46 protein-coding genes and 2 tRNA genes (2 of these 48 cut by a window edge) are annotated in these 57671 nt (G+C 55.7%); 30 read left to right on the top strand and 18 right to left on the bottom strand.

Features of this window, described 5'->3' with window-relative positions; translation table 11 throughout:
- The 4 genes in view from BUB22_RS01310 to BUB22_RS01295 are tightly spaced (at most 24 nt apart) and all read right to left on the bottom strand, a layout consistent with a single transcriptional unit that may run on beyond the window.
- Positions 1-421 carry the 5' portion of a thioredoxin family protein gene (locus BUB22_RS01310; RefSeq protein WP_073113569.1) on the bottom strand. 86 nt of this gene lie to the left of the window's left edge, so only the first 421 of its 507 coding nucleotides appear in the window; it begins with the start codon at positions 419-421; the stop codon falls past the left edge of the window.
- Positions 421-804, bottom strand: coding sequence for a hypothetical protein (locus BUB22_RS01305; RefSeq protein ID WP_073113568.1), 384 nt, complete (start codon positions 802-804; stop codon positions 421-423). Before BUB22_RS01305 ends, BUB22_RS01310 begins: the two co-directional genes overlap by 1 nt.
- An 18-nt stretch (positions 805-822) precedes the next feature.
- Positions 823-1743, bottom strand: a complete 921-nt coding sequence (ftsY, locus tag BUB22_RS01300) for a signal recognition particle-docking protein FtsY (protein ID WP_072809324.1) — start codon at positions 1741-1743, stop codon at positions 823-825.
- A gap of 24 nt (positions 1744-1767) precedes the next feature.
- Positions 1768-2349, bottom strand: coding sequence for an ATP-dependent Clp protease proteolytic subunit (locus BUB22_RS01295; protein WP_072809322.1), 582 nt, complete (start codon positions 2347-2349; stop codon positions 1768-1770).
- 114 nt (positions 2350-2463) lie between these two features.
- Here BUB22_RS01295 and BUB22_RS01290 point away from each other — a divergent pair, with 114 nt between their 5' ends.
- From BUB22_RS01290 to BUB22_RS01275, 4 genes are read left to right on the top strand one after another with little or no spacing between them, the layout of a single operon-like run.
- Complete coding sequence (locus BUB22_RS01290) at positions 2464-3852, top strand: Y-family DNA polymerase (RefSeq protein ID WP_073113621.1); 1389 nt, start codon at positions 2464-2466, stop codon at positions 3850-3852.
- Between the two features lie 3 nt (positions 3853-3855).
- Positions 3856-4101, top strand: a complete 246-nt coding sequence (locus BUB22_RS01285) for a hypothetical protein (RefSeq protein WP_139258650.1) — start codon at positions 3856-3858, stop codon at positions 4099-4101.
- Between the two features lie 8 nt (positions 4102-4109).
- Positions 4110-4760 (top strand): fibrobacter succinogenes major paralogous domain-containing protein, encoded by a 651-nt coding sequence (locus tag BUB22_RS01280; RefSeq protein WP_073113566.1) that lies wholly within the window; start codon positions 4110-4112, stop codon positions 4758-4760.
- Positions 4761-4783: 23 nt separating this feature from the next.
- Complete coding sequence (locus BUB22_RS01275) at positions 4784-6763, top strand: GTP-binding protein (protein WP_073113565.1); 1980 nt, start codon at positions 4784-4786, stop codon at positions 6761-6763.
- A gap of 18 nt (positions 6764-6781) precedes the next feature.
- Here BUB22_RS01275 and BUB22_RS01270 read toward each other — a convergent pair whose 3' ends face one another.
- Positions 6782-7987, bottom strand: a complete 1206-nt coding sequence (locus BUB22_RS01270) for an ABC transporter permease (protein ID WP_073113564.1) — start codon at positions 7985-7987, stop codon at positions 6782-6784.
- Between the two features lie 120 nt (positions 7988-8107).
- On the bottom strand, positions 8108-8866 hold the full coding sequence (locus BUB22_RS01265; protein WP_072809311.1) for an ABC transporter ATP-binding protein: 759 nt from the start codon (positions 8864-8866) through the stop codon (positions 8108-8110).
- 204 nt (positions 8867-9070) lie between these two features.
- On the opposite strand from BUB22_RS01265, the gene BUB22_RS01260 reads away from it, so the two are divergent.
- The 7 genes from BUB22_RS01260 (at position 9071) to BUB22_RS01230 (ending at position 21820) form a co-directional block, all read left to right on the top strand.
- Entirely contained in the window at positions 9071-11191 is a 2121-nt protein-coding gene (locus BUB22_RS01260; RefSeq protein ID WP_073113563.1) for a polysaccharide biosynthesis tyrosine autokinase, read from the top strand.
- A gap of 20 nt (positions 11192-11211) precedes the next feature.
- Complete coding sequence (locus BUB22_RS17210) at positions 11212-13677, top strand: OmpA family protein (RefSeq protein WP_083535318.1); 2466 nt, start codon at positions 11212-11214, stop codon at positions 13675-13677.
- A 69-nt stretch (positions 13678-13746) separates the two neighbouring features.
- Positions 13747-14187 (top strand): GtrA family protein, encoded by a 441-nt coding sequence (locus BUB22_RS01250; RefSeq protein ID WP_254794587.1) that lies wholly within the window; start codon positions 13747-13749, stop codon positions 14185-14187.
- Positions 14188-14290: 103 nt separating this feature from the next.
- On the top strand, positions 14291-15778 hold the full coding sequence (locus tag BUB22_RS01245) for an acetyl-CoA hydrolase/transferase C-terminal domain-containing protein (RefSeq protein ID WP_254794586.1): 1488 nt from the start codon (positions 14291-14293) through the stop codon (positions 15776-15778).
- Between the two features lie 131 nt (positions 15779-15909).
- Positions 15910-17931, top strand: a complete 2022-nt coding sequence (locus BUB22_RS01240; RefSeq protein ID WP_083535317.1) for a histidine phosphatase family protein — start codon at positions 15910-15912, stop codon at positions 17929-17931.
- Between the two features lie 36 nt (positions 17932-17967).
- Positions 17968-20265, top strand: a complete 2298-nt coding sequence (locus BUB22_RS01235; protein WP_139258649.1) for a histidine phosphatase family protein — start codon at positions 17968-17970, stop codon at positions 20263-20265.
- Between the two features lie 7 nt (positions 20266-20272).
- Positions 20273-21820: a histidine phosphatase family protein gene (locus tag BUB22_RS01230; RefSeq protein WP_254794585.1), complete on the top strand. Its 1548-nt coding sequence runs from the start codon at positions 20273-20275 to the stop codon at positions 21818-21820.
- A 57-nt stretch (positions 21821-21877) separates the two neighbouring features.
- Here the strand turns inward: BUB22_RS01230 and BUB22_RS01225 are convergent.
- Positions 21878-21950, bottom strand: a tRNA-Lys gene (locus BUB22_RS01225).
- A 141-nt stretch (positions 21951-22091) separates the two neighbouring features.
- On the opposite strand from BUB22_RS01225, the gene BUB22_RS01220 reads away from it, so the two are divergent.
- The 8 genes from BUB22_RS01220 (at position 22092) to BUB22_RS01185 (ending at position 32511) form a co-directional block, all read left to right on the top strand.
- The gene (locus BUB22_RS01220; protein WP_073113557.1) at positions 22092-22943 is read left to right on the top strand and encodes a hypothetical protein; all 852 of its coding nucleotides are present in this window, start codon (positions 22092-22094) and stop codon (positions 22941-22943) included.
- A gap of 47 nt (positions 22944-22990) precedes the next feature.
- Complete coding sequence (locus tag BUB22_RS01215) at positions 22991-23350, top strand: acyl-CoA carboxylase biotin carboxyl carrier protein subunit (protein ID WP_072809292.1); 360 nt, start codon at positions 22991-22993, stop codon at positions 23348-23350.
- 13 nt (positions 23351-23363) lie between these two features.
- Positions 23364-24524 carry a sodium ion-translocating decarboxylase subunit beta gene (locus tag BUB22_RS01210; protein ID WP_072809289.1) on the top strand — a complete coding sequence of 387 codons (1161 nt, stop codon included), beginning with the start codon at positions 23364-23366 and terminating at the stop codon, positions 24522-24524.
- Positions 24525-24774: 250 nt separating this feature from the next.
- Positions 24775-25641: a TIGR02147 family protein gene (locus BUB22_RS01205; RefSeq protein ID WP_083535316.1), complete on the top strand. Its 867-nt coding sequence runs from the start codon at positions 24775-24777 to the stop codon at positions 25639-25641.
- A gap of 8 nt (positions 25642-25649) precedes the next feature.
- The gene (locus tag BUB22_RS01200) at positions 25650-27398 is read left to right on the top strand and encodes an FISUMP domain-containing protein (RefSeq protein ID WP_175547203.1); all 1749 of its coding nucleotides are present in this window, start codon (positions 25650-25652) and stop codon (positions 27396-27398) included.
- A 266-nt stretch (positions 27399-27664) separates the two neighbouring features.
- Positions 27665-28513 carry a TIGR02147 family protein gene (locus BUB22_RS01195; RefSeq protein WP_073113555.1) on the top strand — a complete coding sequence of 283 codons (849 nt, stop codon included), beginning with the start codon at positions 27665-27667 and terminating at the stop codon, positions 28511-28513.
- Between the two features lie 14 nt (positions 28514-28527).
- Positions 28528-31551: a fibrobacter succinogenes major paralogous domain-containing protein gene (locus BUB22_RS01190; protein ID WP_139258648.1), complete on the top strand. Its 3024-nt coding sequence runs from the start codon at positions 28528-28530 to the stop codon at positions 31549-31551.
- 18 nt (positions 31552-31569) lie between these two features.
- Positions 31570-32511, top strand: a complete 942-nt coding sequence (locus BUB22_RS01185) for a fibrobacter succinogenes major paralogous domain-containing protein (RefSeq protein WP_073113553.1) — start codon at positions 31570-31572, stop codon at positions 32509-32511.
- Positions 32512-32566: 55 nt separating this feature from the next.
- On the opposite strand, the gene BUB22_RS01180 is transcribed toward BUB22_RS01185, so the two are convergent.
- Positions 32567-33685, bottom strand: a complete 1119-nt coding sequence (locus BUB22_RS01180) for an AAA family ATPase (protein ID WP_073113618.1) — start codon at positions 33683-33685, stop codon at positions 32567-32569.
- A gap of 231 nt (positions 33686-33916) precedes the next feature.
- Here BUB22_RS01180 and BUB22_RS01175 point away from each other — a divergent pair, with 231 nt between their 5' ends.
- Together BUB22_RS01175 and BUB22_RS01170 are read left to right on the top strand one after the other, a co-directional pair.
- Positions 33917-34765 carry a TIGR02147 family protein gene (locus BUB22_RS01175; protein WP_073113552.1) on the top strand — a complete coding sequence of 283 codons (849 nt, stop codon included), beginning with the start codon at positions 33917-33919 and terminating at the stop codon, positions 34763-34765.
- Between the two features lie 44 nt (positions 34766-34809).
- On the top strand, positions 34810-36570 hold the full coding sequence (locus BUB22_RS01170; protein WP_073113551.1) for an FISUMP domain-containing protein: 1761 nt from the start codon (positions 34810-34812) through the stop codon (positions 36568-36570).
- A 71-nt stretch (positions 36571-36641) separates the two neighbouring features.
- Here the strand turns inward: BUB22_RS01170 and BUB22_RS01165 are convergent.
- Together BUB22_RS01165 and BUB22_RS01160 are read right to left on the bottom strand one after the other, a co-directional pair.
- A tRNA-His gene (locus tag BUB22_RS01165) sits at positions 36642-36715 on the bottom strand.
- A 98-nt stretch (positions 36716-36813) separates the two neighbouring features.
- Positions 36814-37176 (bottom strand): hypothetical protein, encoded by a 363-nt coding sequence (locus BUB22_RS01160; protein ID WP_072809268.1) that lies wholly within the window; start codon positions 37174-37176, stop codon positions 36814-36816.
- A gap of 65 nt (positions 37177-37241) precedes the next feature.
- On the opposite strand from BUB22_RS01160, the gene BUB22_RS16950 reads away from it, so the two are divergent.
- Together BUB22_RS16950 and BUB22_RS01145 are read left to right on the top strand one after the other, a co-directional pair.
- Positions 37242-38450: a ComEC/Rec2 family competence protein gene (locus BUB22_RS16950; protein WP_254794584.1), complete on the top strand. Its 1209-nt coding sequence runs from the start codon at positions 37242-37244 to the stop codon at positions 38448-38450.
- 378 nt (positions 38451-38828) lie between these two features.
- Positions 38829-39671: a PDDEXK family nuclease gene (locus BUB22_RS01145; protein ID WP_073113617.1), complete on the top strand. Its 843-nt coding sequence runs from the start codon at positions 38829-38831 to the stop codon at positions 39669-39671.
- A gap of 301 nt (positions 39672-39972) precedes the next feature.
- On the opposite strand, the gene BUB22_RS01140 is transcribed toward BUB22_RS01145, so the two are convergent.
- On the bottom strand, positions 39973-40770 hold the full coding sequence (locus BUB22_RS01140; protein WP_083535313.1) for an acyl-[acyl-carrier-protein] thioesterase: 798 nt from the start codon (positions 40768-40770) through the stop codon (positions 39973-39975).
- Between the two features lie 103 nt (positions 40771-40873).
- Here BUB22_RS01140 and aroA point away from each other — a divergent pair, with 103 nt between their 5' ends.
- The 3 genes from aroA to dacB are packed head-to-tail and all read left to right on the top strand — an operon-like array spanning position 40874 to position 45953.
- On the top strand, positions 40874-42178 hold the full coding sequence (gene aroA / locus BUB22_RS01135) for a 3-phosphoshikimate 1-carboxyvinyltransferase (RefSeq protein WP_073113548.1): 1305 nt from the start codon (positions 40874-40876) through the stop codon (positions 42176-42178).
- Entirely contained in the window at positions 42175-43767 is a 1593-nt protein-coding gene (locus BUB22_RS01130; protein WP_083535312.1) for an extracellular solute-binding protein, read from the top strand. Before aroA ends, BUB22_RS01130 begins: the two co-directional genes overlap by 4 nt.
- Positions 43767-45953 (top strand): D-alanyl-D-alanine carboxypeptidase/D-alanyl-D-alanine endopeptidase, encoded by a 2187-nt coding sequence (dacB, locus tag BUB22_RS01125; protein WP_073113546.1) that lies wholly within the window; start codon positions 43767-43769, stop codon positions 45951-45953. Before BUB22_RS01130 ends, dacB begins: the two co-directional genes overlap by 1 nt.
- 26 nt (positions 45954-45979) lie before the next feature.
- Here dacB and BUB22_RS01120 read toward each other — a convergent pair whose 3' ends face one another.
- Genes BUB22_RS01120 through BUB22_RS16000 form a run of 3 tightly spaced genes read right to left on the bottom strand, consistent with a single transcriptional unit; the run spans position 45980 to position 48993 of the window.
- Entirely contained in the window at positions 45980-46435 is a 456-nt protein-coding gene (locus tag BUB22_RS01120; RefSeq protein ID WP_073113545.1) for a hypothetical protein, read from the bottom strand.
- Between the two features lie 29 nt (positions 46436-46464).
- The gene (locus BUB22_RS01115) at positions 46465-47577 is read right to left on the bottom strand and encodes a GTP pyrophosphokinase (protein WP_073113544.1); all 1113 of its coding nucleotides are present in this window, start codon (positions 47575-47577) and stop codon (positions 46465-46467) included.
- Between the two features lie 15 nt (positions 47578-47592).
- Positions 47593-48993, bottom strand: a complete 1401-nt coding sequence (locus tag BUB22_RS16000) for a TIGR02172 family protein (protein ID WP_083535311.1) — start codon at positions 48991-48993, stop codon at positions 47593-47595.
- Between the two features lie 127 nt (positions 48994-49120).
- Between BUB22_RS16000 and pgi the strand changes: the two genes are divergently transcribed.
- Entirely contained in the window at positions 49121-50785 is a 1665-nt protein-coding gene (pgi, locus tag BUB22_RS01100) for a glucose-6-phosphate isomerase (protein WP_072809251.1), read from the top strand.
- A 185-nt stretch (positions 50786-50970) separates the two neighbouring features.
- Here the strand turns inward: pgi and BUB22_RS01095 are convergent, their stop codons facing one another.
- The 4 genes from BUB22_RS01095 to BUB22_RS01080 form a co-directional block, all read right to left on the bottom strand.
- Positions 50971-51552: a Spy/CpxP family protein refolding chaperone gene (locus tag BUB22_RS01095; RefSeq protein ID WP_072809248.1), complete on the bottom strand. Its 582-nt coding sequence runs from the start codon at positions 51550-51552 to the stop codon at positions 50971-50973.
- Between the two features lie 3 nt (positions 51553-51555).
- Positions 51556-51906, bottom strand: coding sequence for a hypothetical protein (locus tag BUB22_RS01090; RefSeq protein WP_073113543.1), 351 nt, complete (start codon positions 51904-51906; stop codon positions 51556-51558).
- Positions 51899-52390, bottom strand: coding sequence for an RNA polymerase sigma factor (locus BUB22_RS01085; RefSeq protein ID WP_254794583.1), 492 nt, complete (start codon positions 52388-52390; stop codon positions 51899-51901). Before BUB22_RS01085 ends, BUB22_RS01090 begins: the two co-directional genes overlap by 8 nt.
- Before the next feature lie 162 nt (positions 52391-52552).
- Complete coding sequence (locus BUB22_RS01080; protein ID WP_083535310.1) at positions 52553-53596, bottom strand: HD-GYP domain-containing protein; 1044 nt, start codon at positions 53594-53596, stop codon at positions 52553-52555.
- Positions 53597-53816: 220 nt separating this feature from the next.
- Here BUB22_RS01080 and BUB22_RS01075 point away from each other — a divergent pair, with 220 nt between their 5' ends.
- The 3 genes from BUB22_RS01075 to BUB22_RS01065 form a co-directional block, all read left to right on the top strand.
- Positions 53817-54680 carry a DUF4423 domain-containing protein gene (locus BUB22_RS01075; RefSeq protein WP_072809239.1) on the top strand — a complete coding sequence of 288 codons (864 nt, stop codon included), beginning with the start codon at positions 53817-53819 and terminating at the stop codon, positions 54678-54680.
- Positions 54677-55918: a hypothetical protein gene (locus tag BUB22_RS01070; protein WP_073113540.1), complete on the top strand. Its 1242-nt coding sequence runs from the start codon at positions 54677-54679 to the stop codon at positions 55916-55918. Before BUB22_RS01075 ends, BUB22_RS01070 begins: the two co-directional genes overlap by 4 nt.
- 160 nt (positions 55919-56078) lie before the next feature.
- Positions 56079-57671: the 5' portion of a family 43 glycosylhydrolase gene (locus BUB22_RS01065; RefSeq protein ID WP_073113539.1), read on the top strand. Its footprint extends 663 nt past the window's final position; only the first 1593 of its 2256 coding nucleotides appear in the window; the start codon lies at positions 56079-56081; its stop codon lies beyond the right edge, outside the window.

Raw genomic sequence — 57671 nt, 5'->3', positions numbered from 1 at the left:
TCAATATAGTAAGACCTTTCGGCGCCACGAGCACGAAGGCGGGCAAAGCGCTCAATTCCCACGTGTCGAAGTAGCAACGCTGTACCGTCTTGCGCTCCCCGTCACACGAAATCGTGTCTTGCGACTCGGCATTGAGCTTTACGGCATAGAACTTGCTGTTCAGTAGCGAGGCTACCGTCGGATCGCTGTACACGTTCGCCTCCATGATGCGGCAGGGCACGCACCAGTCCGCATACAGGTCGACAAAGATGAGCTTCGGGTTCTGTTTCGCCTTCGCGAGTGCTGCCGCGTAGTCCATCCAGTGGACTTTTGACTTCTTCTTCGGGACTGCCGCATACGCGGGCGATAAACCGGCAGGTACGCAGAACGCCAACAGGAACAAGACCGCGGCAAAGGCCGGCGCAAAACGGGAAACGCGCATCACTTTTTCTCCCCCTTCTTCTTCGGATCCTTGACCGGCTTCGGGATGCCCAGCAGCGAATCGATGCGCTCGGTAACCGCACGCTCGAACGGGAGCCACATGGCGTCGTCGTTCAGGACGGCGTCGCATGCCTGCGTAAACGTTTCGGTGGTGTAGCCGTACTTCTTGAGCGTCGCCTGGCGGGCAAGCCTTGCCGCAGGCGCTTCCGCACCGTAGTTCTGCTCGATTATGCGCACTTCGACAAACGCCTCCACCAGGCGCATGTCGGGCTTGATATCTTCCTTGCTGCACGCGGCAAGCAGGAACGCGGCGAGCACGGCAAAAGCAAAACGAAACGCGGTCGCCCGCGCCTCATTCGCCGTATCTTGCGTGAATCTCGCCATCGCCGGAACCCTTGGACGTTAAGGCTGCTCTTCCAGCGCGTTCTCGAAAAGGCCTTCCACGTATTCGGCCTTGCTGAAAGGCACCAGCTGGTCGATGCGTTCGCCCATGCCAATCCAGCGGATGGGAATCTGGAGCGAACTTGCGATGCTGAGAACCGCACCTCCACGTGCAGTCCCGTCGAGCTTGGTGACCACGAGTCCCGTCAGGGGGAAACTCTGGTTGAAAATCTTCGTCTGGTTGATGGTGTTCTGGCCGGTATTGCCGTCAATCACGAGCCACATGTCGTGCGGGAAATCCGGGTTCACCTTCTTCATCACGCGGACTATCTTCTTGAGTTCTTCCATCAGGTAGTCCTTGTTGTGCAGGCGGCCGGCGGTATCAATCAGCACCACGTCGCACCCGCGGGCGACGGCGGCCTGGCACGCGTCGAACGCGACTGCCGCAGGGTCACTCCCTTCCTGGTGCTTCACGAATTCTGCACCGCTACGCTGCGCCCATGTTTCCAGCTGTTCGATGGCCGCGGCGCGGAACGTGTCGCAGGCCGCAATCATCACCTTCTTGCCTTCATTAATCCAGCGTGCGGCGAGCTTGCCAATCGTAGTCGTCTTGCCGGCGCCGTTCACGCCTATCACGAGAACCACGTGCGGCTTGCCCTTGAGTTCGAACGGCGGCGGGTCCTTCAATAAGCGTTCCGCCTCGCTCCGCATGATGTCGAGCACCTGCTCGGTCGTGAGCGACTTGCCCAGCGCCTGTTCGCGGAGAGCATCCGTCAAGAGGAATGCGGCCTCTACGCCAACATCGGCCTTGATCAGGTGTTCCTCGAGTTCCTCGAGCGTGTCGTCGGTAATCTTGCCCGCGCCGACAATGCCCTTGAGTTCGCCCATGAGGGCGTCGCGCGTCTTTGCAAGACCGCTCTTGATGGCAGAAAACAGGCCCATTTTCCAGAATCCTTTAACGCGCCGTTAGACGAGGCTCTCGACCTTGTCGACCAGGCCGTAGGCCTTGGCCTCTTCGGCACTCATGAAGTTGTCGCGTTCGGTGTCGCGGTCGATTTCCTCGATCGTGTGGCCCGAGGTCTCGGCAAGGATTTTGCCCGTGATGCCGCGGATGCGGAGCATTTCTTCGGCCTGGATCTGGATGTCGCTTGCGGGAGCCACAATCTCGCCGTGGATGAGCGGCTGGTGAATCATGATGCGGGCGTTCGGCCATGCGACGCGCTTGCCTTTTGCTCCGGCGGTGAGGAGCACGGCGCCCATGGATGCCGCCTGGCCGCAGCAGACCGTCACGACGTCGCTCTGGATGGCGTTCATGCAGTCGTAGATGGCAAGGCCGCTAGAAATCACGCCACCCGGGCTGTTGATGAAGAACACGATGTCTTCGTGGTTCAGGGAATCCAGGTACAGGAGCTGCTTCACGATGCGTTCGGCGCTCTCGTCATCGACACCGCCCCACAGGAAGATACGGCGCTTGGAAGCGAGGAATTCTTCCGCCTTCTTCATCATTTCCGGAGTCTGGTTTTCTTTCTTTTCGTTGCAATCGGCCATAGTATATCCTTTTGTTCGGGTACAATTTAGAAATTTCATTTTATTATCGTCCTGGACCCGTGAATTGTAAAGCCTGAATGGGGTTATTTGGCCATTTTTTTTATATTCCCTCCCATGCTCTCCCGCACGTATGCTGCTATAGACCTCAAGTCGTTCTTTGCCTCGGTGGAATGTATCCTCCGGGGCATTGACCCGTTGAAGGCGAAACTCGTGGTGGCCGACGAGAGCCGCACCGAGAAGACGATTTGCCTTGCGGTGACGCCTGCGCTAAAGGCCTACGGGATACCCGGGCGCGCGCGGCTCTTCGAGGTGAACCAGAAGGTGCGCGAGGTGGAGCGCCGTACGGGCGAAAAGATAGAGTTCATTATCGCGAAGCCGCAGATGGCAAAATATGTGGAGTACTCCACGAAGGTCTACAACGTATATCTCAAGTATGTGAGCGCAGAAGACATTCACGCGTATTCCATTGACGAGTGCTTTCTGGATTTGACGCGCTACCTTAAGTTGTACAAGATGACGGCGCGCGAACTGGTGAAGACGATTATCCAGGACGTGTTCAACACGACGGGAATTACCGCTACGGGCGGGATAGGCACGAACCTTTACCTGTGCAAGATCGCGATGGATATCATGGCGAAGCACGTGGAAGCAGATAGTGACGGTGTGCGAATCGCGGAACTTGACGAGATGAGCTACCGGAAAAATCTCTGGTCGCATCGCCCGATTACGAGCTTTTGGCAGGTGGGTCGTGGCATAGCGGCGAGGCTAGAGAACTGCTACCTGAACGGCGGGCGGGGCATCCGCACGATGGGCGACATTGCCCGCGTGAGTGTCAAGAATCCCGAGGCGCTCTACAAGATGCTCGGCGTGAATGCGGAAATCCTGATAGACCATGCCTGGGGTTACGAACCGTGCACCATCGCAGATATCCGGAAGGCGAAACCTCGCAGCCGCAGTACGGGCGAGGGGCAGGTTCTACAGGACCCGTACCCGTTCGACAAGGCGCGTATCGTGGTGCGCGAGATGGTGGATACCGTCTCGATGGCGCTGGTGGAACATGAACTTGTATGTAACGGGCTCGTGCTTACGGTGGGTTATGACCGCGAGAACGTGGACAAGGGAACCTACCACGGCGAGACGGTGCAGGATTTTTATGGAAGGACGGTGCCGAAGCCTGCGCACGGTACGGCGAATATCGGGTACTACACGAGTTCGCAGACGGTGATGGCCGACGCTGTGATGAAGCTTTTCGACCGCATCGTGAATCCGGAACTTACGGTGCGCCGCCTGAACCTGGTCGCGACGGACATCGTGGACGAAAAGAACCGCGGGTTCGACCTGTTTACCGACGTGCAGAAGCAGGAACGCGAAAAGAAGCGTCTGAAGGCGGAACTGCTTATAAAGAAGCGCTTCGGCAAGAACGCCATCGTGAAGGGCATGGACCTGCAGGAGGGCGCGACGACCATAGAACGCAACGGACAGATAGGAGGACACAGGGCATAATTGATGATTGATGATTATAAAGACATAATTGATTTGCCGTACCCGAGGGACGACTGGAACTTCCTCATGAAGCACCCGCGCATGAGCATGGAGGCCCGTGCGAAGATTTTCCACCCGTTTGCAGCACTCCGCGGGCATGCGGAAGCGCTTGATGCCACAGCGGAACGCAAGGTGGATTCCGTTGAAAATGAGTTCGTGCTCGAGGACCCGGATATGGTGATGCCCGAGGAAGGCTCCGATTTTTTATAATTGCGGTCATGAAGCGTTTTATTTTTGCGATAACGGTACTTGTGTTTGCGTTTGCGAGTTTATCCGTAGCGAAGCCCGCGAAGGCGAAGGCTAGCCCGAAACCCGCCAGGACGGCAGCAAAGGCGGTGAAGAAATCCGAAGTGAAGGATGCCCGCGACGGGCAGGTTTACCGCGTGGTAAATATTGCGGGCCTTACCTGGATGGGCGATAACTTGAACTATAACGCGGAAGGGAGCTTTTGCCTCGATGACGACGAGAACAACTGCATGGCCTATGGGCGGCTATACAGCTGGGACGTTGCGCAAAAGGCGTGCCCTGCGGGTTTCCGTGTGCCGACTCACGCAGATTTCGAGAAACTCTGGACGGCTGCGGGCGCGGATTTTAATGCGGGTTACCTATTGAAGACAAACTACGGCTGGAAAGGTGACACCAACGGGAACGATACGCTCAAGTTTTCTGCCATGCCTGCGGGCAACCGCTTCGATGACGGCACGTACGGCAACCTCGCGAAGTTCGCTTTTTTCTGGACAGCGGACGACACGTCGGAAGATATCCCTGCGGGCGAGGCTCGCGTGTGGTACCTCACGAACAAGTCGATGGCCTTCGGTTACACCGCGAAATCGAAAAAGTTCGCGTTCTCGCTCCGCTGCGTCAAGTAAAGTTTTTTGCTAGATTGAAACTTATGCCCATTCGCAACATTGCAATTCTCGCCCATGTGGACGCCGGCAAGACGACCTTGTCGGAACGCATTCTGTTTGCGGCGGGCGAGGTGCGCCGGCCGGGCAAGGTGGAAGAGGGCCTTGCCACGATGGACTACATGCCCGAAGAAAAGGAACGCGGCATTACCATCGAGAGCGGCGTCGCTCATTTTGAGTGGAAGAACACCTGGTTCAATTTCATAGATACTCCGGGCCACGTGGATTTTGGCGCGGAGGTGGACATGGCGCTCGGTGCGGTGGAAGGTGCCGTGCTGGTGGTGAGTGCCGCGAGCGGTGTCGAGACGCAGACCGTCGCCGCCTTCCGCAAGTTACGCGAGGCGGGCGTCCCCGTAATCCTGTTCATAAACAAGCTGGACAATCCCGACTACTCGCTGGACGAGACCCTCATCAACGTGGAGGAACAGCTGGGCGTACGGCCGGTTCTGATGGCCCTTCCCGAATATACCGCGGGCAAGATGAGCGGCATTCTGGATGTGCTGAGCCAGAGCAGGCTTGTGCATTCCGAGACGGGCGAGGAGGTCGTGGACGAGGGCTGGAACGTCGATGACGGCTGGGACAATTCGCGCGAGCTCAAGAAGCATTATGCCGAGGCGGTGGAATTCGCGAGCAGTTTTGATGACGAGATTCTGAAGCTTGCCATGGACGGGAAGGCGGTCGCCCCGAAGTTGCTTTTGCGCGGGCTCAGGGCGCTTGCGAAGAGCGGGGAATACGCGCTTTGTTACGCGGGTTCCGCGCTCGAGGGTTACGGCGTGCGCAGCCTCATTACGGCCCTGTCGTTCTTTTTGCCGGAAGTCCCGGAGTTTAACGCGGGCGAGCTCGGTCAGGTGATTCGCCTGCGGCATTTCAAGGGCGTGGGCGAAATCTCGCTGTTCCGTAGCCATACGGCGATGCAGCGCAAGGAATGGCCCGCGGGTTTCGAATTCTCGAGGCTCAAGGCAAACTTGCTCGTGCCCGTAGAGGAGATACGCCCGGGCGACATATATGCGATGCGCGCCCCGTTCGAGACGGAACTCGGGCAGGTAATAAGCCTGGACGGACAGCGCCGTGTAATCCTGAGAGGAATGCCGCAAGATGAAGATGCCCGGGACGAGGATGTGCCGGAACCGCAATCCATCCGCGAGAAGTACCGCCCGCTGTTGCAGACCCGCGTGGAGTGCCTCGGTTCCGAGGACTACCAGCATGTAGAAAAGAGCCTGAATACGCTCAGCCGCATGGACCCGAGTTTCCGCGTGCAGAAGGATGATGGCGGTTTCTGGTACCTGCATACGGTGGGCGAGGTGCAGCTCGAGGTGCTGCTGGCTCGCCTCAAGCGCGAGTTCGGCTGCGAGGTGCGCGCGGGTAGCCCCGAGGTGCGTTGGCAGGAACGCCTGTGCCGCGAGGTGGGCCCGGTGGAGAACACCTTCCAGGTTGGCCCGCACAAGATTTCCATAAGGCTTTCGGCAAGCCCGCTCGATAGCGAGGCGCACGACATCCGGCTTTCTGCGGAATTCCTGGAGACCGCCCCCCGCGAGATTCTGGCGGGAGTGCGTTCTGCCCTCCTGGAATCGACCGAGGTGGGAGTGCTCGGGAAGGGCGCCCTGGTAGGTGTGCGGTTTATCGTTCACGAGTTCACATGGACCGAGGGCGCCTTGCCCCCGATGATCAAGAAGGCGTGCGCCGATGCGGTCGTGAAACTCATCAAGCCCGCCGATGTTCGGCTGTACGAACCCGTGATGGAACTTTCGCTCGAATGCCCGGTGAACTTTGCGGGCCTCGTTACGGGCGATATACAGTCCCGTGACGGCAAGGTGAAGGAAATCGGCGGTGACGGCAAAACGCATTTTTTGAAGGCGGAAGTCCCCCTGCGAAAAATCTTCGGGTATGCCACCGGTGTGCGCAGCATCAGCAAGGGAACCGCGCTCTACAGCATGCGCCTCCTCGGCTACCGCCCCGCTGCCGTTTAATGTGCGGGCGATAAACGATTACTCAAACCTAAGCGCTTCAATCGGGTCGAGCCGGCTCGCCTTCCTTGCAGGGTACCATCCGAAGAATACTCCGGTGACAAAGCACACGGCAAAGCTCACGACGACGCTCGTGATAGAAACGCTCATAGGCATGTTGAATACGCTCTTTACCACCTCGGAGGCGGCAATCCCGAGCGCAATCCCGATGATACCCCCCAGCAGGCTGATGATGACGGATTCGAACAGGAACTGGAACATGATATCGCGCCCGCGTGCACCTATTGCCATGCGGAGCCCGATTTCCTTGGTTCGCTCGGTAACGGAAACATACATGATGTTCATGATTCCGATACCGCCTACAAACAAACTAATTCCCGCGATAATCGTGAGCACTAGCGAAATCAGGTCGGATGTACTCGTGATGGTCTGTATCATTTCTTCTTGCGTGAATACGCGGAACGGGTCGGTGGGCCTTGTCCAGCTGCGCCGTTCCTTCAGGATTCCCATGATCTCCTCGGTCGCCTTCTCGGCATACCCTTCGCCGATGGAGTTCGCGTAAATCTGCCGGATGTTTGTCGTTGCCGAGAACCTGCGCATTACGGTCTGGTACGGAGTGAATATCACGTCGTCGTTATCTTGTCCAAAATCGCCGGAGCCCTTTGCCTTCAGGGTGCCGATGACCTTCAGGGGAATGCTCTTGTAGCGCAGCGTCTTTCCGATGGGGTCGCCTTCGGGGAAGAGGTTCTTCACGACGGATTGCCCGATGACGCAGACTTTTGCCATGCGGTCTGCCTCGTCGTCGAACATCACGCCGTCCTCGATTTCGTAGTTGCGTATCTTGAGGTAGTCGGCGGAAATCCCGGAGAGAGTGGTGGGGGAGTTGTTGTTGCCGACAATCGCCTGCCCGCCGACAGTGACCATCGGGGAAACCCCGTCGATGTATGTCGCCTGCTCGCGTATGGCAATCACGTCGGCTTCCTCGAGCATCTCGCTAGATTCCATCTGCACGCCGCCGTGCCTGTCACGGTTCGGCATGATGATGATTGCGTTCGAGCCCATCGAAGTCATCTGCTCCTTGATGGAAATGCGGGAGCCTTCGCCCATCGCCACCATGGCGATGACTGCCGCCACGCCAATGACGATGCCGAGCACCGAGAGGAAGGTGCGCATGCGGTTCCGGAGGAGGGCCCGGATTGCGATTTTTGCTAAAGTAAGTGGGGACATAAGCAACTCTCAGAGGTGTCATCCTGGAGGAAGCCCGTAGGGCGACCGATAGGATCCATGGACTCTATCGCATCTACGATGCTCCAGAGTGACAGAATATTATTCATCCATCATCAATTATCAATCATCAATCATTTCCGGTGGCGGCAGGGCCTCGAACGCGGCCTTCGCGTCTTGCACGTTCTCGTTGATTACGTCCTTCTTGATAAGCCCGTCGCGCAGCGTGATGGTGCGCCCGCTGAATGTCGCGATGTCGGGTTCGTGGGTCACGAAGGCGATAGTTTTCCCCTGCCGGTTGAGTTCCTGGAAAATCATCATGATTTCGTAACTCGTGCGTGTGTCGAGGTTACCCGTGGCCTCGTCGGCAAGGATTATCACGGGGTCGTTCACGAGGGCTCGCGCGATGGCTACCCTCTGCTGCTGGCCGCCCGAAAGCTGGTTCGGCAGGTGGTTCATGCGTTCTGCAAGCCCGACCCTTTCCAGAGCCTCGATGGCGCGGCGGCGCCTCTCGCTTGCCGATACGCCGGAATTGTACAGGAGCGGCAGTTCCACGTTCTCGATGGCGGTCGTGCGGTTCAGCAGGTTGTAGCTCTGGAATACGAACCCGATTTTCTTGCTCCTTATGCGTGCGAGCGCGTCGCGTTTTAGCTTTTCGGTATGTTCGCCGTCCAGGATGTAGTGCCCGGAGGTGGGGCGGTCCATGCACCCGAGTATATTGAGCATCGTGGACTTGCCCGAGCCGCTGGTCCCCATGATGGTCACGAATTCGCCTGGATGTATGCTAAAGTTTACGCCGCGCAGCGCATGCACGGTCTCGTCGCCCATCTTGAAGTCCCGGCGGATGTCCTGTATCGAAAGTATGGGGTTTTCAGCTCGCATTTCGTTTTTTTAGATGATTTTACGCTAATTTCCGTTGCGTTGCGGCTAGAAGATAATATCTTTGTGGGCGATGTGTGGCGAAATCACGGTAGGAATACTTAGTGATACTCGTCACCTGTTGTTTTTTTGCTAGCTTTTGTAATAAGAATGTATTTTTCCGGATTGGACGTATCTTGACGTTTGATAAGGACTTGGAGATTTTTGATGGATAATAATGTATCGCAGAATGTCGCTCCTAAGCAGGAAGATGACGAGATCGACATTCTCGAGATATTGATGTTTTTGAAGACGAAGTGGAAATTCCTTCTGGTTTTCCTTCTTTTGGGGCTTTTTGCGGGTGGTGTCGCCGCCATGTGGATGCGCCCGGCCTACAAGAGCGATATCCTTCTGCAGGTTGACGTGAAGGGCAACAAGTCTTCCAAGGCGCTTGGCGAAATGGGCGCCCTTCTGGATGTTTCTACCCCCTCCGAGGCCGAGATGCAGCTCATCAAGAGCCGCATGGTGCTTTCTTCCGTTGTCGAGGAACAGCGCCTCTGCTATTCGGCCGTACCGCTGGACAAGGTCGACCGCCTTTTGCACAGGGAAGGCCGCATGGACCTCGAGTTCCTGAGCATCCCGCGTGCCGTATCCGAGGCGAAAATCAAGATAAAGGCCCGCGTGCTGCCCGATTCCACCAAGTTTGAACTCCTGGGCGAGGACGATGCCGTGTTGCTGAAGGGCGAGGTCGGGGAAACCTATCGTCAGCCCTATGCGGGTGATACGCTTGCCATTTGCGTGCGTTCCATGAAGGCCCGTCCGGGCCAGACCTTCCTCCTGGGGGCGACCCATCCTCAGATGGCGGTTGCCGGTCTCCTGGGTGGTCTGAGCGTCTCGGAAGAGGGCAAGAATTCCGGAATTATCCGCGTCTCTATGCAGCACGCCTACCCGGACCGGGTGGCGGACATCCTGAATTCTATCGCGAATACCTACCTCAAGCAGAATATCGAAATGCGTAGCGCCGAGGCGAAGAAGACCCTCGACTTCCTCGAGGAGCAGCTCCCGAGCGTGAAGGCCAAGCTCGATTCCTCTGAACAGAAGCTTACCTCGTTCCGCAATGCGAACGGGACCATCGACCTCTCGGGCGAAACACGCGTGCACCTCGAGAAGGACGTGAGCCTCCAGCAGCGCCTGCTCGAACTTGAACAGAAGAAGCAGGAAGCCCTGCGCCTGTTCCAGGCGGAACACCCGACGGTCCGTACCATCGAGCAGCAGCAGGCAAGGCTCTACGGCGAAATCGCAAAGCAGAAGAAGGCGGCGGACAAGCTCCCCAAGACCCAGCAGGAATTCCTTTCCCTGCAGGAAGAAGTCGAGGTCAACAACAAGCTCTACACGAACCTCCTGAACAACATCCAGCAGCTCCGCGTGGTGCAGGCGGGTGAAGTCGGTAACGTGCGTATCGTGGACCAGGCCTACGTGCCCATAAAGCCCGCGAAGCCGAACCGCAAGCTGATTTTTGGCGGTGTCGCCCTGGCGTTCCTCCTCCTTGGCTGTGCCATCGTGCTCGTGCGCCGCATGTCGCATAACGGTGTCGCGAGCAGTACCGAGGTCGAGCAGGCTACAGGTATCGGCGTGTACGGAAAGCTCCCGATGCTCGGCAAGGGCACCGAGAACAACGTGCTCGATCCGGTCGTGCACGAAAAGCCCGACGAACCGTTTGCCGAGGCGGTCCGCGCACTCAGGACGGCGCTCGAGTTCTCGCTCTTTGCCGACGGCAAGAAGGTCCTTATGGTATCGGGCCTCATAGAGGGCGTGGGCAAGTCGTTTGTCTCGACGAACCTCGCATGCTCCTTTGCCATGTCGGGCAAGAAGGTTTTGCTTGTGGATATGGACCTGCGCCGTGGCCGCATGTTCAAGAAGGGCCACAAGGGCCTCTGCGAAATGCTCCGTGCCGAAAAGTTCGATGACGAGTACATCGAGGTGGTTAGCGAGAATTACCACATCATCGGTTCGGGCAAGCGCGTGGTGAACCCGGGCGACCTCTTGAACAAGAACCGCTTCGGTACGTTCCTCGACACGTTCCGTAAGAAGTACGACCTGATTATTCTTGATACCCCGCCTGTATTCCAGTGCAGCGATGCGCTCCTGGTCGAAAAGTATGCGGATTACCTTTTGTGCGTGCTGAAGCAGTCGGCGCATAGCATGGATAACATCCAGGAAGCGCTCTCTACCTTCGACCGCAGTACCGAAACACCTTTGCCGAAGGCCTTCGTGTTCAACAAGTGCGAACGCCATTCGGGTTACGGCTATGGTGGCTACTACGGCTACTATGGCTACAAGAAGTATTAACAACACAATAAGGAGTATAGATGAAAAAAGCAATCGCTCTTTCTCTACTTGCCGGTAGCATGGCCTTCGCCCAAAGCGGGTTGATGGGCGGTGTGGACGGTATCCACCAGCACAATGCCAGTACTCTTGGCCAGTGGAATTTCTCCATTGGCACGGGTGGTGACATTACTCTGGATTCCTGGTCCCTTACCCGTGGTGGCCTCTACACCTACAAGGGCAAGACCTATGACCTCAACCAGTGGGACTGGACTCTCGCCGGCAACTTCAATGCCGCGATTGGTCTTCTCGACTTCTTGGATGTCGGTGTGAGCCTTCCGCTCTACTACGACCACGCAAACGATGACGAAGGTCCGTCCGGCGCTCTGGACATGTGGACCACGAGCCGTGGCGACCTTGATCTCTGGTTCAAGGTTGGCGTGCCGTTCAGCGACGAGAGCATCTTCGGCCTTGCCGCCATGTTCGACTTCTATATTCCGACCGGTGAAAATTCCGTGGGTACTCGCCCCCGCCACGCCTGGTACCTGAACGCTGAAGGTGTTACCCATCCGTTCTCTGCCGACGCCTTTGCGATGGCCGGAACCCTCGAGTTCACTTTGGACCTCACCAAGAAGAACATCCCCATCCGCTGGAACACCCATGCGGGCTTCGTGCTTGCAACGGGTGACGGTCAGGCCAACACGCTCGTCTACGGTACGGGTATCAACTGGCTCCCGCTCTCCTGGATGGATGCCTTCGTAGAATACTCCGGCGAATTCCGCGTGCAGAAGACGGGTTACCCGCGTGAAGCCATCGAAGACCCGATGCTCATTACTCCGGGTCTGCGCTTCCACCTGCCCTGGAACATCGACTTTGCCATGGGCCTCGACATTGCCGTCCGCGCTCTCAAGAACTTCGGTTACGACATGAAGGACGAAATGGAAACGGCCAACCTCTACACGGTCCGCTACATGGATGAACGTGGCAACAAGGTTACCTACGGCTACGTCCCGACTCCGCGCTATGCCGGTACTGCCGCCCTCGTCTGGCGCTTCGGCGGCAAGGATAAGGACACCGATGAAGATGGCGTTGTCGACAAGAAGGATTCCTGCGCCAACACCCCGAAGGGTGCCGTGGTTGATTCCCTCGGCTGCCCGCTCGATGGCGATAAGGACGGCGTTCTCGATGGATTCGACAAGTGCCCGGGTACTCCGGAAGGTGCTACCATCGACTCTGTCGGCTGCCCGTTCGACACCGACAAGGATGGCGTGTATGACGGCATTGACAAGTGCAACGAAACTCCGGAAGGCCACCAGGTCGGCATCAACGGCTGCGAAGGTGACTTCGACGGTGACGGCGTGGAAGATTCCTTCGACCGCTGCCCGAATACCCCGAAGGGCGTTTCTGTCGATACCACGGGTTGCCCGAAGGATACCGACAAGGACGGCGTGACGGATGACCTCGACAAGTGTGCCGACACTCCGGCCGGCTTCTCGGTTGACTCTCTCGGTTGCCCGATGGATAGCGACAAGGACGGCGTGCCCGATGCTCTCGACAAGTGCCTCAACACTCCGGCTGGCCTCCCGGTTGACTCTCTCGGCTGCCCGGCTGATGCTGACAAGGATGGCGTTGCTGATGCTCTCGACAAGTGCCCGAACACCAAGCAGGGTGCTCAGGTGAATGCTGAAGGTTGCGAAGGCGACTACGATGGTGATGGCGTACCGGACGATGCTGACCAGTGCCCGAACACCAAGCAGGGCGTGCCTGTCGATTCTACCGGCTGCCCGGCCGATAGCGACAAGGACGGCGTGTTTGACGTGAACGACAAGTGCCCGAATACTCCGGCCGGCACCACCGTTGACAACACCGGTTGCCCGATGGACTACGACAAGGACGGCGTGCCCGATGACAACGACAAGTGCCCGAACACCAAGCCGGGTATCACTGTCGACTCTACCGGTTGCCCGCAGGATAGCGACAAGGACGGCGTGTTCGATGGCCTTGACCAGTGCCAGGAAACTCCGGCTGACGTCTCTGTTGACTCTGTTGGTTGCCCGATGGATACCGATAAGGACGGCGTTGCCGACTACCTCGACAAGTGTGCCTACACGCTCGAAGGCGTGAAGGTCGACGAGAAGGGCTGCCCGCTCGACAAGAAGCAGGACCTCAACGAACTGAAGCACGGTATCGAGTTCCAGACGAACTCCACCAAGTTCACCAAGAACAGCTACGGCAAGTTGAACGACCTCGTGAACCTCCTGAAGCAGTACCCGAACGTGAACCTTGAAGTTCAGGGCCACACCGACAACGTCGGCTCCGCCAAGAAGAACAAGGCTCTCTCTCAGAAGCGTGCTCAGGCTGTGGTTGACTACTTTGTGAAGAAGGGTGGCATCGCCGCCGACCGTTTCCGCGCTGTCGGTTTCGGTCCGGACAAGCCGATTGCCAGCAACTCCACCAAGAAGGGTCGTAAGCAGAACCGTCGCGTGGAATTCGTTCCGTTCGAAAAGTAATAGACTGCTGAGATAAAGCTTAAGGGCACCTGCAAATGCAGGTGCTCTTTTTGTATATGGAAATAACCAATGACCAATAACTATATTATACCCGTGCTCCATTTCATCAAGTACAATGCCATTGGCATCATAAACACGCTCATCACGCTTGCCGTGGTGTGGGTGTTGCACCAGTGGCTGGACTGGGGCAAGGAAGTCTCGAACTTTCTGGGGTTCGTCGCGGGCGGCGTCAACAGCTACCTCATGAACCGCATCTGGAATTTCAAGAGCCATAACCGCAAGCGGACGGAAGTCGTGCGGTTCCTCGTTGTCTTTTTGCTGAGCTACGCGCTCAATCTCGCGGCGCTCGAGGGCACTGCGTACCTGCTCGAGAACGCGCAGTGGTGCAGGTCGTTTACCGTGTGGATTTCGCAGTTCATGAAGCCTACGTACTTTGCGAACATTGTTGCGAACATTGTCTACGTGCTGGCGAGCTTTATGCTGTACAAGAAGTGGGTGTTCCGGATGTAGGTGCGAAGTGTGTAATGTGGAATGTGAAGTGATGCGTCATCCTGGGTGACCGAAGGTCGCGAAGGATTCAGACTTGATTTTAGAATGAAAAATGGTTGATAATATGAATTGGATTGAAGGCAAGAAGTGTTCCGCGGAAGATGCCGCGGCGATGATTCAGGATGGCGATATTCTTGGTGTTTCGGGCTTTACGCTCGCGGGTTACCCGAAGGCGGTTCCCCTCACGCTTGCCGCCCGCGCCGAAAAAATGCACGCTGCCGGCACGCCTTTCCAGGTGACGCTCTATGCGGGTGCATCGACCGGCGACAGCTGCGACGGGGCCCTGGCCCGCGCAGGTGCGCTCAAGCTGCGCATGCCCTACCAGAGCAACCCGAGCCTCCGCAAGGGCATCAACGACGGGAGCATCCGCTATATCGACGCGCACCTCGGCAAGATGGGTTACCTTGTGCGCACGGGCGCAGTCCCTGCGCCCACTGTCGCCGTGATAGAAGTGAGCGCAATTCTCCCCGATGGACGCGTGTGCCTTTCTACTTCGGGAGGCAATTCGGTCTGCTACCTCGACATGGCGCCGAAAATCATCCTGGAGCTCAATACCCGCCTGGGCGAGAGCTGTGTGGGCATGCACGACGACGCCCTCCCGGAACTGCCCCCGCATGCGAAGCCCCTGCCGGTCTATTCCGCAGGTGACCGCGTGGGTAGCGAATTTGTCAAGATTGATACGAATAAAGTAATCGCAATTGTCGAGAACGACGCGTACGATGAGGTGACCCCGTTTGTAGAACCCGACGACGTTTCGCGCAATATCGGCGAACGCATTCTCGATTTTATCCGATTCGAGGAATCGCACGGCAGGCTCCCGAAGGGAATGGCCTACCAGAGCGGAGTCGGGAAGGTCGCGAATGCCGTCCTCTGCGCGATGGCGAACGACGAGCGTCTCGGGCGCATCGACCTGTTTACCGAAGTCATCCAGGAGGCGGTGCTCCCTCTGTTGAAGAAGGGCAAGCTCGGTGTCGCCTCCGGTACGGCGCTCACGCTGTCGCAGGCCGCGCAGCAGGAGTTCGTGCAGAACGCCGCCGACTGGAAAAAGCACTTTGTGCTTCGCCAGCAGGAGGTAAGCAACAGTCCCGACATCATCCGCCGCGTGGGCGTCATCTCGATGAACACCGCCCTCGAGGCCGATATCTTCGGGAACGTGAACAGCAGCCTGGTGTGCGGCTCGGCCATGATGAACGGCATCGGCGGCTCGGCGGACTTTGCCCGCAACTGCGCCCTCGGATTCTTCCTCACGCCCTCTGTCGCGAAGGGTGGCGCCATCAGCAGCATCGTGCCCTACGTGAGTCACGTGGACCACACGGAACACGACACGCAGATTTTCGTGACGGAGCAGGGCCTTGCCGACCTCCGCGGGCTCGCCTCGGAAGACCGCGCGCGGCTCATTATCAAGAACTGCGCCCACCCCGACTTCCGCGAACCGCTGACCGATTTCCTGGAATACGGCCTGAAGCATGCAAAGGGCAGGCACCTGCCGCTCGCGCTCGAACGCGCCTTCGAGATGCACAACCGCTTCCTCGAAACCGGGAAGATGCTCTAGGAAAGCTCGGCTTTCGCATCATTCGCATTTGGAATGCCCGATTTGTGGCATATTTTTGCGCATGTAAGAAAATTATTATATCTTTAGAACGGGTGTGTGACTCCACGTTTGTACGTTCATGGGGCGTTTTGATGGGTACACGAAAAGAAAATAGACTTGCTACTTTTTGGGCATTTGTGTGTGCGCTGGCCTTCGGGCTTGTTGCCTGTGGCGGCGATTCCTCATCTGCCTCGCCCGAAGAACAGGTTCAGGATTCCTCTTCCGACGAGCAGGTTCCGGAATCCTCGTCTTCTGATTTTAAGGTTGATGCCCCGGACCCGGCAATTTCTTATTCGTCTTCGGTTCTTGCCAGTAGCAGTTCCGTGCAGACCTCCGATACGGTTACGGTAGGTGATACTCTTGTGTCGGGCGATTCCCTTTCGCACGATACGGACTGGGTCAGGAATCCGGATTCCGTCTTTTATCTTAGCCGTCTTGCTGTTGATGGCCGCGTGTCCGCGTTATTCGGCCTGTCGCCCAATTCCTCGATGAGGATTGAATATCTGGATACCCAAAGCGGCATCTCCTCGAACGGGGTGGATTCTGGAAGTGCTTCCGTTATCGAGGCTTTTTTACCGATCACTTACTGGAAGCCCTATGTCAGGGTGTCAATCGATGGTATCGCTCTCGATTTCCCGGGTGCATCGGCGGTTACAGGGATTTCTCTTTCGGCATTGGGTGACTTGTCTTTGAGCGATACGGTGAAAGTGGATTTTGTTTCGACCGCTGAACTTTCGCGTGCCGAAACCCTTGTAGCTGCAGGGCAACCCCTGGCCATGGCGATGGAGCAGGCGGCAACAGAGGTTCTGCGTGTGTTCCACATGGACGATTTTACCGACTTGCCTGAAGAGGATGTGGCTGCACATTTCCTCGCCATCCACCTGCTTGTTTCTTCGCGCGTGGCGGTGGGCGACGGGTTTACGTTTGCAGATTTTGCCCGCGACATTGCGGATGACGGACTCTGGAATGATTCGGCTGCACGTGCGTCAGTTGCCGACTGGGCTCTGCGCGCGGATGCGGAAGATGCCTTTGCCGGTGTCCGCAAGTGGCTTTCGGATCGGGCTCCGTCTGTTCCCGGTTTCGAAAAGTACCTGCGCCTGTTCTACCAGAAAGAACTCGGGATACCCGAGTGCAGTAGCGAAAATGCGGGGACGATGCTTCACGTGGGGAATGTCGCGAGCCGCTACTTTGTTACGGACGAATCGGATTTTTCGAAGGTCTCCGAGCGGTTTGCCTGCAATGCCGCAGGTGGCATAGAACTTGCCTCGGAATCCCTGAAGGATGTTTATGCGTTCGGTGAAGGTAAGGCTGGCGAAGTGCGCCAGGGCGCATTCACCAAGAACCGCTACTACACTTACAGTTCTTCGAAGAACGCTTGGGTGCCCTCTACCGAGGTGGAGAAGGACTCTTACTTTGTTCAAATGTCGGCGACGTCGACCTTTACCGATATCAAGGATGTCTACGAAGGAATCAAGCCGAATGAACGCGTGATTTTCGTGCTCCGCCATGCGGAACGTGGCGATGATACGAGCAAGGGCGGTTCGCTTACGGACAATGGCAAGGCACAATCGAAGGCAGTCGGCGAAAAACTCACCAAGTTCGAGGAACCCTTCCTGCTGGGCGGCTCCGAATTCAAGCGGGCGCACCAGACGGTAGAATACATCGCGAAGGGGCGTGGTCAGCAGTCCGACGTGCGTGACACTTTCCCCGAACTCAACGACGACTGGTACACGTTTAGCCAGGAAGCGAATGACAAGGCGAAGTCCGACTGTAATTGTGGCGGCTGGGAACTGACTTCCAAGTATGCCTACACGGGGGCCTACACGTCTGGCGACAAGGCGGCGTTCTATGCGCTGGACGAACGTTCCGTGGAACTGATTGTTGATGTGCTTCTCGCGAAGTACAACGACCCGACGCAGCGGTTCGTGATGCTCAGTTCGCACGACAAGGTGATGGTCCCGCTGGTGGTCTACTGCACGCAGGGCAAGGTGAACCTCAAGAAGCATGACGGCGGGAAGTGGCTCAATTACCTCGCGGGGGTCGCCATTATCATTGACGAGCTCGGAAACAGGCGCTATGTGCCCGTCAAGGGGCTCGATTCGGCCTACATGTAGCCGTAATTCCGGTTTATTTTACTATTGTTCCTCATTATGAAGACGACATGGCCCCTAGTACTGCTCGCCTTTTTTCTCGTATGCTGTGGTTCTGACAATCCTGCATCCGAAGACTCCGCTGTCGACGATCCGTCTGGCGGGGATATCGCCTATTCCGGCGGCGAGCACTCCGGAGGGCATTCGAGCGGAGGCCATCATTCGGGCAGTTCGAGTTCCATGAAGGTGGAGCCCATCTCTGCGGTGACGGACACGCTGATTGAGGACACGACTGCGGTGGCAAGCAAGAGCGACCTGCCGGCCTGTACGGCCGACAAGGAAGGCGAGTCTTTCTATGTCGAAGGTGAACAGACACTCTATTTTTGCATCGGGACGGAATGGCACCCCTCCGAAACGGTGACGGAAGTTTTCCAGGTCGGTTGCCACAATGGCGTCTTGACGCTGAACATGACTGGCGAGGAAGAGGAGGAAGAATCGCCCAGCCAGGGGCAGACGAACCCGTGGGGCGGTAACTTCAACTTTGGCGGTGGCAGCACGTCTTCGGCGCTCGACACGATGCCCGCGCGTCGCCCCGCTGCGCACATTGTGGGCATTGCCGAGAAGGGACCGTTCCGTTACGGCGCTTCCGTGAAGATTATCGAACTCGACAGCACGCAGAGGCTTGCCGATTCCAGGAAGACGCACAAGACCTGCATTACCGAGGCTGCGGGCAACTTCAGTTTCGATAGCGTAGACCTGGTGTCGCCGTACCTGCGCGTGGAGGCAAACGGGTATTTCCAGAACGAACTGACCGGCGGGCTTTCTTCGCACATGGTAACGCTCAAGGCGATTGTAGACGTGACGGACCGCGATACGGTAAACGTGAACATGCTTACCCACATGGAAGCCCCGCGCGTCTTGAAACTTGTGGAGAATAGCGGCAACAACCAGCCGATACGTTCGGTGAAGGCTCAGGCCCTGAAGGAGATTCTCGGCTCGTTCGAGATTAGCCTGGGAGGCTCTTCGGGCGGTAACAGCGCTTTCCCGGGTTGGGGCTGGGGCCAGCAACAGCAGACAACGACTTCGACCGACGGCCGCTTTGCCGAAGACATCAGCCTGTTCGACGGTGACGAGTACAGCGCGGCGCTCCTTGCGGTTTCTATCATGATGCAGAGGAACGGTTCCGGCAACGATATGCTCCAGTACACGTCGGGTATTGCCGAACGTATCAAGGGTAACGGCAACTGGGACGACAACAACGCGAAGGCGGACCTTGCGGACTGGCTCATGGTGCTCGATACGAGCGGCTCGTATGCGACTATCAGGAACAACATTGCAAGCTGGAAGTTGGGCGAGGTTCCCGATTTCGAGAAACACCTGCGCAACTTCTGGACAAGCATCTACCAGTTCGGGGCCTGCAACTCCATGACTGCGGGGACCGTGAAGCACGTGAACAACAGTTTGAGCAAGTTCTTCATCTCGTATTACGAGCAGCCCGATGGCCCGCGCACGCGATTCATTTGCGATGCCGAGACGCACCTGTGGCGCGCGGCGACCGATATCGAGAAGGATACGGTTGGCTTTGGCAAGGGCGATTACGACGGGCAAATCAAGAACGGCAAGATTAACGCGGAAAAGTATTACGTTTACGAGCAAAGTAAGGGCAAGTGGCGCGCGGCGACGGGCGACGACATCATGGAATTCGTGGATATCGCGGATGTCATGGCGGGCCTTGCTCCGGACGAGAAAGTCATATTCATCTTGCGCCATGCGGAACGCACCGACGATACGGGCAAGAAGGGCCACCTGACGGATGGCGGCAAGAAACAGTCGAAGGCCGTGGGCGAAAAGCTCAAGGGCGAGCAGATTTATTTCGCGAACTCTACCTACACGCGCAGCATGGAAACCTGCGAGGGTGTGGCTTCGGGTGCGGGCGTGACCTATACCGAGAACACCATTGCAGACCTGGACGGCGAATGGTACGTGAAGGACGAATCCAAGTACGAATCCTGCAAGAGTGAAAACGGCGGTGGCTGGCAGGCGACTTCTGCGTATGCCTACAAGGGCGGCATTTGCCCGGGCGTCTACTACGATTTCGATTCCCGGAGCGAGGCGTTTATTTCGGACATTGTCAAACCGGAATTCGCGAAGGTTAACCGCGTGGGCGTGTGGATTTCGCACGATACGTTCGTGGTACCCATAACGGTTTACGGCTCGAACAAGAAGGTAAACCTGCGCTACTTCGATACCAAGCAGTGGATTTACTACCTGGCAGGACTTGCCGTCATCATGGATTCGAAGGGCAATATCCGCTACGTGCCGGTGAAGGGGCTCGACAAGGCGACTATGACGATGTAGGTGTTCGGTGAAACAGGTTGTATGGTTTGTTGGATGCTTGGTGGCCGCCTTGGCTGGCGCTCTTGTCGCGGGCTGTAGCGACGGTCATGGCCCTGTAAACGCGTCGGATTCTCCCGAGGCTTACGAGAAAATTGACGCCCCGCTCTTTGTCTATGAAATTCTCGCAGACCGGATGGCGGCGGATTCGACCGCAATCGACATTCTGGACATGTTGTCTGAACCGCGCGTGGAACAGCTCCTGATGAACCACGTTCCCGAGGAACTGGTGCACGTGCAGGCGAAACGCGAAGCGGCCGCCGCCTTCGGGATAGATTCCGTACAGCTCGCAAGCGATTCCGGTGCAGTGATGCTCGCCGTCTCGGCGATGGTGCAGAACCGCGCCAGCAAGGAAGAGACGCAGAACTTTATCCGCAATCTGGGGGAAGACCTGAAGGGGGACGGCGTGTGGAACGACCCGAACTGGAAAATCAGGATTGCGGACTGGGTCGTAGGGCTTGATTCCAGCTGGCGGTATAACGATGTGCGTAACAACGCCGCTCCGTACTATGGCGGGAACGTACCTTATTTCGAGAGGTACATGCGAGAGTTTTTCCCGATTGCCTACGGTTTTGAACCGTGTGGCGCCTCGAATGCGGGGAAGGTCACGTACGTGAACCAGGGCCAGAGCGTTTATTTCGCGAACAACTACGAGCATGCGGACCATTCGCGGGTGCGGTTCATCTGCGATGCAAATGGATTCCAGTGGCGCGTCGCGAACGCCATCGAGAAGGATACCGCGGGGTTCGGGCCGGGAGAATACGACCGCGAGGTGCGCGAAGGCCGCGTGAACCACGACAACTACTACATATTCGATGCGGGCAACTGGCGCGTCGCGACCCCGCAGGAGGCCGACGGTTTTACCGACCTCGTAGATGTCTACGCGAATCTCAAGTCGAGCGAAAAGGTGGTGTTCATCATCCGGCACAGCGAGCGCACGAGTGAAACGGGCGCAAGCGGTCACCTGACTGACAACGGGAAGAAATATGCCCGCGAGCTGGGCGCGCGCCTTGCGAAAGTCGGGACGGAGGATTTCTACTTCGGGTATTCGGGTTACACGCGCACGTACGAGACGTGCGAGAACATTGCGCTGGGCAAGGGCCAGGTGAACTACAGCATCGTGGAGCTCCCGTACATGGATGGCGCGTGGTACGTGAAGGATGCCGACAAGGCGGAGGCCTACACGAATTCCGATGGCGGCGGCTGGGTGGTGTATTCCAAGTACGGGTTCACCGGCGCCTACTCGGATGCATTCTACGATTTGGAAACGCGCAGCGAGCAGTTGCTCAAGGACCAGATTCTAGCGAACATCGGGAGCATGAAGCGCGTGAACGTGATGTGCACGCACGACTACCTGGTGGTGCCATTGCTTGCCTACACGACTGACGGCCATGCGAACGTGCGCTACTACGAGAAGAACCGCTGGGTCAACTACATGGCGGGCGTGGCGATGATTATTTCTGCCGACGGATCCGTGCGCTATATTCCCGTGAAGGGCCTCGAAACGGGCACGATGTAGCCGCAGGCGCAATATGTACAGGGTACAAAAAACCTCTCCGCTGGGGAGAGGTTTTCGTGGATGATGCAGGGGTCGAACCTGCGACCCGCTGATTAAGAGTCAGCTGCTCTACCAACTGAGCTAATCATCCAGAGGTCTTTCGACGGGCTCAATTATAGAAAAATTCGGCCATGTGGCAAGGGTTTTTACAGCCTTCTCCGAAAAAAAATTCTAAATTATCCCGCGTTGATTTTATCAAACAGTTCACTTAATTAAATGGACACATTCCTATATGAATGAAACAGTACAGAATACAGCCGATTCCGCAGTAGCCCCGGCCCCCGCCGCGGCCCCTGTCGCCGAAGAAGCTGTGCAGCAACCGGCTATCGTTGCAAGCGAACCGGCTGCCAAGGTGAAGGGCAAGTTCGACGAACAGCTCGGGCTCATGCTCCCCTCCGACGCAGCCCAGGTCCAGGCGCAGCTTTCCATGCCGGGCATGAGCGATGACATGGTTTACAAGATCGTGGAAACCCACGGCGGTAACCATGCGGTTCTCTACAAGACTTACGACCAGGCAGTGCTTGCCCGCGACGTGCGCGATTCCATCGAGAACGCCGCCGGCCACAAGGTCCTCCCCATCGCGAAGGCGAAGCTCGGGTCCACCTACTGCAAGGGCGAATACTCCACCGAACAGGGCTGCAAGGGCGAATCCGACACGTTCGGCATCGGTTCCCTGGTTGAATTCCAGGCCACCGGCCTCATAGTGGTGATGGTGGTGATTATCGGCCTCACGGTGCTCTGCTACCTCATGAACTTCATCATGGCGAAGCTCGGCCTCAACAAGATCAAGGCTCCGGCACCCGCGGTCAAGGCTGCTCCTGCTGCCGCCGCTCCCAAGACGATCGCCCCGGCCCACTGCGACTGGGACCCGAACGCGAAGAGCGTCCACCCGGGCTTCACCAACAAGCAGCTCCAGGCCTTCCTCGGCATTGCCGCCGTGGCCGCCCTGGAAGAACACCCCGGCATGAGCAACGATACGTTCCTTGCCCTGGTGACCGCCGCTGCGACCCAGGCCATCGGTCAGCCCTGCCGCGTGACCGCCTACAAGAACATTAACTCCCCTGCTTGGACGATTGTCAAGTAAGGTCAACTTTTAAAACTTAACAGGCTTATAAGCCAGGAAAAATCAAAATGAAGAAAACAGTCCGTATCAGTTTCGAAGGCAAGACCTACGACGTCGAAGTAGAAGTTCTTGATTCCGCCGTCGCCGCCGCTCCGGCAGCCCCGGTCGCCGCTGCCCCCGCTGCCGCTCCTGCCGCAGCTCCCGTCGCAGCCGGTGGTACCGAAGTGAAGTGCCCGCTCGCCGGTTCCGTGTTCAAGCTGAAGGTCAAGGTCGGTGACAAGGTCGAAGCCAACCAGGAAGTGGCCATCATCGAAGCCCTCAAGATGGAAAACCCGGTCGTCGCTCCGTGCGCCGGCACCGTCAACTCCATCTCCGTCAAGGAAACCGATACCGTCGTCGACGGCCAGACCCTCATGACCATCGCCTAAGAGGTACAGATAAATGAGTTCACTCTTAAATTCGGTCGTCGAGTTCGCGTGCGATACCGGATTCGCATATGTCACCGGACCCATGGTGATTATGTGGATCGTGAGTTTCGTACTGATGTACTTGGCGATTGTCAAAAAGTATGAGCCGCTGCTGCTCTTGCCGATTTCCCTCGGCGCGCTGGCGGTGAATATCCCGAGCGCCGGGTTCTACGATGGCGGCTGGAGCATCGAAGGTATGTTCACGCCGACTGCCGGCCTCTACTACTACATCAGCCAGGGTATCCACCTGGAACTCTTCCCGCCCATCATCTTCTTGGGCGTGGGTGCCATGACGGACTTCGGACCGCTTATCGCCAACCCGCGTACGCTGCTTCTCGGCGGTGGCGCCCAGTTCGGCGTGTTCGCGACCATGTTCTGCGCCGTGGCCCTCGGTGGCTTTACTCTCGGTGAAGCGGCCTCCATCGGTATCATCGGCGGCGCCGACGGTCCGACCTCCATCTTCACTGCGAACAAACTTGCAAAGCACCTCATCGGACCTATCGCCGTGGCGGCCTACACCTACATGGCTCTCGTCCCGCTCATCCAGCCGCCTATCATGCGCCTGATGACCAACGACAAGGAACGTAAGATCCGTATGAAGGCTCTCCGCCAGGTGTCCAAGGCCGAACGCATCGTGTTCGCCGTGATGGTGATGATCGTCTGCATCCTCGTGGTGCCCGACGCTTCTGCACTTATCATCATGCTCATGCTCGGCAACATCTTCAAGGAAGCCGGCGTCGTGGAACGTCTCGTGAAGACCTCCTCCAACGAACTCATGAACATCGTGACCATCTTCCTCGGTACTTCCGTGGGCCTCACGATGTCTGCCGACATCTTCCTGAAGCCGCAGACCCTCATGATTATCGCCATGGGCGTTGTCGCCTTCGGTTTCTCGACCGCGGCCGGCCTCTTCCTCGCGAAGATCATGAACTGGTGCTCCCCCAAGAACCCCGTGAACCCGCTTATCGGTTCTGCAGGCGTGTCCGCCGTGCCGATGGCTGCACGTGTTTCCCAGGTGGAAGGTGCCAAGTATGACCCGCAGAACTTCCTCTTGATGCACGCCATGGGCCCGAACGTGGCCGGCGTGATCGGTACCGCAGTCTGCGCCGGTTACATGATTAGCCGCCTGAGCTAAGACGTCATCCCCGCGACATTAATGTCATCCTCGCGAAGGCGAGGATCTTTATAAGGAATGCCCTCGGCAATGCGCCGGGGGCTCCTTTTTTATGCCTTGTGCGGTTTGTTCTATAGAATCCCTGTTTTTGTTTTTTACTTTAATAAAAATCTTTCTACTAAAATTAAAAGTGGCGAAATTTGTTTAAAATCGCCAATTTTGTTTTAACAAAAATGTTGCACGGGCGTGCGCATAAATCTATCTTATAGTCATGATGAAATCGGTTGTTGAATACAAGGATTACCGCGAGTACGTGCTGGACTACTACCGCGAACGCAAGCGCACATCGGCGTTTACGTGGCGCGAGTTCGCGAAGATTGCCGGGTTCGCATCGGGGTCGTACTTGAAGCTGGTTTGCGACGGCAAGACGCGTCTTCGGGAAGAAGGAGCGAAGAAAACTGCGCTTGCTATGGGGTTGCTCGGCTTTGAGTACGACTACTTTATTTTGATGGTGCGCTACGAAAGCGCGAAGACGGATCGCGAAAAGAAGAAGTGTTTCGAGGAAATGCAGGCGCTGAGCGCCGCACACCACGTGAAGATTCTGGGGAACGAACTCTACACGTTCTACGAAACCTGGAAGCATTCCGTGGTGCGCGAGCTGGCGGTTGCCATGCCGGGAGCGAAACCGCACGAGATTGCGAAGGCCTGCAGGCCCGCGATTTCTGCGGCGGACGTGAGCGCGAGCCTGAACTTTCTCATGAAGGCGGGGCTCATCACGCGCGACATCAAGGGCAATTACCACCAGACGAACCGCTCGCTTACTACGGGGCGCCTGAACGTGGTTGCCGTCGCGGTGCATTCGCTCTTGCGCCAGATGGGCGAGTTCGCGCTCGAGGCGCTTGACAAGTTGCCCATTTCGGAACGTCACTTTAGCGGAATTACTATGGGCGTGACGGAAGAAAGCTACAAGAAGGTCGTGGATGAACTTGCGAAGTGCCGCAAGCGCATCGTGTCGATAGTCGCCGACGAGCCGCATCCGGATAAGGTGTGCAGACTCAATTTCCAGTTTTTCCCGCTGACGGAAAACTTGAACAGTGGCAAGAATCGTGGCAAGTCCACATCGGGTAAAGGAGAGTGAATATGTTTATGCGAAAGAATATTTTTATGGGTGTATCTGCCTTGAGCCTCGCGCTTTGTGCGTGTTCCACTCAGACGGCGGGCACGAGCGAGGAATCCGAAGGCATTGTTGCTCTTGCGGGTAAGGGAATCAAGGGCGCTGCGCAGAAGGGCCCGCTCGTAAAGGGCTCGGACGTCGTGCTCCGCGAAACGTCGGCAGAAGGGACTCTTGAGCCCACGGGCAGGGAATTCCATACGACGACTGTGAACGACAAGGGTGAATTCCAGTTTGGCGAGCTTGATCTGGAAAGCCAGTATGCGCTGCTTTCTGCCGAAGGTTACTATGCTCACGAATACGACGGTGAACGTTCGGAATGCCCCATGCGCCTTGATGCGGTAACGAACCTGAATAACCGCAGTACGGCTAACGTCAACATCCTGACGCATTTCGAGTACAAGCGCGTATTGAAACTGGTTAAGGAAGGCGTGCCTTTCGCCGAAGCCAAGAAGCAGGCTTCCAGGGAAGTTCTCGCTGCGTTCGGTGTCGATATTGACGTCTCCTCTGCGGAGGACTTGAATATATTCAATACGTCCGAAGGGGACAGGACCCTGTTCAATATCAGTCTTCTTATCGATAATACCCCGGAATGGACTTATTGGGTTGATGATGAAAAAGAAGATTGCCCGAAATTGCAGAATTATCTTGATGGTTTTGCGGAAGATTTTGCCGATGATGGTGAACTCAGTGATTCCATTATGCAGGCTATCGCAGGCCATGCCTACGAAATCACTCGTATGTATGACCGTATGGAATTTATCGATGAAGACGACATGTGGGAAAAGGAAGCCGCTGACCCAGGGTCGTATGACGATCTGGTGGTCATGAAAAAGGAATACGAGTTCAGCAAGCTGGTGCTCTTGCTCCATCTGGAGATAGATGCATGCACCGAGAATCGCTGGGGCGAATATACGGCGTTTCACAAGCCCTTAGAGGTCTATGACTATCAGGAGGGGGAACAGCGTATCTTGGATTCCGGCTACGTCCTTTGCGATGGCTATAAGTGGGATATAAAGACAAGGGGGTACATCGATTCGCTCACAACGATGTTTGAGCATGAAAATGGCACCATGATTGACCCGCGTGACGGACGGGAATACAAGACGATAAGCTTTGAGTACGAAGGGAAAAGGTATGAATGGATGGCGGAAAACCTCATGTATAGCGTTGCCCCGGTAACGCGTACGAAGGGAGGTCGCGCAAACCTCCATCAGCCGGGTGTCTATAGCTGGACCGAGGCCATGCACCTTAACGAGGGCTACATGACGAGGTTTGTGCGCGAAGGCCTGATCGATTCGCTCCATCAGGGAATCTGCCCCGACGGCTGGCACGTGGCGAATAGCGAGGAGTGGAAAACCCTGCTAGATTACGTGGACGGCAATCCCAACAACCTGCTCGACGAAAATTGGAGGACTGACAGGGAAACCGCCATTGCGAAGGGCCTGACGGGAGTGTTCTACAACAGGCTGGACTTCAATCTCGTTCCGCTAGATAAGCAATTCCTGGAAGCCTATTTCCATACCTATGCTCCAAGGATGTCCTTCCAGCCGACCAGTCCCAATGACGATGTGTGGAACCGGGAATTCTTTACACGGGATGAATTTATCGACTATCCCTTGACGAAAACGGATTTCACGACCATCGAGATATCAATTAACTGGAATTACGTGTCCGACACGGAAGTACAGCCAAAAGGCTTTGTGCGCTGCGTAAGGAACTAGAAAGTCTGTAAGGGGGAAAGAGGAAGGCCCCGCCAGAATGGCGGGGTTTTTGTGCTTGTCATCCTCGCTATACGATACTTGGCAACTTGTTGCCTCAGTAGAGTTATCCTCTTTGGGGAGAAGGCGAGGATCTCTCATGTTCTCAGAACATGTAGTGTATGTTCTGATTTGCTCAATTTTTAGAAAAATAGCAAAAAGCAGTAAAATTTGGCTAAAATCGCCATATTTATGTCCTAAATGCACGAAAAGAGGGTATATTTGTACCTATGAAGGAAATCGTTGAATATACGGATTACCGCAAGTATATCCTGGACTACTACGAAGAGCGCAAGCGTAGTTCCGTCTTTTCGTGGCAGAAGTTTGCCCAGGATGCCGGATTTTCGTCGGCGGTGTTTCTGAAATATGTTTGTGAGGGTAAAAAGAACCTGAGCGTCGGTTCCGCAGGTTCTGTCGCGAGCGCCATGGGGCTCGCCGGTTACGAACAGACTTACTTTGTACTGATGGTCTCGTATGCGCACGCGAAAAGCGACAAGGCCAAGCGTGCCGCGTTCGAGGAACGCTGTGCGCTCGCGAAGGCGCACAAGATGCGCGTACTGGGTAACGACGAGTTTGACTACTTTAAGTCGTGGAAGAATCCTGTGCTGCGCGAACTTGCCCCGCATATGCCGGGAGCCAAGCCTCTTGAGATGGCGCGCGCCTGTAGCCCGTCGATTACCGCTGCCGAGGTGACCGAGACGCTGAACTTTTTGGTAAGGATGAAGCTCCTGAAGAAGGACAGGGACGGAAACTACCACCAAACGGACAGGGCGATTACGATGGGCGACATGGACGTGGTGCCTGTTGCGGCCCGCGAACTGCAGCGCCAGATGGGGGAATTCGCGATTAAAGCCATCGACCTGCCGCTTTCCGAACGGACCATGTCCGGATTCGTGCTCGGCCTTACGGAACGCTCGTACGAACGCATCCGGAAGGAGATGGCGGATTTTTACCGCCGCGTCGTGGCGATTGCGACCGAAGAGGACGAGACGGAACGCGTGTACCGCATGAACATGCAGCTGTTCCCGCTGAGCAAGCGGATCGAAACCAAGAAAGTTTTTAAAGTTAAAAAGAGGTAAAGGAGATGAGGAACATGATGAACAGGAGTTTTATGGCTCGGCTTATTCCGGCCTGTGCGCTTGCCGCCATGGCTATCTTGACGGCGGCGTGTTCCGATGACGAGTCAGATGATTTCGTTGGCGGCGCCTCGGGAGACATGGGCATTGTCGCGAAGGATATCGCGGGCTTGGCGCAGAAGGGCCCGTTCGTGAAGGGCTCCAAGGTGACTGTGCAGGGAATCGACTGCAAGACGCTTGAACTGACGGACGAAATTTTCGAAGGCAAAATAGCGAGCGACAAGGGCGACTTCGCGTTTGACGACGTGACGCTTTCGTCTACGTGCGCGTTGTTTGAAGTTTCGGGCATTTACCGCAACGAAATTACCGGCAATACAACTTCGGAGTCGGTGACGCTCTTTGCGCTGAGCGACCTGAAGGACCGCGGGCATGTGAACGTAAACATGCTCACCGACCTGGAATGCAAACGCGTGTTGTACCTCGTGACCGAGAAGAGCAAGAAGTTCGCGGATGCGAAGAAGCAGGCCGAGAAGGAAGTGCTCGCTGCATTCGGCATCGCAGGCGACTTCGACAATTCCGAAGACTTGACCATCTATGAAAGTGGCGACGGCAATGCAGCGCTGCTTGCCGTGAGCGTGTTGATGCAGGCCGGGACGGATGTGCCTGGGCTCGAGAAGCGCATGGACGGGTTCAAGGATTCGTTTGCGGAAACCGGCAAGTGGGACGATAGCGAGACGAAGGCCGCGATTGAAGAATGGCAGGTTGCCGCTACGGCCGACGGAACACTCGATTCAATCCGCAAGAATGTCGAACGCTTGGGCTATGCTGACGAAGTGCCCGCATTCGAGAAGTATGTCGAAGTCTTCGGCGACACCGTCATCTTGAGCAGCGATAGCAGCGAGGAATCTAGCAGCGGTTCCCGTCAGTCGTCATCCTCGACTCCGGTCGAGGATCTGTCCAGCAGCAGTTCTGAGCCTGCCGAAGGCTCGTTTACGGACTCCCGCGACGGCCAGACTTATAAGACCGTAAAAATCGGTGATCAGGTGTGGATGGCGGAAAACCTGAACTTTGAAACGGATTCCAGTTACTGCTATAATGATTCTGCTGAATACTGTGCAAAGTATGGTCGCCTTTATGAATGGAGTGCGGCAATGGATGCATGCCCTAGCGGCTGGCACCTGCCTGATACTGCGGAATGGAAAACGCTGCTCGCTGCGGTTGGTGGGGATTCGATTGCAGGCATGAAACTCAAGTCTACGAGTGGCTGGAATAGTGACGGCAATGGTACGGATGATTTCGGCTTCACTGTGTTGCCTGCTGGTGGCTGGGGGAGTAAGAACTTTGTGGGCGAGGCTGCTGTCTTCTGGACTTCTGAATGGTACGAAGGGTACGATGATTATGCGTATGGTATAAGATTGTACACGGATACCATTGTACGCAAGGGCTACAGTAACAAGTATATCGGGAGTTCGGTCCGTTGCTTGAAAGGCGAATCCCCAGTGGCTGGCTCTAGCAGTAGCCTGGCGAAATCGAGTAGCAGTTATTCTGATGGGTGGAGCTGGGATGTGCCCAAGGAAGCACGCCTGAATCCGAATATCAAGTACGACTCGATAATCGACCCGCGTGACAAGCAGGTTTACAAGGTCGTGAAAATTGAAGTGCCAGACTCAAATTATTCGCAGGTGTGGATGGCTGAAAACTTGAACTATGCCGATAGCAATAGGACGCCTAGCTTGAAGGGCGGCAACTGGTGCTATCAGGGTGATGAAAAAAAATGCAAGGTGAGTGGCCGTTATTACAGCTGGGCCGCTGCGATTGACTCGGTAGCACTAGCGAACGATGCCGAGGCTCCGTTGGATTGCGGCTATGGCAAAAAGTGCGGACTTGATCGAGCTGTGCAGGGAATTTGCCCTGACGGCTGGCATTTGCCGTCAATCTATGAATGGGGCCTATTGAGCGTGGCATTAGGAAATGCCCCTGTATCTGGTGAACCACTCAAGGCGTTGACTGGATGGAACTACGCCGGAACGCCTGACAACAACGGTACGGATCTTTACGGCTTTGCCGCACTCCCGACCGGAAGAATTTCTGCTACTAAATGGGAAAAGGTGGGCTCGGATGTTTATTACTGGAGCGCTACTGAATACAGTGCCAATGATGGCCGGTATTTCAATATAAACAACGTTTATACCAATTCTTATACGTATCAGAATAGCAAGTCTTATGGACAAAGTGTCCGTTGCGTCAAAGGGGATCCTTCGACTGCACCGGTAAGACCTTCTTCAAGTTCTAGCGTTGATGAAACGAAGTCCAGTAGCAGCGTGACAAGCGTGTCAAGCAGCAGTGTCCCTGAAGGGTATGTAGATCCTTCTACAGTAGTTACGGGAACCATGACGGACTCCCGCGACGGCCAAACTTACAAGACCGTAGAAATCGGCAGTCAGGTGTGGATGGCGGAGAATTTGAACTACGCATACACTGGCGTTCTCTATAATAATAGTGGCTACACCTCCGATTCCACTAGTTGGTGCTTTAGTAACGACCCTGCCAACTGCATCAAATATGGTCGCCTTTACACCTGGGCTGCAGCGATGGACAGTGTGGGAACGTGGTCTACGAATGGCAAGGACTGCGGCTATGGCGTGCAATGTACTCCGATTTACCCGGTGCGAGGCATATGCCCCGAGGGCTGGCATCTGCCGGATAAGGCGGAGTGGAATACATTGTTTACTGCTGTCGGTGGAGCGTCAACGGCGGGCAAGATGCTCAGCTCCACTATCAGCTGGTCCAGCGTTCCTGGCGGCTGGGTCCGCGACGGATACGGCACGGATGCCTATTCCTTCTTGGCGTTGCCTGCTGGCCTCAGGGACGCCACTGGTTACAACAACGTTGGCTACCATGCGTACTTCTGGAGTTCCTCTGAGTACAATAGTTCCCGCACATATATCGTGGGCTTGGACGACGAATTCGACAAAGCTGACTTGTACGGCAGCGGCAAGGACTACGGGTTTTCTGTCCGTTGCGTGCAAGATTATTTTTAGGGTAGAGAGGTAAGTCCAATGAAAAGAGCTTTTGCAATATGTGCCGTGTCCGCATTCCTGCTTACGGCTTGCGGCGATGACGAGAGCAGCGGTTTCACAACCCGCCCCGACGAGGATTCTTCTTCGTCTGTTTGCGAGGACTGCGACGATTCAAGTAGTTCCTCTAGCGTCACACCGCAGTCGAGCGAAAGCGAGACAAGTGTGTCCAGCAGTTCTTCTGCGAAATCGAGTAGCAGTAAAAACGGCGATGCCAAGTCAAGTAGTAGTTCTGCGGAATCGTTGTCAAGTGATGCGTCGAGTATCAGTTTCTTTGAAGATGGAGTTACAGGAACTATGACTGATGGGCGTGACGGGCAAACATACAAGATTGTGAAAATCGGCAAACAAATCTGGATGGCGGAGAATCTCAACTACGCATACATTGGTGTTCCCTTTGAAAATGGCCTAATCACCTTCGATTCCACTAGCTGGTGCTATGACAACGATCCTGCCAACTGCACCAAGTATGGCCGCCTTTACACGTGGTCCGCCGCGATGGATAGCGTGGGCAGGTGGAGTACGAATGGCAAAGGTTGCGGCGATGAAACGGTGTGCTCGCCGACATACCCGGTGCGTGGCGTATGCCCTGAGGGCTGGCATTTGCCAACGGAATTAGAATGGGGTAGGCTATTTATATTAGACGGGTATACATCGACGGCGGCAGAGAGACTCAAATCGGCAAGTGGTTGGGCCGATAATGGAAATGGCTCCGATATCTATTCCTTTGCCGTATTGCCTGTTGGCATCAAGAATCCAATTGAAGGGTACGTAGGTGAGGGCTTCTGCACAACCTTTTGGACTTCTGATGGCGACGACGACTACTATGCGGATGCTAAGACCATGAACTACAACAGCAAAGGGGTGAGTGAGTATGGCTTCCACAAGAACTCCGGGTTCTCTGTCCGCTGCGTAAGGGACTAGGAAGATTTTGTTAGGAGGAGAAAAAAAGACCCCGCTTTTTAGCGGGGTCTTCTGTTTAAAGCGATTCCATCCAGCGGGACATGAATACGTTGTACACGCTGTAGCTTTTCCCGCTTAAGTCGCTTTGCTCTAGCAGTAGTTCCTTTTCGACAAGGGCAGTGAGGATTTTCTTTGCGGTGGCCGCGTTTCCGATTTTGTATTTCATCAAGAAATCCGCTGCGGTCGGTTTTCTGACTTCGCCTTCTTTGGCGACTGCGACGAGGTATTTCCACTGTTTCTCGGTAATCAGGTTGCGTCGCTCTATGAAGTTTGTTGTTTCGAACCGAAGAATTTTGGATGCGACGTTTTTTACATCTTCTAACGTAATCCTTTGGGATGAATCCGCAAAAACCTGGTTGCAGACGAATTGAGTGTAATAAGTGTGCCGTTTTGTCCAACCCAAGATAAAATCGACGGCGTCGTCGTCAATGGATTTGCCTGCCTTTTTGAAGAGACCTGTAATAAATGCCTTGTATTTATCTGCATCTATACGGGAGATATAGATTGTTCTGGAACTTTCGTAAAATGGTTTCTTTGCATTGGTAAACATGTCTGTCATTAAATGTTTTTTGCTGCCACAAAAAATGAATTTTACATGGTGCAATTGTTGTATGTAAGTTCGCAGTAAGGCTTCGGTATTTGTTTCTTTGAATTCTCGGATTTGCTGAAATTCGTCGATCGCGAAAATGATTTGTGTTTCTTGCTTTTCTAGAAAATCAAAAATGGATTTTAGAGTTGGTGGTTTTTGTGAGTCCATCAGGAACGAAAGCGATACCTGTGGACTGCCGGAAACAGGATCGTAGCTGAGTGTGGGTCTCGCGTTTTTAAGAGTGTTGAAGAATTTTTTTATTATCGATTCGCTTGTTACTGCGCTAACGATTGCTTCGGAAAGAATTTTGAGAAAGTCGTCTAGATTTTGAGCTGAGAAAATGTCGGCATATATGCAGGTGCATTTTTTTTCGCGGAGATCATCAAAAGCCCTGAAAATCAGACCTGTTTTCCCGTAACGTCTAGGCGAAATGAGTGTCACGTTGGAACCATTCGTTAATAGAGAGACAATTTCTTTGAGTTCCAGTTCGCGGTCGCAGAACAGTTCCTTTGATGTGTATGGTTCTAGCAAAAAGGGGTTTATCATGATAACCTCACTATACTTTTGGTAATATACTTTAAGTAATATACTAAAAGTATAGTGAAATGTCAATAGGGAGGGCGGAGCCTTCCCTTGTCTTTTTTGTTGTATTCCTGGAATACGTGTTTTGTATTCTAAATTGCTAAAATTTGCTAAAATTCTACAAAAATGGTAAAATTTGCATAAAAACGGCAATTTTGTGTTCTGAGATAACAAAAATTACCTATATTTGTGCACATGAAGGAGATCATTGAATACACAGACTACCGCAAGTTCATCCAGGACTACTACGATGAACGCAAGCGCAGTTCGGCATTCACGTGGCGAGACTTTGCGCGCGATGCCGGGTTCTCGTCTGCTGTTTACCTGAAGTACGTTTGCGAAGGCAAGAAGAACCTGAGTGTTGGGGCTGCGGGTTCTGTCGCAAGCGCCATGGGGCTCGCCGGTTACGAACAGGCATACTTTGTGCTGATGGTTTCGTACGCCCATGCAAAGGGGGATGAGGCGAAGCGTGCCGCGTTCGAGGAACGCTGTGCGCTGGCGAGGGCCCACAAGGTGCGCGTACTCGGGAAAGAGGAGTTCGACTACTTTAAGTCGTGGAAGAATCCGGTGCTGCGCGAACTTGCCCCGCACATGCCGGGTGCAAAGCCGCTCGAGATGGCGCGTGCCTGCAAGCAAAAGATTTCCGCTGCCGAAGTGAGCGAGACGCTTGACTTTCTGGTGCGTGCGAAGCTCCTGAAGAAGGACAGGAGCGGGAACTACCGCCAGACGGACAAGTCCATCTCGATGGGCTCGGTAGATGCGGTCCCCGTGGCGGCCCGCGACATGCAGCGACAAATGGGGGAGTTTGCGGTAAAGGCCCTGGACCTGCCGCTTTCTGAACGCGACATGTCGGGGCTGACCCTCGGGCTTACGCGCCGTGCTTACGAACGGATTCGGAAGGAACTGGCGGATTGCCGCCGGCGCATCGTGGCGATTGCCGCGGAAGACGACGAGACGGAACAGGTGTATCGCCTGAACTTGCAACTGTTCCCGATGACCGAAAAGCTGGACAAGGAAAAGAAATTTGGAAAGGAGGATAAGTAAAGATGAATTTGTATGAAAAATTAAGGACGTGTATTCGACTCGTTTTGGCTCCGGCCTGTGTGTTTGTGCTTGACGCTTGTTCCGATGGCAGGGATGTCGCGGGAGGAACCTCGGAAGATGCGGGCATTGTCGCCCTCGCGGGCAAAAAGCTTTCGGGTGCGGTGCAGAAGGGCCCGTTTGTAGAAGGCTCCAGCGTCGTGCTCCGGGAAACATCTGCGGAAGGGAACCTGGAACCCACGGGCAAGGAATTCAATACCACGGTCATCAACGACAAGGGTGACTTCGAATTCGATAGTCTTGATTTGGAAAGCCCGTATGCGCTTCTTTCCGCCGAAGGCCACTATATTCGTGATGTCAGTGGCGAACGTTCTGCGTGTGTCTTGCACCTTAATGCCATTACCAACATGGAAAAACGTATTACCGCAAATATCAACTTGCTGACGCATTTTGAATACAAGCGTGTATTGAAGTTGGTCAAGGATGGCGTGCCCTTTGCCCAGGCCAAGAAACAGGCTGCTGCGGAAGTGCTCGCCGCATTCGGTGTCTACATTCCCGTAAATTCCGCGGAAGACCTGAACATCTTCAGTACATCCGCTGCGGACATGGCTCTTTATCATATCAGTATTTTTGTGGATACTCGAGACTTCATTATTCCTTGGAATGGCGAAGGAAACGAGTGGGAATATAGGATGGACCCGGCCAATACGGACTGTGGCATGTTACAGGATTATGTGGATGGATACGCCGATGACCTGGAAGAAGACGGAACCCTCAGCGATTCCTTGATTGCGCCTCTTGCTTACACTGCCTATTTATACAATTCCTTGGGCAATGTGATGCACTCTGGCGAAACCGGCTTGATTGGTAGGGACGAGTACGACCTTATGGCGGAGAGGCGTTATTTCCACCATTTGGTACTGGACCATTATCTAGGGTTTGAACATTGCGATGACGACCTCTGGGGGGAATCAAGAAGACTTGACAAACCGTTCGTAGATGACAATGATGATTGGATGACGTATGTGAACCCTGCCTACTTCCTTTGCGATGGACATAGCTGGAAGTTCACGACTAAGGGGCACCTCGATTCCCTCAAGATGCCGATACCTCACGGGTCGGGAACCATGAAGGATCCGCGCGACGGCCGGGAATACAAGACGGTAAGTTTCGAGTTCAACGGGAAGAAGTATGAATGGATGGCCGAGGACCTGATGTACAGTGGTGAAACTACGGTCAAGCATTCCAGGAGGGGTGGCGTAGATGTGACTCCGACCGGAATCTATAATTGGACGACTGCCATGGGGTTGAGCGAAAGCTATATGTCGAGGCCTATCAAGGATGGCTTGATAGATTCGCTGCATCAGGGAATTTGCCCGGCCGGCTGGCATATATCCAATAGCCTGGACTGGGAAGCCTTGATTACCTATGTCGGGGGAGTCAACAATCTACTCAATGAATCCTGGAGAACGGATTCCGAAACCGCATCTGATAAAGACCTGGTGGGCGTATTCTATAACAGGTTCGACTTCAATCTTTACCCGATGGACAGCAAGTACCTGGACCTATACTACCACACGTATACGCACAAGTCGTTTGCCGGAGATATAGAAAAAGAGCGTTCAGAGTGGTGGGATTACTACGAGGAGCATAAGGACACCGAAGATGTCGAGTGGATCTTTGAATATGTGAATTCGTACGCAAACTACAGGATTTATGATAATTACGCTTTCGAAATTTCGATTGATTACGGCGTGATGACCGACAATCGACGGAAGGCGGGGCGTGTCCGCTGCGTAAGGAACTGAAGCAGTCTGTAAGGAGGAGGCTGTTAGGAGGAGAACGAAGAAGGCCCCGCAAATTGCGGGGCCTTTTTTCGGGTGGATGACCGGACTCGAACCGGCAACATCCAGAATCACAATCTGGGACTCTAACCAATTGAGCTACATCCACCATGTAGCGAGACCAAATATAAAAAAGCCATCCCAAATTTCAAGGGATGGCGTGAATTTTTTGGTAAAAAAGGCGAAAATGCGCCGCCGATAGCGGTTTTACGCGTTCTTTTTCTGCATGACGCGGATGAAGTTCTCGCGCTTGAAGTCGTTGCGGTGTTCCATGCAGAAACGAGGATACACGGTCTGCTTGGGGAAGACCTTGATGGTGAACAGCTCGTTGCAGCCTTCCAGACAGCACTTGAAGGTCAGGTCCATCGATTCCGTGTAGTTGTGGCGGAAGATGATGTTCTTGGACTCGATGCTTTCCACGTTCTTTTTCTGCTTCTGGCGCAACTTGATGTCGCGGTGCAGTTCGCAGTACTTGGCAATCGGGTGTCCCCAGAACTCGCGGCCGCAGCCGGGCTCCTGGCAGATTTTGAGCTTGATACGCTTCTTTTTCTTGTATTTGGGTAACTGCATGCTGTAAAGATAGAAAAAAAGTGGCGTTTTGGCTCATTTTGGGGGGTGAACCCGTATATATAGGTATGAGATACTTCTTTTTGCAAGCAAAAATGCTGGCCTTCGTGGCCATTTTCGCCTTGGTGGCATCGTGCGGGTTCGTTATCGAGGAGGGGGCGCCCGAACCTTCGCCCTTGCGGGTTACGTTCCTGGACGTGGGTCAGGGACTTGCGGTGCTGCTCGATTGCGGGGGGCGGTACGCGATGTACGACATGGGGCCCGATTCCGTGGGCGTGATTGACTCGCTTGTCGCCCGCGGGGTCGATACGCTCGAGTGGGTGGTGGTGAGCCATAACCACAGGGACCATGCGGGCGGGTTCATGGAACTTGCGGGTCGCGGTGGGGGTTCGGGCTCCGCTCGGGTCGGGGGAGGTTTGTCGCGGGCTGGAAATGGCTTGTTTCTGGGCGGAACTGCGCCGCGGGTCGGGGATAGTTTATCGCGGGTGGATAGTTTATCGCTGGTCGAGGAGCGTTTATCGCGGGTGGAAAGTTTATCGCTGGTCGGGGGAGGTTTATCTCGGGCCGGAGATGCGCCGCGGGTGTACGTGCGCCGCCTGTATGTCGGGCCCGATACTTCGGGCGGCTTCATTCGGGATAGTGTGCTGCGGGTGGCCCGCGGGTTTGGCATTCCGGTGGATACGCTGGTGCGGGGCATGTCGCTCGGGCTTGCTGCGTGCGGGGCGGTTGCGGGCATCGGGGATGCCGGCGGGTTGCCTTCGGGCGACGGGGGCTCGCTCGGGCAACCTTCGGGTGACGCGGATGCCATCGGGCAATTTTCGGGCGACGGGGATGGTTCGCGCGGGCTGTCTTCGAACATCGGTGATGCCCCGCGGTTCGACGTGCTCTGGCCGCCGGACTACGTGCGGGAGGGCGGGAACCCCGCGAGTGTGGTTGTGCGGGTGGAATTCGGGGCGGCCTCCCTCCTGTTGACGGGCGACCTGGACTCTGCGGGAGAACGCCGCCTGCTGGAACTTTCACCCACGCTCTCCGCGGGCTTGTTGCAGGTGCCGCACCACGGGTCTGCGGGCAGCAGTTCGCTCCGGTTCATTTCGCGTGTTGCGCCGGATTACGCCGTGGTGAGTGTGGGTGCGGGCAACGCCTACGGGCACCCCCGCGAAGAAGTCGTGCGCAAGTATGCCTACGTGCTCGGCGATACGGCGCGGTTCTTCCGCACTGACTTGCAGGGGAGCGTCGGGTTTGAGATGTGGCCCGATGGTGTGGTGGTTGATGAATGATGGCGGTTTTGTTGTTTTGGCAGACCAAATCGCTGCAGAATGCTTTGTGGGTCTGCTGGTTAGTTGCCTTTTGGCCGCGAACGAGGGGCGGTTTTGTTGTTTTGGCAGACCAAATCGCTGCAGAATGCTCTGTGGGTCTGCTGGAAGTAGCGAAAATCGGGGGAAATATGCTTGCAATGGTGCCCTGAGGGGGCTTTTCGGCAGACCAAATCGCCTGTATAGTGGGAAAAGGTCTGCTCGCGGGGATAGAATTGTGGTTTCTTGTTGAATACAAACTAATAAACGGCAGACCTAGTGCTGGAAAAAGCCTTGCTGGGTCTGCCGAACGCCTGCTAACAGAGAGATAACGACTTTAACAAAACAAAAAGGATGGTAAAAATGCAAAACAATGAACAAATCTGGGCTGGCGACGTGTTGCCGCTCCTGCAAGCTAAGGCTGAAATGCTGGCAGACTTGGTTTCTGCGAAGGAACGAAACCTGAAGAACGCCCCCGCAGGCCGCCTGCGAATTTCGAAGCGGGGTGATCATGAACAATGGTTTCAAGTTTCTGAAGGCACATCGCATTGCGGAAAATTTATTCCTATGGGAAACTTGCGCTTGGCGCGTGCCCTTGCTCAAAAAGATTATGATTGTAAAATTCTACCCGAACTGAAAAAGATGCTCAGTTTGCTTGATGGATTCATAAACGATTTTGCCATAAGTGGCATTGAAAAAGTCTGTGAGAAAATGCATCCCGGGCGGCGGAAACTTGTAACTCCGGTTCGGTTGTCGGACGATGAATTTGCAAGAGCGTGGCTGGCTACCCCTTACGAAGGTAAGCGATTTGACGATGATGCCCCGGAAATATTGACCGCCCGCGGCGAGCGGGTCCGCTCCAAGTCCGAGGCAATTATCGCGGATACGCTTTTCCGCTTGTCGATTCCGTACAAGTATGAATGCCCCATGCAGCTCCGCGATGTGAAGGCAAAGGGCGGGAAAAGAACATTTTGCATTTTTCCCGATTTTACATGCCTGAATGTGCGGTTGCGTCGCGAGTTCGTGTGGGAACATTTTGGATTGATGGACGATGCCGATTATTCAGCAAAGGTGGCGTGGAAGATGGCGTGTTATGAGGCAAATGGCTTTTTCTCGGGGAAGAACCTGATTACATCGATGGAATCGGGCGAGGTGCCGCTGGATGCCAGGAAGGTGGAGCGGCTGGCAAAATGCTATTTGCTTTAAAGTCTTTTTTGTGTGTGACCGCGAACGAGGGGCGGTTTTGTTGTTTTGGCAGACCAAATTGCTGAAGAATGCTCTGTGGGTCTGCTGGAAGTAGCGAAAATCGGAGGAAATATGCTTGCGATGGTGCCCTGAGGGGGCTTTTCGGCAGACCAAATCGCCTGTATAGTGGGAAAAGGTCTGCTCGCGGGGATAGAATTGTGGCTCCTTGTTAAATACAAACTAATAAACGGCAGACCTAGTGCTGGAAAAAGCCTTGCTGGGTCTGCCGAACCTCAAAAATCCTCCCCCCGCAGTCTTTCCCCTAGTCCGCGAACCCGATGCGTGCCTGGAAATGGCAGCGTGGAGGTTGCGCATTCCCCGTGGCTAGCAAACCTCCTGCGGTCTGCGCGGCTTGCATGTCGCCTTCGTTCATCCCGAATATATAGGCGTGGTGGTTCGTGTTCTTGAAGCGCACTATGGCGACGTTCCCTCCGAGCGGGACCTGCGAGATGAAATTCATTTGTATGGAACGGATGCGGCGGCTCTTGACCTCGTCGGCATCGAGCGAGTCCATGACCCAGTCCACGTAGCGGCAGTGGTTCACGTGGTTGTTCATGTCGAGGTCGCTGTAGTGCGCCTGCTCGGTGCGCAGTACCCGCGGTTCTATTTCGGGGCTCAAAATGTCCATCATCTCGGGGAGCGCGTTCTTGCCCGCAAATAGCGGGATGGGGTAGGGGCTGTTCGCCGGGTTTTCCGACTTGCCGGTCTTCATGTTCACGAGCAGCCAGCTCGATGTCGCCTGCGCGATGGAATGCCCCTGCGAATCCACGATGGAGTAGTCCTTCAGGACGACCTTGTCCTTGTAGAAGTCCTTCGCCCAGGTGGATATCGAAATCTTCTCGCCCCACACGGGCTGGTGCAGTATGCGTATCTTGATGCGCGTGATGACGGTGGTGTAGCCCGCCTTCATCATTTTCCAGAGCCCGAACCCGTTCGCCTCGGCGTCGGCGATGGCGGTCTCTTCCATGAACAGGAACAGGTTCGAAAGCTTTAGGCGGCTGTGGTGGTCGCAGTCCGAGAAGCGGACTTCAAAATCTTTGGTCGTGATGCCTTGTTCCATGTTTTTACCTGCACGTTGTATGTGATTGCCGGTGCCGTCAAATGGCCCGTTTTTGGAACGGGCTGATTTACGGTTATCTTGTAAAAATGTATAATTTTGAAATATGGATGAGTTTCAGTTCCGCCCCTCTTATATACAGTTACCGGCATTTAGCACTTTTAGCGGTGAAGTCCGGCTCCCGGGCTCTAAGAGCATTACCAACAGGGCTTTTTTGATTGCGGCCCTCGCGCGCGGCACAACCCGGCTCCATAACCTGCTCAAGAGCGACGATACCCGCTACATGGGCGAGGCGCTCCAGAAACTCGGCGTGAAGATTGATTTTTCGGATGACTATTCCGAGGCGGTAGTGACCGGGAACGCGGGCCCGATTTCGGTCGAGGGCGTGGTAGATTTGTACCTCGGCAATGCGGGCACGGCGATGCGCTCGCTTACGGCGGCGCTCACGCTCGGCCGCGGGGAATTTTCCCTCGGGGGCGAGGAACGCATGAGCGAACGCCCGATACGCGACCTGGTGGACGCTCTCCGTTCGCTCGGGGCAAGCATCGAGTATCGCGAGACGGAAGGCTACCCGCCGGTGCATATCAAGTCCTCGGGCCTTGCGGGCGGCTATGTGGAGGTAAACGGCAATATTTCGAGCCAGTACCTGACGGCGCTCCTCATTTGTGCGCCGTATTGCAAGGCTCCACTCCACATTCACGTGAAGGGTGAACTTATTTCTGCTCCGTATATCGAACTGACGATGGATGTCATGCGCAGTTTCGGTATCGAGGTCAGGCACGAAAACCTGCGCGACTTCTACGTGCCGCAGGGCGTGTACACTGCTCCCGCCGATTACGACGTGGAGGGCGACGCGAGTTCGGCAAGCTACCCGCTGGCCGCTGCTGCCATTGCTCGCGGCAAGGTGCGCGTGCTCGGCGTGGGCAAGGACAGCATCCAGGGCGATGTCGCGTTTGTGGATGTCCTCCGCAAGATGGGGGCAAGGGTGGAAGTCGGTCCGGATTGGATCGCGTGCGACGGCAACGGGTGCAGCCTCCACGGAGTGGACCTGAACCTGAACGACATTCCCGACGCGGCGATGACGGTATCGGTGCTTGCGCTGTTTGCCGACAGCCCCTCGAAGATAAGCGGTATCGCGAGCTGGCGCGTGAAGGAAACCGACCGCATTGCGGCGATTTCTGCGGAACTCCAGAAGTTCGGCGCGCGCGTGACGACCGACATGGACAGCATCACGATTGTGCCTCCGGAAAAACTTGTGCCCGCGACAGTCGAGACATACAACGACCACCGCATGGCGATGTGCTTTAGCCTGGTCTCGCTCGGGGGTGTTGCGGTGAAGATCATGGACCCCGCCTGCGTAAACAAGACTTATCCCCACTTCTTTGAAGACTTTACCCGACTCGCAAAATGATCCGTTTGTCCCGACATATCGTGCGTGCAGCAGTTGCGGTTGCCCTGGTGGCGACGGCGGCGGTTGCGGTGCCGGAATTGAGGAGTGCTGACGCGGATACTCTCCACTTGTGGATGATGGATAACGGGCTCGGCTCGCAGAAGGCGGTCAAGAAACTCGTGAAGAAGTTCCAGCGCGACACGGGTATTCCTGTAGAAGTGCGCGTACTCAACTGGGGCGAGGCGTACGATGTCATTACGAAGGCCTTTGCGAGTCCCGATTCTGTCGCGGATTTCCCGGATGTTATCCAGTTGGGGTCTACCTGGGTTCCCCACTTTGCGTCGGTAGGCAGCATACGCCCGCTCGATTCCCTCATTGCGCAGGTCGATTCGTCCCGATTCTATGCGGAAGCGTTCCGCGCAAGTCACATCGGCGCAGGCAAGGAAGTGTACTCGTTCCCGTGGTTCCTCGACGTGCGTGCACTTTTTGCGAACGAGTGGCTGTGGCATACGCTCGGTATCGAGGAATCGGACATCGCGTCGTATTCCAAGTTCATGGGTGCGCTCCGTGCCATCAATCGTGGTGAACTCAAGAATTCCGAGATGAAGCGCGTGGCGGCGTTCGCTCTGCCCGGTCACGAGGATTGGACCGGCCCCCAGCAGATGGCTCCGTTTATCTGGAATTTCGGTGGTGATTTCCTGGACTGCAGGCAGGACGCATGCACGAGTGCCCTGCTTGACCAGAAGACGCTTGACGGGCTTGCCGTGTATGCGGCGATTCTCGGTGACGAGGAACTGGCCCCGCAAAGCCTGCACGAAAATTCCCAGCAGAACGCGGTGCGGTTCATCAATTCCGAACTGCTTATCCATTACGGTACCTCCGAACTTATCCGCCAGCTGGAGTTTTCCGAAGAGGCGGGCGGGCTGCGTTCCAGCGCGATTGCCGATGACGGCATCATCATTCTTCCCTTCCTTGCGTCCTCGTTCAAGTCCACGTTCGTGGGCGGGAGCCACCTTGCCTTGCCGACAGGGGGCGATTCGACGAAGTTTGCCGCGGCGCAGTCCCTGCTTGCTTACCTGTTGCGTACCGACAACTTGGATGCATACTGCCGTGCCGTGGGCTTTTTGCCTTCCGACCGCGGGCTCATAAGCATCTGGAACCAGGACCGCCGTTACTCGCAGCTGGTGCAGAGCCTCGAAAACGGCAAGAGCTTCCCGAACATTCCTCAGTGGGGCGCCATCGAGGGCGTGCTCATCAAGTTTGCAAACGACATGGGCTCCATGTTCGCCGTAACGGAAGACAAGGCTGCCCGCAACCATGAACTCGCGGAACTCCTGGTGCAGGCGCATTTCAGGATAATGGAGATACTGGGCCAGAAGGAAACTGAAAAGGAAGCTGACTTGGTTGCGCTCGCGGAAACTGCCTTTGCGACAGAAATACAGGAAATCGAACCCGAAGACCTGCAGTTCGAACCGCTCCCGACTCCGCAGCCGGCGTGGCGCATGGTGTTCTTTGCGGGTATTGCCGCGGGGCTTGTGATGATTGCCCTTTTCGCGCGGCTGGTTGTTTATTTTGTCCATAACCGCAAGAAAAAAGGGATGAAGTCCTGATGAAGTTTTTCGCGAGGTTGGTTTCCCTTGCCCTTTGGGCGGTTCTGCCTGCGGTTGGCGCGGGGCTGGATGTCGCGGAATACCAGGCTTACGTGGATTCGCTGTTGCCCGAGGTGAGCTTCGGGCTATCCGTGCGTTCCGTAAATACGGGCAAGGAACTGGCGAACATCAACGGGAACGAACTGTTTACGCCCGCGAGCACCATGAAGACGCTCTCCACGGCGACGGCACTCCATTTCTTGCCGCTCGATTATGAACCCGAGACGAAGTTCTCGCTTATGGGGGCGCAGGAAGGAAATGTGTTTAGAGGCACGCTGAACGTCCGCGGCGAGGGCGACCCGAACATTTCGGCACGTTACTACACTGATCCGCTCATGTGGCTCTACGGTATTGCCGATTCCATCAAGGCGCTCGGCGTCGATACCCTCAGGGGAAGGCTTGTTCTTGATACTTCCTATTACCAGCCGCCTTGGAAGCCGGAACATTGGCGCAGTGATTTTTACGATTTCTGGTACGGTGCCGAGGTTACTCCGCTCCAGTTCAACGACAACAGTGCTGTAGTGCGTATTAGGCCCGGTGTAAACGAGGGGGATACGGTGCGTGTTTCCGTGTTGCCCGACGTGGGTTATGTGCGTGTTGTGAATAAGTTAATTACGACGAAGGCGCCCTTGAACAAGCGCGGGCGCAAGATGAGACTCAAGTGGAATCGTTCTCTTGACCCGGTAGAACCCGTAGTTACCGTAGAGGGCGAGTTCGATATCGATTCCGACTCGAGCCAGTTCGTGATTCCCGTCCGTGGCGGTATCGGGTATTTCCGTGCGGCGATGCTTACCGCGCTCCGTGACCGCGGGGTAGCCTTCCGCGAAGATACGACGGCTCCTGCGAACCCTCTCGTGAAACAGTATGCGTTCTCTACTGCGCCGTTGCTCAGCATGCTCGACGAGATTAACCAGCGGAGCCAGAACCTGCATGCCGAAACGCTTTTCCGCAACGCCGCCGCCCGCGAGTTCGGGGTGGGGAGTGTCGAGACGGGCAAGATGCTTGAACGCAGGTTCCTTGCCGCCATCGGGGTGGATTCCAGCGGGTTCGAAGTGTACGACGGTTGCGGGCTTGCTCCAAAGAATAAACTGAAACCCTCCGCCGAATCGCAGATGCTTGCCGCCATGGCGCGCCACCCCAGGCACGAATACTACATCAATTCCTTCGCGAGCCCCAAGATCGGTTCCGGCAGCAAACGCATGTACACGCTGCAGTACCCGTGGGCGACGCGCTTCAAGACGGGTTATATTGCGGAGGTGCATGGCCTTGCGGGTTACATATTTGCGCAGGGCGATACGCTTGCCGTGGCGATGTACCTGAACAAGACGGGCAAGAACAAGGACGGCGACTGCAAGGACGTGATGGATACCCTGTGGGTCAAGCTTGTCGAGTGGGCGAATGAGGGCTTCCCGTCGCTTGTGCGCATGAAGGACATGTGGATTGCCGCGCAGGGCGTGAAGGGCCTCGATGCCCGCCTGGAATACTTCTCCAAGAAATTGCAGGGAACGCCCTACCGCCTCGGGCCCATGGGCGAGGGAACGCTTGACCCGATTGAGCCCAAACCGCTCGTTTATCTGGATTCCGTGGACTGCGTGACCTTCCTGGAACACACGCTGGCGATGGCTCTTGCCCCGAGCGAGGATTCGCTGTTTAACGTACTGCAGAAAATTCGCTATCTTGGCGGGGAAATAAGCTATCGCACCCGCAAACACTACCTGCTTGCCGACTGGGTGGGCGAGGGCAGGTTTGCCCGCGTGCTCCCCGTGGAAGGCGATACGGTAATATCGCGCACGCTTCCGAAGAAGGACTTTTTCAAGGCGAAACGCATGAAGTACCTGGTCGATGGCAAGGAAGCCGATGACCCGCAGGTGGAAATCCGTTACCTGCCCTACGACAAGGCGCTCGAATGGGCGAAGGTCCCGCATTCCGATAGCCTGAAGGTGCTTGGCGTTGCCTTTGTCGCGAAGTCCGAAAAAATCGATGCGACCCACACCGGGTTTGTCGTGCTAAATCCGGGAGAGGCGCCCAGGCTGCGCCATGCATCGTCCCAGAAGAAGCGCGTCGTGGACCAGCCTTTTGCCGAATATCTCGTAAGCCGCAAGGGGAAACTTCCCGGCGTTACCTTGTTCGAGTTTATCCCGCAGTAGTCGGGCGGTTTAATGCGCGCGAAAAACTAGTCCCCGTAATCGAATGCCAGTATGGCGACAAGCCCGTGCGTTTTTTCGCCGGAACCCTGCCCTTCGCCGTCTGTGCTTTCAAAAGCGGTCCACGCGTCGGGCATCCACCCGTAGGCGTTTGTCGTCAGTTCCTTCCCGAGGGCGATTTCTGCCGACTCGATGTCTTCCCACTTGATGCTCCCGCCGGGCGATGTGTAGTAGCGCAGCATCCCGAGCGCCTCCATCGATTCGGGATGCTCGTCGACCAGCTGGTACACGCAATCCTTGTAGCTGCTGCCCGAAAGCCTCAGCACGCGGTAAAGGCGCTTTCGCCCCAGGAACTTCGCGAGGTCGCCCTGGTGGGTCGCAATTTTTGAGCCGGGCCCGAAAAAGACCGCCAGTTCCCTGAAGATTTCGGAACCTTCTTCCATGAGCGGCGAAAGTTTCTTGATGAGCGCTTCAATTTCAGACATATTCAAAACCGATACTTCCGGATTATTCGCTATTTCTTCTGCATGAACGAAAGCTGCGATGCCTTCTCGTAAAGGCGTTCGGCCCGCTGCTTGTTGCCGTCGGATTCACCGTACAGGATATCGAATATGTCCTTGAGCCCGAGCGGGCCCGAGCCCGACTTGAGCGCGTAGACAGTAATGAGGCTCATTACCCCGAGCGAAGAACTAATGATGTCCAGGTCGGTATTCGCGAGCTGGAATGCCGCCAGCTGGAAGGCGTCATCGGAATTTTCCTTGACGAACCTGTCCAAATCGCCGAGGGTCTTGAACCCCAGATGCTTGAACACGTCCAGGTACTGGCGCAGCGGGGACTTGCTGATTTCGGCCTGGTTTATGGATGCGATGCGGTTGTTTAGCGCGTCGAAGGGCTTGAGCTTCAGGTAGTTCGCGTACGAATCGCCGTCGAGCGAGACCTCCTCGAAGTTTCCGGTACTCACGAGCGACTGCACGCGGCGCCGGTATTCGTTGATGCCCGTGCGTATCTGGCAGAACTGCTCGTCAGCAAGTTCCAGCAGGCCCGCGAGCCTGTTGATGCTGCGCAGGTATTCCTTCGGGATTTCGACCCCTGACTTGTATCCGGTATCGTGGTCGAGCACCGACCATACGTGTTGCAATGCGGTACGCATCTGCACTTCGAACCGTATGTCGTTTATCTCGGGGTATTCCGGGTCAAAGAAAATTTTTTTCGGGACGCGGCAGATGTAGTGTAGCGAACTGTAGCCGAAACTGTGCAGGTCGTGCATCTTGCGCTTGTCGATACTGTTTTCCCAGTCCACCTCGAAAGTGTTCCCGACGATTGCCGCAATCTTGTCGACCTCGTCGTAGTAGAACGTGATGACGCGCGCACCCAAAATGTCGGTAAGGTCGCTGAGCGTGTGGTACTTTTCGCCCTTGCGTTCGAGCTTGCCCACGAGGCTCTTCTCGTCCTTGACGCGCGCCTCGATGGCATTCACGTAGATGTGGTTTTCTGCCATGGCGTTTTCAAGAATCCCGCGCACGACCGTAAGCAGTTTCTCGAACATTGCGTGCTTCTCGCGGAATTCCTCGATAATGAACGTACCCTGCGGATGCAGGCCGTAACTTTCTACAGGAACAACAGGCATGTGGCTAGTCTCCGGCTAGAATTTTTCCAGGATGGAATGTTTCACGAGTTCGAACATTCCCGCAGGCGGGTTTCCCGTCCAGGTGTAGTACATGAGCATGAGGAGTGCCGCGAAGGGTTTTACCTTCTCGTCGATGCTTTCAAGCGGCTCTTCCTTGCCGAAATATTCGGGAACGAAGCAGGTCCAGACCTCGAGCATCTGCGCCGCGCTGATATGGAACAGCTTCTGCGCTAGTTCGTCGTCGCCCGTGTGCGAAACAAAATAGAGCATGCCCACGTCGTAGAGCGGGTTCCCGTAACTGAAGGCGGAAAGGTCTATCCAGAAGTTCTTTTCGCCGTTCGTGATGATGTTCCCGATGTGCATGTCGCCGTGGATGCAGGTGGTCGCCTTCGGTACGCTGTCGATAAACGCCGAGATTTTCGCCTTTTCCTCGTCGGAGTATTCCTTGAGCTTGGTGATTGCCGCGCGGAAGCGGTTCTCTGTCGGGCTGAACAGTTTCGTGTCGCAGGGAATCGCGTGGAGTTTCTTGCATTCGCGGGCGAATTCCTCCGCATAGCGCTGGAGAGTCTCCGGTTCTTGCGAAATCGCACGGGCAAAGGACTTCTTGGGCGAGATGCGCTCGAATTCCACGCCGATGCGGGTGCCGTCCGTTACCAGGCGGTGCGCGTGCGGGATGTTCAGGCCTTTGTCGGCAAGGTTCCATGCCACCTCGAGTTCGCGGTGGGGCTCGCTCATCGGGACAAACGGCGCGTAGAGCTTCATCATCGTCTTCCCGTTCTTGTGGTTGTAGCTTATCGCAGTATAGCCGTCGCCACTTTCCTCGTAGTCGTCCATGTTGATGCGTTCGGGCTTGGGCTCGCCAAAGATTTCGCGGACGAGTTGCCCGAATTCGGTAAAGGCGAATGTGCCCGCCAGTTCGTGCAGTGCGCGCTGGAGCCCGCGGTAGTGCCATTCGTGTTCGGCAACATCCTTCACGTGGAATATATTCCAGATGGCGTCACCCTTTTCCTTGAAGTCGCGGTAGATGGCACGGGCGTTACTGAGCTTGTCGGAAAGCGCTACGATTTTTGCGTCGCGGCTCGCCTTTGAGAGGCGCTCCATCGAGGCCTGCTTGCGGGCATGCCAGGAAGCTTCCTCGGAGACCCCTTCCATAAATACGTCGGATTCCTCTTCTACCAGTTTCGCGACGCGCTCGCCGAATTCACGGCGGATGTCGTCGAGCGTGACATCGGTATCTTCGACCGTATCGTGCAGTGCGGCTGCCGCCAGGAGTTCCTGGTCGCCGGTCATGGTGGCGGCAATCGAGACAGCCTCCATCGGGTGGACAATGTACGGGAAGTCCTTGCCCCGGCGCTCTACGCCCTGGTGCGCCTTTACGGCAAAGACGATTGCCTTGTCAAGTAATGAAGTATCCATGCTTTTGAATGTAGCATATTAGACGAAAGAACGGACCTTCGGCCCTACAGACGAAAGACGAAAGAGAGCCTTTTTTCTAACTTTTCGCCCGAAACATGAACCCGCGTGTAGCGGAAAGGATTAATCTATGTCGAAACTGACTGATTCTCAGGAATGGAAGGCCCTCGAGGCCCACGCCGAAGTCGCCAAGACTTGGCACATGAAGGAACTCTTCGCGAAGGACCCGGCCCGTGCCGAGAAGTTCAGCCTGGAAGCCTGCGGACTCTTCCTGGACTACTCCAAGAACATCATCACCGACGAGACCATGGCTAAGCTCCAGGACCTGCTCAAGTCCGCCAACTTCGACGACATGCGCAAGAAGTACTTCGCCGGCGAAAAGATTAACACCACCGAAAAGCGCGCCGTGCTCCACACCGCTCTCCGCTACAAGGGTAACGATCCGATTTGCGTCGACGGCAAGGACGTGATGCCCGAAGTTCGCGCAGTTCTCAAGCACATGGAAGACTTTACCCACCTCGTCCGCAGCGGCAAGTGGAAAGGCCACACCGGCAAGTCCATCAAGTACGTGGTGAACATCGGTATCGGCGGTTCTGACCTCGGCCCCGTGATGGTGACCGAAGCCCTCAAGCCCTATGCAGACAAGCCGATTGCCGGCGAATACTCCCCGGAAGTTTACTTCGTTTCTAACATCGACGGCACGCACATGGCCGAGACCCTCAAGAAGGTGAACATCGAAGAAACGCTCTTCATTGTCGCTTCCAAGACTTTCACCACTCTTGAAACCATGACGAACGCCGAAACCGCCAAGGCTGCCGTCCTCAAGGCTTTCAATGGCGACGAAAAGTCCATCGCCAAGCACTTCGTTGCGCTCTCCACCAACACCGAGGCTGTCGCTGCCTTCGGTATCGACACTGCCAACATGTTCGAATTCTGGAACTGGGTCGGCGGCCGCTACTCCCTGTGGTCTGCCATCGGCCTCTCCATCGCTCTCCGCATCGGCTTCGAGAACTACATGAAGCTGCACCAGGGCGCCTACGAAATGGATCAGCACTTCAAGACCGCCCCGGCCGACAAGAACATGCCGGTTATCCTCGCCCTCATCGGCGTGTGGTACAACAACTTCTTCGGCGCTTCGAGCTATGCGATGCTCCCGTACGACCAGTACCTGCACCGCCTTGCTGCCTACTTCCAGCAGGCCGACATGGAATCGAACGGCAAGACCGTCGACCGCGATTCCAAGCGCGTGAACTACCAGACCGGCCCGATCCTCTGGGGCGAACCGGGCACGAACGGCCAGCACGCCTTCTACCAGCTCATCCACCAGGGCACCAAGATGATTCCGTGCGACTTCATCGCCCCGGCAAACAGCCACAACAAGATTGGCGATCACCACCAGAAGTTGCTTTCCAACTTCTTCGCCCAGCCGGAAGCTTTGATGAACGGCAAGACTCTCGCCCAGGCCCAGGAAGAGCTCCGCAAGGACGGTAAGAGCGAAGAAGAAATCGCATTCCTTGCCCCGCACAAGGTGTTCGAAGGCAACAAGCCGACCAACTCCATCATGATGGACTACGTTTCTCCGGAAACGCTCGGCGCCCTCATCGCCATGTACGAACACAAGATCTTCACGCAGGGCGTTATCTGGAACATCAACAGCTACGACCAGTGGGGTGTTGAACTCGGCAAGCAGCTCGCGAAGAAGATTCTCCCGGAACTTGCCAAGGCCGACGCCGAACTGAACCACGACAGCTCTACCAACGGGCTCATCAAGTGGTATAAGGCTCACCAGAAGTAAGTTGAATGTCATTGCACTTCGTGCATGACTGCGTCGGTTATCCAATGCGTGTGCAAGCACCCGCGCTGTATAACCTAGCATGTCATTCTGGAGTGTCCGTAAGGACACGATAGAATCCAGGAACTTAAAAAACCGCGGTTTAAGCCGCGGTTTTTTTTGCTATTTACGACAAGTTTGTCTAAAAGTTATTCCTGCGGGCCCTTTTTCCTGCGGTCCTTGAATTCCTTCATGCGCTCCTTGTGGAACTGATTGAACTTTTCCAGCTGTTCCTTGGAAAGCACTTTCGCGAGGGACTGCACGCCGTTGATGCGGTGTTCGAGCAGGGCCTTGTCGGCATCGAGCACCTTGGCCTTCGCGTTTTCGGTTGCGGCCTGGTCGCCGCTTTCGAGCGCTTCGCCCAGTGCCTTCTCTGCGTCGTGCTTCTGTTTGCGCAGTTCCTTGAATATGGAATCTCCCTTCGCGCGGTTGGCATCGAGGGCGGCCTTCTGCTCGGGAGTCACCTGCAGGAGCGAATCGATGACTTCCGGGTTCATGTGCCCCCTGTGCTTATGCCCCTTGTGGAAGTCGCCGTGCGGGCGGTGGTCCTTGTGGAAGTCGCCATGCGGTCCCGGAGGCGGGGGAGGCGTCATGCCTTGGCGCATGCACTGCGACATGTCTGCCTTCTGGCAGCAGCAGGCGCTGTTCTTGCTGCAGAAGTTCCCGAGGATAACCCCGAGGGCAAGCGCGAACGCGACTATGCCTGCGATGAACAGTTTGGAATCTTTCATAGATTACTCCTTGGTTAAATAGCTGAACCCGACAGTTTCCTCGAGGGTTTCGAAATCGTCGTCGTTTGTTGAATTCCCTAGGCCGTTGTACCAGCTGGTGATATCTTCCGAGGCGACGTTCTCGAGGGAGATTTCTTCGGTGGAACTTTCGATTGCGGGGAGAATTGCGGTGAGGCTTACCAGCACGAGGCTTGCCGCGAGCGGGATGGCGCTGTACAGGCTCCTGATGCTCAAGATATTCCCCTTGTGGGCGCTGGCGTTGGCCTTCGCGTCGAGGCGTGCGCATACCTTGCTCCAGGAATCCTCCCGGGGCGTAATGCGCTCCATTTTCGAGAAGTCGATCTTGTCAAGCATTTTTCAGTTTCTCCGTTATGTAGTCTTTCACGAAGTGCCTTGCGCGGCTGAGACGCGCCTTGATGGTGCCGTCCGGCATGCCATATATTTCGGCGAGGTCCTTCACGTCGAGGTCTTCGGCATCCTTGAGCCAGAGCATGCCCCGCGTTTCGGCGGGGAGTGCGTTCAGCCCGAGTTGCAAGAGTTCCGGGTCGAACTGGCCGTTGCGGGGGGCTTCCTGCTTCCCGAGGGTTTCCTCGACAATCGTGTCGAGGTTCAGTTCCTCGAGTTCGCCGTGGCGCTTTTCTGCCCGTAGCTTCATGAGGCAGGCGTTCACGGTGAGCCGGTAGAGCCAGGTCCCGAGGGCGCTTTGCCCGCGGAATGCCCGGATGGCGTCCGGAATGCCGACAAATACGTCCATGAGGATATCTTCGGCGCGGTCGCGGTCCTTGAGCATGCGAAAGGCGAGGTTCAGCATCTTGGTGCTGTGTTCTCTCCACAGCATTCCAAGTGCCTCCCGGCTGCCTTCACGGATACCTTTTGCAATAACCTGTTCGTCCATTCTGCTATTTGGATGCACGGGAAAAACCTTCGGTTGCATCTATTTTCCCGAAATAAACATCCCCATACCCGCAACCTCTAATAACCAATAACTAATGACCAATAACTAGTCATCCGCGTGGCTTTTAAGCACCCGCTCGATTTTTTCCTGTGCCTTGAAGAAAGCCTCCACGCAAACCGGGTCAAAATGCGTGCCCGTCTCTTCGCGGATGATGGCGTAAGCCTTCTCTAGCGGCATACCCGGCTTGTAGACGCGCTTCGATACCAGGGCGTCGAACACGTCGGCAATCGCCATGATTCTTGCGCTGAGGGGGATTTTATCGCCGGAAATGCCGTCGGGGTAGCCCCTGCCGTTCCACCATTCGTGGTGCGCCCCCGCCATGTCGATGGCGGTATCGAGGAACGAGGAGTGCTCGGTTGCCTCTACGGCGTCCTTCAGGAGCTTGCGCCCTACGGCGGCGTGGCTCTTCATGATGGCAAATTCCTCGTCGGTAAGCCTGCCCGGCTTGTTGAGGATGGCGTCGGATACGCTTATCTTGCCCACGTCGTGCAGCGGGGCCGCCGTGGTGATGTCGTTCAGGAACTTGTCGTCGATTTCTTCCGGGAACTTCTTGTCGTCAAAGAGCTGCTGCGCGATAATCTTCACGTACTCCGCCGTGCGCTTGATGTGCCCGCCCGTGTTGCCGTCGCGGCTTTCCACCAGTTCTGCCATCATCATGATGGTGCCGACCTGGTTTTTCATCAGGCGCTGTTCCAGCTTGGCTTTCTCGGTAATGTCGTCGAGGATGAGCACCACGCCGACCGGCTTCCCGTTGTCGTCCTTGGTGTACGAGGATGTCACGTAGAGCGTCTTGGTTTCCTTGCCGGTATAGTAGGGCGTCGTCATCTTGTGCGACACGTCGGATTCGTAGATGGCCTTGTTGACGCAGTCGTTGAAGGCGTCGTTCTCTTCGTACTCGAAGAAGCACGCGGCGAACTTCTGGCCAATCATCTCTTCCTTGGTCTTGTCGAGAATCTTTGCGGCGGAATCGTTCACGAACGAGATTATCCTGTTCGCCTTGTCTATCACGAGGACTCCGTTCCCCATGTCGCGGATGATGTTCCGCGATATCACGTCATTATTTGTTGCGTCTAGGTTGGCCGACATCATACACCTTTTTTGTCTTTTGTTTACATATAGTAAAAAACTGAGGGCCTGTTGTATAGAGGGGAACGCGTTTTTTTCTTAGGAAAAAAGGCACTTTTTGTCCCGAAAATTGCAGAAATTCATTAAAAATGTGATTTTTGTCAAGTCCGCTATGGATAAAACGTCAATGAAAGATGGGCTGCAATGTAAATTTTTCTAATTTGGAAAAAGTATCTTATTGTTGATGGTTACTTTTTCGGACATAGCGGACTACCGCGATTTTTTGAAGGACTACTACGAACGCCGCAAGGCGGAGATGCCCTTCTACAGTTATCGCATGATGGGCGATAAGCTGGGGCTGGATTCCAGCTACCTCTACCGCGTGTTGCAAAAGAAGCAGCACCTCCCCGCCCATGCGTTACAGGCGGCCAAGGAAATCCTGGCCCTGAGCGGTCGCGAGGCCGAATACTTTGATTTGCTCTTCTCTGCCGCGGTCAGCAAGGACAAGGCGAAGAAAGAAGAACTCATGGCGAAGGCGCTTTCCCTTCGCGATGTCGAACGCCACAGCCTCCAGGCAGCGGAACTCAAGCTGCTCGAGAACTGGTGGATCCCTGCCGTGCGTGCCTACCTGGACTTGAACGGCGGCGTGGTGAACGTGAAGCAGATTGCAAAGGACATCTGCCCCCCGATTTCGGAGGAGCAGGTTACCGAGGCTATTGAAATCCTGAAAGAGGTGGGCCTGGTGAAGAAACTTGCCAGCGGTCGACTTGCCCTCACGGATGCGCACCTCACGGTAGGTGGCCCCGAAAAGGCACAGGCGGTCCGCAAGTTCCAGCGCCAGGTGCTCTCCCTTGCCAGCGATTCCCTGGATAACGTGCCCGTTACCGAGCGCAACGTGTCCACTCTTACCCTCTCCGTAGACCAGGCCTGTTTCGAGGATTTGGGCGATATGCTGAGGGAATTCCGCAGATTAGTGCAGAAACGGGTTGACGAAGCCAAGAATTCTGACCGTGTTATGCAACTTTCTATGGCATTTTACCCGGTCGCCAGAAAAGGAGGCTTCCCTGAAAATGCTATAATGGGGGAAGGCGCAGGAGTTAAAAAATGATGAATAGGGTGTGGAAATTAGGGTTGGCGGCATTGGGTGGAGCCATTGTCGCGTGTTCCGGTGGAGACAGCGGTGTCGCCGGATCATCGATGGAAACTGAGAATTCCATCGCCCTTTCCGTTCAGCTCGCCGATGGGTCACCGGCGGCTCGTGTTCGCGTTATTGTTCGCCCCGACAGCTACTTGGCCGGGGCTGATTCCCTCGAAGATTCTCTCGTGGACGAGAACATGAACTTCGAGACGGATTCTACGGGCAAACTCATTCTGGATAACCTGGGCTACGGCAGCTACATTGTCGAGGCCAGGAGCGATTCCCTGAAGGGCGCCTCCAAGTTCAACTACAGGTCGTGGCAGACCGAGGGTGGCCGTGTGTCCTTGCACTTGGGCAAGCCTGGTCTTGTTTCGGGCCGAGTGCTGGTCGAGGATGACGAGGATGCCTCCGAAGTTACGGTGGCGGTCCAGGGTCTCGATTACAGCGTTATGGCCGATGGTATGGGCAACTTCGAGTTCAAGTCGCTCCCCGCGGGATACTTCGAGATGGTCGCCTTCGTGCAGACCGATAGCGTTGTCGTGGACGATTCGGGGAAGAAGGGCAAGGTGCGTGTCATCCGCAAGCTCGGGTCCTCCATTGCCAATGTGCGTGCCGGTCAGGAAAGTGCAGTGGTTATCGATACCCGCCCGCAGGATTCCCTCCCGTCGTTTGTTTTCGAGGACTTCGAGGGTAGCATCGATGCGTGGAAGGTCCAGCATTCGGAAAATGCCAATGGCAGTATCGAAATTGTGGATGCGGGCCTTGGCCGCGAAGGCAAGGCCGCGCATTTCACGTGCGAGAATGACTCCAACTACAACTGGGTGCTGATGGGCCGCTCGCTCGGTGGCATGGTTGATATGAGCAATCTCGATTCCATCGTGTTCTGGGCCCGCACCGATGTCGTTGATAGTTCGAAGCGCAAGTACATATCCTTCTCGCTTGACCTGAATGTAGATAGCACGTCAAGCCTTAAGAGCGGCAAGGCCTGGGTTCACCTGGACGTGGATACGGTCTGGAACCGCTTCGTGGTGACGCCTTCCGATTTCCTTGAGCCCGATAGCAACAATATCGGCGGAAACCTCGGCTGGGATGTCGTGAAGCGCAACATTACCGACATATCCATCTTCGGCGGTACGGGCGGTGAGTTCTGGATCGACGATATCGAGGTGTTCGGTTATTCCAAGTTTGTCGCAAGGGACCCTGAATAGTGCGTTTTTAGCCGAATTTGGCCAGTTTGGCCTTGACAATTTATCAATGAATGTGCCGTGACGAGCGGTACATTTTTTGTTTTTTGGGGGTATCTTTATTACCAAAGGGATGTTTGTGGTGTGGATGTTGCTCACGGGCTTCCCCTCATAAGGAGTTTTTATGAACGTGTGGAAAAGCGTGGGCGCGCTCTGCCTGGGCGCAGGCCTTGCTACCTTCGGCCTTGCCGACAACCCGATATCCTCTTACCATTACCTGGCGGACCCTTCGTGCGCCTCCGATGGTGATACCTTCTACATCCTGACCGATGTGGACGACTACAATAACCAGACAAACTGGAACTACGACATTGTCGGCCTCTATGCCTTCACTTCCGAAGACATGAAGAACTGGACCGACCATGGCATGATATTCCGTTCCAAGCGTGAATTCGGCAACTACCCGAACAACACCTGGGCATCGGGCATCGCCGTCAAAAATGGCAAGGTCTATATAGTCTACCCCGATGGTGCAAGCGGCGTGGGCATGATTACGGCGCCTGCGATTGACGGCCCCTATATCGATCCTGTCAAGGAAACTCATGGTGTCAATAGAATTGCAGGTGGCGGCAGCAGTGTTATCGGCGGCTGCGATGGCATCGCGCACTGCTTTGACCCGGGCATTTTCTTCGATGACGACGGCACGGGCTACGTGATTTTTGGCGGTGGCGAAAGCAGTCAGCGTCCTTACGGTAACAACTTCGACATTATCAAGTTTACCGAAAGCAACGGCAAGATTACCATGGACAAGAATTCCCTTACGCGTGTCCAGTTGCCGAATTCCTTCGAAGCGCCGTACCTGCACAAGAAGGGAAGCACCTATTACTTGAGTTTCAACAACCGTAGCCAGATTATTGATTACGGTACGTCCAACAAGATCATGGGTCCCTACAACTATGTGGGCCAGGTCATTCCGGGTATCGGTTCCGTGCCCGACGCTCACGGCGAAGGCGGCAACAACCACCACGGTTTTGCTCCGTTCAAGGACAAGTGGTATGCGGTTTACCACGACCGTCGCCTGGTGACATCGGATAATCACCCGGCCGCAACGACTCAGGCTGGCGTGCGTTCCGAAAACCCGAACTACGAAAACCACAGAAGCGTGTCCATCGACGAACTCACCTGGAATGGCGACAAGATGAACAAACTCACCTTCACCCGCGAAGGCCCGAAGCAGATCAAGAACTTTGACCCGTACAGGACGTACAAGGCGACCACGAGCTCCAAGCAAATGAATATCCGCAGCCGCACGGACTGGACCAAGGGCCAGCCGGTCAAGCACGTGCTCTTGCCGCTCACGAGCCGTAGCGAATCCTGGATCCGCGTGAGTGGCGTGGATTTCGGTAACGGTGCCGAGAATCTCCGCATCAAGGCCGCGAACGTGGGCGATGGCAACAAGATTGAAATTCGCAAGGGAAGTGCGACGGGTACGCTCGCCGGCACCTGCGAACTGGCGAAGACCAGCAACAACATGACTTTTACGGACAATGACTGTGCCATGACGGGCCTTACCGGCGTTGTGGACCAGCTGTTCTTCGTGTTCAAGAATAATGGCAAGGATTCTACCATGGGCGTTCTCGAATGGGAATTCCAGGGCACCAAGCGTGAACCTGAACCGCAGCAGCCGTTCGGCGGCAAGGTGTGGGCAATCCCGGGCAAGATCCAGGCCGAAGACTTCGACGTGCCGGGTTACGGCGCGGGCAACGATTCGTACAGC

This window comes from Fibrobacter sp. UWCM (genome assembly GCF_900129735.1).
In the GTDB taxonomy this organism is placed as follows: Bacteria; Fibrobacterota; Fibrobacteria; order Fibrobacterales; family Fibrobacteraceae; genus Fibrobacter.
Note: the sequence above shows the minus strand (reverse complement) of the source record. Positions and strands in the feature narration are given on the sequence as shown.

Coding starts and splice junctions, on each gene's coding strand:
- BUB22_RS17210 (WP_083535318.1), top strand. CDS start 11,212: ATGAAAAAAGCAATCGCTCTTTCTCTACTTGCCGGTAGCATGGCCTTC.
- BUB22_RS01140 (WP_083535313.1), bottom strand. CDS start 40,770: ATGGAACAAGGCATCACGACCAAAGATTTTGAAGTCCGCTTCTCGGAC.
- BUB22_RS01145 (WP_073113617.1), top strand. CDS start 38,829: ATGCAAAACAATGAACAAATCTGGGCTGGCGACGTGTTGCCGCTCCTG.
- BUB22_RS01220 (WP_073113557.1), top strand. CDS start 22,092: ATGAATGAAACAGTACAGAATACAGCCGATTCCGCAGTAGCCCCGGCC.
- BUB22_RS01235 (WP_139258649.1), top strand. CDS start 17,968: ATGAAGACGACATGGCCCCTAGTACTGCTCGCCTTTTTTCTCGTATGC.
- BUB22_RS01175 (WP_073113552.1), top strand. CDS start 33,917: ATGAAGGAGATCATTGAATACACAGACTACCGCAAGTTCATCCAGGAC.
- BUB22_RS01200 (WP_175547203.1), top strand. CDS start 25,650: ATGCGAAAGAATATTTTTATGGGTGTATCTGCCTTGAGCCTCGCGCTT.
- BUB22_RS01210 (WP_072809289.1), top strand. CDS start 23,364: ATGAGTTCACTCTTAAATTCGGTCGTCGAGTTCGCGTGCGATACCGGA.
- BUB22_RS01290 (WP_073113621.1), top strand. CDS start 2,464: ATGCTCTCCCGCACGTATGCTGCTATAGACCTCAAGTCGTTCTTTGCC.
- BUB22_RS01160 (WP_072809268.1), bottom strand. CDS start 37,176: ATGCAGTTACCCAAATACAAGAAAAAGAAGCGTATCAAGCTCAAAATC.
- ftsY (WP_072809324.1), bottom strand. CDS start 1,743: ATGGGCCTGTTTTCTGCCATCAAGAGCGGTCTTGCAAAGACGCGCGAC.
- BUB22_RS01185 (WP_073113553.1), top strand. CDS start 31,570: ATGAAAAGAGCTTTTGCAATATGTGCCGTGTCCGCATTCCTGCTTACG.
- dacB (WP_073113546.1), top strand. CDS start 43,767: ATGAAGTTTTTCGCGAGGTTGGTTTCCCTTGCCCTTTGGGCGGTTCTG.
- BUB22_RS01280 (WP_073113566.1), top strand. CDS start 4,110: ATGAAGCGTTTTATTTTTGCGATAACGGTACTTGTGTTTGCGTTTGCG.
- BUB22_RS01130 (WP_083535312.1), top strand. CDS start 42,175: ATGATCCGTTTGTCCCGACATATCGTGCGTGCAGCAGTTGCGGTTGCC.
- BUB22_RS01075 (WP_072809239.1), top strand. CDS start 53,817: ATGGTTACTTTTTCGGACATAGCGGACTACCGCGATTTTTTGAAGGAC.
- BUB22_RS01095 (WP_072809248.1), bottom strand. CDS start 51,552: ATGAAAGATTCCAAACTGTTCATCGCAGGCATAGTCGCGTTCGCGCTT.
- BUB22_RS01090 (WP_073113543.1), bottom strand. CDS start 51,906: ATGCTTGACAAGATCGACTTCTCGAAAATGGAGCGCATTACGCCCCGG.
- BUB22_RS01270 (WP_073113564.1), bottom strand. CDS start 7,987: ATGTCCCCACTTACTTTAGCAAAAATCGCAATCCGGGCCCTCCTCCGG.
- BUB22_RS01080 (WP_083535310.1), bottom strand. CDS start 53,596: ATGATGTCGGCCAACCTAGACGCAACAAATAATGACGTGATATCGCGG.
- BUB22_RS01245 (WP_254794586.1), top strand. CDS start 14,291: ATGAATTGGATTGAAGGCAAGAAGTGTTCCGCGGAAGATGCCGCGGCG.
- BUB22_RS01215 (WP_072809292.1), top strand. CDS start 22,991: ATGAAGAAAACAGTCCGTATCAGTTTCGAAGGCAAGACCTACGACGTC.
- BUB22_RS01195 (WP_073113555.1), top strand. CDS start 27,665: ATGAAGGAAATCGTTGAATATACGGATTACCGCAAGTATATCCTGGAC.
- BUB22_RS01305 (WP_073113568.1), bottom strand. CDS start 804: ATGGCGAGATTCACGCAAGATACGGCGAATGAGGCGCGGGCGACCGCG.
- BUB22_RS16000 (WP_083535311.1), bottom strand. CDS start 48,993: ATGGATACTTCATTACTTGACAAGGCAATCGTCTTTGCCGTAAAGGCG.
- BUB22_RS01265 (WP_072809311.1), bottom strand. CDS start 8,866: ATGCGAGCTGAAAACCCCATACTTTCGATACAGGACATCCGCCGGGAC.
- BUB22_RS01260 (WP_073113563.1), top strand. CDS start 9,071: ATGGATAATAATGTATCGCAGAATGTCGCTCCTAAGCAGGAAGATGAC.
- BUB22_RS01120 (WP_073113545.1), bottom strand. CDS start 46,435: ATGTCTGAAATTGAAGCGCTCATCAAGAAACTTTCGCCGCTCATGGAA.
- BUB22_RS01190 (WP_139258648.1), top strand. CDS start 28,528: ATGATGAACAGGAGTTTTATGGCTCGGCTTATTCCGGCCTGTGCGCTT.
- BUB22_RS01295 (WP_072809322.1), bottom strand. CDS start 2,349: ATGGCCGATTGCAACGAAAAGAAAGAAAACCAGACTCCGGAAATGATG.
- BUB22_RS01285 (WP_139258650.1), top strand. CDS start 3,856: ATGATTGATGATTATAAAGACATAATTGATTTGCCGTACCCGAGGGAC.
- BUB22_RS01250 (WP_254794587.1), top strand. CDS start 13,747: ATGACCAATAACTATATTATACCCGTGCTCCATTTCATCAAGTACAAT.
- BUB22_RS01180 (WP_073113618.1), bottom strand. CDS start 33,685: ATGATAAACCCCTTTTTGCTAGAACCATACACATCAAAGGAACTGTTC.
- BUB22_RS01085 (WP_254794583.1), bottom strand. CDS start 52,390: ATGCTGTGGAGAGAACACAGCACCAAGATGCTGAACCTCGCCTTTCGC.
- aroA (WP_073113548.1), top strand. CDS start 40,874: ATGGATGAGTTTCAGTTCCGCCCCTCTTATATACAGTTACCGGCATTT.
- BUB22_RS01240 (WP_083535317.1), top strand. CDS start 15,910: ATGGGTACACGAAAAGAAAATAGACTTGCTACTTTTTGGGCATTTGTG.
- BUB22_RS01070 (WP_073113540.1), top strand. CDS start 54,677: ATGATGAATAGGGTGTGGAAATTAGGGTTGGCGGCATTGGGTGGAGCC.
- BUB22_RS01275 (WP_073113565.1), top strand. CDS start 4,784: ATGCCCATTCGCAACATTGCAATTCTCGCCCATGTGGACGCCGGCAAG.
- pgi (WP_072809251.1), top strand. CDS start 49,121: ATGTCGAAACTGACTGATTCTCAGGAATGGAAGGCCCTCGAGGCCCAC.
- BUB22_RS01115 (WP_073113544.1), bottom strand. CDS start 47,577: ATGCCTGTTGTTCCTGTAGAAAGTTACGGCCTGCATCCGCAGGGTACG.
- BUB22_RS01205 (WP_083535316.1), top strand. CDS start 24,775: ATGATGAAATCGGTTGTTGAATACAAGGATTACCGCGAGTACGTGCTG.
- BUB22_RS16950 (WP_254794584.1), top strand. CDS start 37,242: ATGAGATACTTCTTTTTGCAAGCAAAAATGCTGGCCTTCGTGGCCATT.